Consider the following 56973-nt stretch of genomic DNA (forward strand, 5'->3'; position numbering starts at 1 on the left):
GGAGGAGCGGTGTACTTGATGGGCGCCACTGGCAAACGCAGGGGCGGTGGTGGCGGCATCATACCGCCCCCCCCACCACCGCCGCCCGTTCCCGTCCTCGAACCTTTGATCGCCATCGAGCAGGCTCCCGGCCAGACGCTCAGCCACGGGCAGGCGGTCGATTTTGGACAGCCGACGGTCAGCACCAAGATCACCAAAGTCCTGCTCATCCGCAACGTCGGCCATGCGGAGCTCTCCGGCCTGCTCGTCAGCAAAGAAGGGTCCGAAGACTTTTCCGTCGCCCCGCTCGGCACCAGCTCCGTGGCCGCCGGCAAAGACACGCAGCTTGCGGTGAGTTTCACCCCGCGCATGAGCGGCAGCCAGCGGGCCGTGCTCCACATTGCCAGCAATTCCTCTGGTGGAAAGAGCCCCTTTGACATCCACCTCAGCGGAGGAGCCGTGGGCGTTCCGGACATCTCCATCGAGAAGGCCGGGCAGGCCCTCGCAGACAACGGCCCCGCCCTCAGCTTCGGCACAGTGGACATCGACAAGACCAATGAGCTGAAGTTCACTCTCAAAAACATCGGCTCGGCAGATCTCACCGGATTTCAGACCAAGTTCGAAGGCGAAGCGCGTGACGACTACAGCGTCACCGACAAGCCCTCCGGCCCTCTCGCCCCGGGCGCGTCGGCGGCCTTTACCGTGGTCTTTAAGCCCCGCGGCGAAGGAGAACGCCCCGCCATCCTCTGTTTCATCAGCAACGCCCACGGCTCCAAAAACCCCTTCGACCTCAATCTCATTGGCAAGGGCCACACAACGCCTCCGCCGCCGATGCCAACGCCAACGCCAACGCCAACGCCAACGCCAACGCCAACGCCTACGCCTACGCCTACGCCAACGCCTACGCCTACGCCAACGCCAACGCCAACGCCTACGACGCCTTCCAATCGGAACATCATCGGCATGAAATTCGCCGACGTGCACGTCAAAGACTACGACTCCAACGGCCGTGAAACCGCCGATCTCGGCACGCTCCCGATGAGCGTTTATGAAGTCACCAAGCAGGACTACAAGGCCATTGTTCCTTCCTATGTGATCGTTGGAGATCCGCGCGAGCCCGTCGTGGGGCTCTCCGATGAGGAGATTGATTTTTTCCTCTCTGAGCTGAGCAGGAAAGACGGACATACACATCGCCTGCCCACGGATCACGAGTGGAGCTGCGCCATCGGCCTGAAGGAGCGCTCCTCAGACACCAGCAAGTCCAAGAGCACGAGGAACCTGAACATCTATCCCTGGCCGGGAGCGTTTGACCAGCGCCCGCGTTCCTTCAACTACAAGCCCCAGGACGGCCCTGCAAAATTCGTCCCCGTCGAACAATCCGGCGAGACCCAGTCCGGCTTCTTCGGCATGGGCGGCAATGCTGCCGAGCTGTGCATCGACGGTTCCGAGAGAGTCCTCCGCGGAGGCTCCGCATACACTGCGCCGAAAACAGGGGACAAATACACTGATCCGGAAATGCTGCAGCAGGAGTACGCCTCCTTCGCTTCATCGAACCGGCAGCGGGTGCTCAACGAGCTGCTGACCGGAGAGAAAATAGCTAACAACCGGACGCAGCTCAACCGCTCCCAGATTGGCTTTCGCTGCGTGCGCGAGCCATGATGAGAACAGCCATGCCTAAAAATTTCGTCCACCAGGACAAACAACGCCAAACCCAACACACACACACCAATGAAAAAAAGAATCACAGCAGCCGGCCTTCTAAGCCTGACCTTGCTCTCCACCCTCTCTCACGTCCAGGCTGCTTCGCCGGACAAGTACTTCGGAGTGATCGAGCTCGGTTCCAAGGGCATCAAGGCCATCGTCGTCGAAGACAAGGGCAGAGACGCCAGCAAGGCGTTCATCCCGCCTCTCATGGTCGAGGAGTTCAAGCCCCGAAACAAGAACTGCTATGACGGCGACACCTCGGACAATGTGGCGAAGGAGGTGCAGGGCATCTCAAAGGCCATGAAGGAGAAGTACAACATGCCTCTCTCGCAGATCTATTTGGTGATGAGCAGCGGCATCCCAACCGCCGTCAAGGACCGGATCGACAACAAGGTGACCGGAATCGAGGTGGACCGCATCGACGTGGCCACGGAATCCCGCCTTGTCTTCCAGGGCATCGTGCCTCCGAACCGGCTCCACAAAAACGAAGTGGTGGTGCTCGACATCGGCAGCGGCAACTCCAAGGGAGCCTACATCGACCCGGACGGGGCGGACAACAACACGTTCGTCACCTTTGCCTTCGAGAAGGACGCCCCTTCCGGCACCGGCACCTTTGCCAAGGAAGTGGCCGCGACGAAGCAGAACGGGGAAAGCCTCAAGGCCGTCGCCGAGCGCATCGCCGGTGAAAAGCTGCTCGGGCCACTGCAGAGCATGATCCGTAACAAACCCGGCATGCAGAACTGCTCCCGCCTCTACCTTGCAGGCGGCCTGCCTTACGTGATGACCACGCTGCTGCATCCGGAGAAGATCGGCTCCATCGATCCTGAAGACCCGACCGGCAAGAAAACCAGCGACTGGGTGAAGCTGTCTTCTGCTGACATCAACCGCTTCTACGAGATCGCCACCACCAATCCTGCGCAGCTGCTGAGTGCTGATGGTAGCAAGCTCAGAAAAGAGGCCGCGGACGAACTGGACCGCGTGAAGGGCATCTTCGGCCAGGACGAGCTCACTGCCGGAGCGGTGCTGCTGAAGATGTTCATGGACAACATGCACGCCGAGCGCAAGGAAGGCATCTTCTTCTCCCGTCGCGCCCTCTTTGCATGGCCTCAGGGTTATGTGAAGGAAAAGCTGGCCGCAAGGCCCTGATCCGCTGCGGATCGTTCACGCCCGTCTCTTGCTCCGCGGAAGGTTTCCGCGGGGCGGAGCCGGGCACTCCCAACCCCTGAAAACCCGCGGAAGATGAAGACTGCCTTCGCCAGCCTGTTTCAAAAACTGTTTCCAAACACTGCCAGGAACCGGCCGGACGACTCACCCGCCGATGGTGCTTCATTCTCTTCATCTTCATCCTCCCACACCAGCCAGTCTCAGCAACTGGAAGCCGCCCTTGCCAGCACACGCATTCTCAAAGGCGTCGTGTTTGACCTAATGGTCGAGATTGAAGCTCTCAGAGCCACGGCCCTAAACTCACCCCTGGGTGCCAAAGGCAGCAGCGGCATCTCCCCCTACGCTTTTGAATATCGCAACGCCGCCTTTAGAACCCACCACTGCGGCGGCTGCACGCCACCCACGTTCAAGCATCTGCATAAGTTCTTCTCGCACAGCTTTGTGATGAACACTCCTTTGTGTCTTGGCATGGAGCGTGATGAATGGCGCGAGCTCATTTTCATGGAGCGCCTCGGCTTCACGCCCGAAGAGCTGGCCGAGTACAAGCGGAGGGCCGAGGAGGCTCATACCTACTCCTAGCACATCGCGATGCATCTGCTCCGGCATCGAGTCTTGGTTCATCCGAGCGCAGCAACTGATTCCCCCCCTTTTTTCACATGCCCCATTCCAATAAAAAAAACCCTCAGGCAGACTCCCTGCTCACCCGTGCCACCTTGATCAACGGCCTCGGCGGTGCAGACGACAAGATCTGGCTGGACTTTTACAAGTTGTACGAAGGCGTTATTCGTGGCATGGCCCGCAAGTGGAACCTCGGCGAAGAAGCGTCCTGGGACGTCGTGCAGGATGTCATGCTGCAGATCAACCGCGTCTCAAAATCATTCCTCTACGACCGTGACAAACGCGTCTTCATCGCCAATGCCGAGGAGTCGGCGGCCGCCATCGCCGAGGGCAGGGAGTTCGGCGGCTTCCGCCAGTGGTTGTTCACCGTCATCAAGCGCGCCATTTGGAAACGCTACAACGCCCCCCGGCGCAAACGCGAAGTGCTTTTCTCGGACATGGCAGATCACGACGCTGATCAAGCCCAGGCCTACATGGACAGTCTCACCGTCGAGCATGAAACACCCGACGCGCTGCTGGAAAAAAAATCCCAGGACGCCTACTCCCTCTCTCTCTTCGAACAGGCCATCCGGCTGCTCCCCTCCTGCACCAAGAAGGCCCACCCGCGCAAGATCGCCATTTTTCTCGCACTCAAGCAGCCCCACGTCTTTGCCGCCATCCTGGAGGCTCCCACCGCGCCGCTACCCCCCGCGCACATGACCGAGATGAAGGCCCTGAACCGCCTCCCCCGCGATGAGTCCGGCGTCATCACCAAATCCGCCATTCTCAAACACTACGATATCTTGAGCAACCACCTCGATCAGGAGGTCAGAGCAGTGAAGAAAAAGCTCGCCTCCATCTACACAGACCTGCAGAGCGGCCGCGATCCGCGCGTCGCTTGAAGCACACCCCTCATCCAGTTTCATTCCCCCCTGTTTATTTCCGCCCATGAAAAACCCTCACACGTCCGCGGCTGCAACACCCTCTGATCAGGAGATCGAGACCATGCTCTCCAAGACCAGCGCCCGGTTGTTCAGCAGTCCCACCGAAAGCAGCGGCTTCCTCCACCGCATGCTCGTCGTCAGAAAGATCACCTCCTTCCTTCCCATGGAGAAGGGCGCCATCTGCCTCGTCGCCCTGCAAGACGGAGGCCTCGGCGCCGCCGGATTCAAGACCGTGGAAAAAACTCTCGTAGTCGGCCGCAGTCCCGATGCCGGCTGGCAGGTGGAAGACCGCCAGCACAAGCTCAGCGCGCGCCACTTTTCCATCACTCGCAGTGGCAGGGACGTCCTGCTCATGGACAACAACTCCACCAACGGCACCCGGGTGAATGAAAACCCCGAGAAGATCAAGCAGCCCCATCCTCTTCATCATGGCGATTTTATTCATGCGGGCGGCTGCTCCTTCCTGATCGCCATTGACGAGCCGTGAGTTGCCCCTGAACGACGGCAGGTGCAGGCAGTTCACAGGCCGGTCTGCAGCCTCCAGTTCATGCACCGGAAAAATATCCACACGACAGGCTGCGCAGGCAGTCTGTCTTTTTTTTCGCTGAACTGTCAGCGGTGCCCGCGCCCGTGCAGTGAAGATATGACAGCAACGCGGATCGTTGCTGCTCACATCCTCAAATCATCAAACACAAACTGCACACACACCCATGAGCACCATCGCCCCGCACTCCACCGTTTCCTCCGCCGCACCCGCTCGCCGCCCGCGTCCTAAATCGACCGAGGACACCTTTTACACCGTCGCTGCCAGCACCGTCGTCGCCCTCGCTGTAGGCCTCGTCACCTGGGCGTTCACCTCGCAGTCCGGTTCACCCGCCACAGCGGCCGGCCTTTCCTCCGGCGGTTCTGCCCTCATCTCGACCGCCGACTCCGTGGAACAGGAGCGCCAGGCCTTTGAGCAGCGGCAGCAGGCCCTGGCCCAGGAGCACCAGCGCCAGGCCAAAATCCTGGAGCAGCAGCGCATCGCCGGTGAGCAGGAGATCGCCCGCCAGACCAAGCTCCTGGAGCAGCAGCGCATTGCCGCCGAGCAGGAGGCCGCACGCCAGGCCAGGCGCCTGGAGGAGCAGCGCATCGCCGCCGAGAAGCAGGCTAGGAATCGCATGATCCTCGCCCGCATCGAAGGCCTGGAAAGTGAGATCTCAGTTCTGCGCCGCGACATGACCGCCACGGAAAATCAGCGCGCAGATCACCAGACCCGCGTGACTGAATACATGATGGACCACAAGATGGCCATCGCAGCACTCGCCGCCGGCGCGGCAGGTGCTGGAGTCGCCATGGACAACAACAATGAGTTCAGCGACGACGCCAAAGCCATCGGCGGTGTTACCGCGACGATCGCCGTCCTCTGGGCCATTGCGAACCACGAGGAAGTGCTTGAAGTGGCCGACTGCATGGCCAAGGCCTCCGCCGTCCAGACCGACTACAAGAACCGCATCAGCCGAATGAGCCAGCGCGTTACCACACTACATTCCCAGATTGCACAAGAGAAGCGGAACCTGGAGCAATGAGTTATATGGGATGTTGACCTGCAATTGGCAGAGTCTTCGAGAACCACACTCCTCCATCTTTCCTACTACCACTGTTCCTTCTATGATCCAGCGCCTAGCATCTGCCTCGAATATTGTCTCCAAGGTGCGCTCGAACTTGGAGTAGAAATAAAGGGAATGTTTCTTTTGGCACCGGAGGTGCTCTTGTCTCTTGGGTGAGTGCTGACATCGTCAGCATTTGCGGCGGTTTGTGCAGAAGTTCCGGTGGATGGGGAGGGTGGCGGGGGCAATGAGGGGGGGAGCTGAGCCTCGCTGGATTTTGGCGTTGAGACGCCGTTGGTGTGTGGGGGAATCGGTCCCTAGCAGTTGATCGACCTGTATGAGCCCGGCAGCCAGATGACCTTGGTGAGGGGCCAGGTGTCCCAAAGCAGCACGCCGAGAACTAGCTGCACTCAGCAGTCTTTGTGCCTGTGTTGGCCTTTGCTCGTGAGGAAGTCCGAGAGATGCTGGCTCGGGGCGTCCCCGTGGGTGGTGTCAACGGTTTGGTTGAAAGGCTGGGAGGTGGCAGCCTGCCAGTCGGCGTCTTCAGGGAAGCGGGTCAAGTCTTCAACGCGGAGTTCGACTTTCCATACGCGGTTGGAAAGCACGAAGCGTTTCAGGTAAGAGGTGCTTGTCCAGAGCCGGGCTCCGAACTGGCCGGGCTTGGTGAACTTGTATGTGCGTTTGTTCTCCCCCCATCCCCAGTCTAAGGTGCCAGCGCCCTCGCCATTTTTTTGATCACTGCATCCCCCACGTCTCGCCGACGCATCTGGCGCTCGTTCCAGTGTAAAACTAACGGGCGGCCATAGGCTTTCAGCGGCTCAAATTCCCGTGACAAGACACCTTGTGCCGCAAGGCCGGAGGTGCCGACGGATGGTAGCACGCCGGCACAGACTCCCCGAACCACCAGCTCGCGCACCTGGAGTAGCGATGCGCATTCCACCGCCGGTGTGAAGGCTCCACCACTTTCCGTCAGTGCTTGCCTTACCTTCTGGTCGAGCTGCCCTCCTCCCGATATCGAGGCAAAGGGCACTTGGTCCCAGTTGTGAGGTTGTTGCAGCCATGCCCTGGAACGGGTCCCCAAAAGAGTCGCTGAAACACACAGCAAGAACGTCATGCTCACCACGGGAATGCTCGTCTTGAGGCGCTGCTCCTCGCTCAGGGCATCCTCTCGCACCACTGCGAAATCAACCCCTCCGTCTCGCACCGCCTCCACCAGATCGCGACTCCGAAGCACGTCCAGCCTCAGTGATGAGCCGCTGAGAATACCTCTGAGCTTGGTTGCTGCTGGAATCACCAGCCATTCCAGCATGCTCGCTCCGGCCCCAAAGCTGAAGCATTTGCGCCGTTGAGTTTGCTGAATCTGAAAGTCTTCCAGATCACGGAACTGCTCGGTAATCAGAATTTTGAGCCGCTGTCCCGCTTTCGAGAGCATCAGTGTCTTGCCCTTACGCACGACGAGTTCTGCGCCGAAGTACTCCTCCAACTCACGAATTTGGCGGCTCATGAGGGACTGCCTGCTCAGATCGCCACTCGCAGCTTTGCTGATTGAGCCTGCTTGGGCGAACTCAAGAAATCCGCGCAAACGGTCGAGTGACAAACCACCACGGTTGAAGCGTGATTCATGCATAACTTTAGAGTCATATATACACAGAAAACAAAACTTATCAATGCGTTCTGTCCGATTACTCTGGATTCGCAATGAAACCACAACCCTATGACCTGATCGGCGACATCCACGGACAACACGAGAAACTCACCAGCCTGCTCGACAAGCTGGGTTTCAAGCCCCACGGCGAAGGCTTCCGCCATCCCGATGGCCGCAAGGTGATTTTCCTGGGCGACTACATCGACCGCGGCCCCAAGGTGCGCGAGGTGCTCCACACCGTGCGCGCGATGGTCGAGGCTGGCGATGCCCTGGCCATCACGGGCAACCACGAATACAACGCCGTCTGCTACCACACTCCGGATGGCAGAGGAGGCTGGCTGCGCGAGCACAGCGAGGAAAAGAACCGGCAGGTATTTGCCACCCTGCACGCTTTTGAGGGACGTGCCACCGAATGGGCCGACTGGCTGGATTGGATGAAACGGCTGCCCATGTTTCTCGACCTCGGCGCACTGCGCTGTGTCCATGCCTGCTGGGACGCTAGCCGGATCACACGCCTGACCGGCCGCAGCCTAACAGATCAGGCCTTTTTACACGCCAGCGCGACCAAGATGACTCCCGAGCACCGAGCCATCGAAAACGTGCTCAAAGGCCCGGAAATCCCCGCCACAGACGGCAACCTCTTCCGCGACAACGAGGGCACCTACCGTGACACCATCCGCGCTCGCTGGTGGGACATCCGCGATGGACTCACGATCAGCGATCTCGTCATGCCACCCGGCAGCATGGCGGACTCATTGAAAGTGGATCCAAGGATGCTGAGCCGCCTGCCCAACTACAGTCCTGAGGAGCCCCCCGTGTTCTTTGGCCACTACTGGCTGCCTGCCGATGCTCCTAAAGCCCCGCTAGCACCCAACATCGCCTGCCTGGACTTCAGCGGAGGTCTCGACGGTCCCCTCGTCGCCTATCGCTGGGACGGGGAGAATACCCTCAATGCCGGAAACTTTGTGAGTTCGAACCTGAACTAAAGCAGCCCATGCAAACAAACCCCATACTCCAAATCTTCACCAGCTCTGCACAAAGTTGCGCCATGCAAATGATGAGCAACGCAGCCTACATTCAGACCGAGTTGCCCAGCCTCACGCTTCCAAAGGAGGCAAAAGATCAAATCACCACGCTGTGTGACAGCCTCATCGCCACCAAGAACGATGTCGTCTCAGAATTGTTCGAGCTGTTTGAGGTGTCGGAATCATCATCACCATCGAACATCAACGAACGAGTCAAAATGATCATCCAATGGCTATGGGAAACCATCCAGGAGATGAATGTGGTAGTTCAGTCTTTGCAGCCTGCCTCAGAAACCGATGCGCAGTTTTTCGGCACCTGGCTGCTGGTCGTCGAATCGGCCAACAACATTTTGGTGCCATTCAACCGCGCATCACAAGCCGCTGATGCACTTCCACCCGCGCCATGAATCAAGCGGAATTGGACCCAAGTCCACCTTTGTGGCCTTACCAGATCTACATGGACCACAACGCCAAGTCCGGGCCCTGTTCTGAGGGCCGGCGCTATATCTGCAGCAAGGCGACTCTTGAGGAGGCGGTCTCGGAATGTCAGAGCATCACGCGAGCCTCCGTGCTCGCGCTCTACGCACCGCACATGTCAGCCGCAGAACTGAATTACGCTTACCTCGAATCAGGTGTTGATCCCTTTATAGTCGGTGCACCCAGTGTGCCATTTTCGGCCTGGGTCTTTGCCCGAGATTGCTGCTGTGAAATCACAGGCGAGCTCATTGAGCCCCCCATCTCAGCTCACCCCTGCGACAAAAAACCGCCTCCGCACCTGATCAGTAACCCCGCTGAAAAACCGGTGATCGGCAGCTGGCGAAAGGATAGCCGCTACATCAACTACCTGCCGAACCCGTATGGCGAGGCTTGCCGACTGGCCAAAATGCAGGGTGCCTCCGCTATGAATGCATTTCTCAACTCCATAGGCGAGGCTTGCTCAAGCTAGGGCACCAATTCAGCATGCTGAGGAACCCAGGGTGGTAACAGGTGAAGATAGAGGAGAATTCGAACCGAAAAAATGCACAGCCAGTGCACAGCGGGATTTTGAACTCGTCTAACCTCACTCCCTTTCGGGAGGTGTAACTCACTCAGAATGAAGGTGGTGGGCAGGGCTGGATTCGAACCAGCGTAGGCGTAAGCCAGCAGATTTACAGTCTGCCCCCTTTGACCGCTCGGGTACCTACCCATTCTCCTTTCGAAGTGGGCCGCGATTATCGAGTCGGTGCCTTGTTTTGCAAACGCTTTGTTCCTCTGTTTTGCATTCTTTGTGAGATTCTTTGGGTTCTATTCACCGGCGGCGCTTGCCGCGGCGCACGTACGTTGGCTGGACGATGGGGTTTTGGGCGTGCAACACCTTGAAGCCGCCGGTTTCGATGACCTTCTCCGTTTGCGCAAAGGTTTCAGCCAGCAGGTTTTCATACGGCAGCTGGCGGTTGGCCACCAGCCAGAGCTGCCCGCCGGGGCGCAGGGCCTGGGCGGCGGCGGCGATGAATTTGAGACCGATGAGCGGGTCTGCCTCCTTGCCCTCATGAAACGGGGGATTCATGATCACGGCGTCAAACTTGGTGCGGTCAAAGCCGGTGGTGATGTCCTGCCAGTGCGGTTGCGCCTTCACCCGTGTGGGCACGAGACCAAGATTCCGCCGCGCGCACTCAAAGCAGTCCGCGTCTGCGTCGTAGATGTCCAGGCTGTCGATGTCGTGGCAGTTCCGCATCAGGTGATCGCTCAGGAAGCCCCAGCCGCAGCCGAAATCGGCCACGTTTCCGGAAATGGTGGCCGGCAGATGCTTGGCGAGCAGGGCAGAGCCCTCATCAATACGGTCCCAGTTGAACAAGCCCGGGCGTGACCAGAAGCGCCCTTCCAGGATGCGGCGCATGGCGGCGCCCTGTCGCCAGCGTTCCAGCAGGTCGGCTTTCCACGGTTTGCCATCTTCCTTCGTGGCCCAGAAGACGCGGCTGTGGTGCTTGGAAAGGGAATCGACATGTCCAGCGACTTCGCGGAGGTACTGCTCGCAGCGTTTGGCACCGGCGTCGTTGTGCACGGCCGCCATGAGAATGCCCCCCGGCGCCAGATGATCATGCCCCCGCGCGAGATCTGCCACCATCAGGTCGCGCTGCGGATCGGGCAGCACCAGCACCAGGTTGAAAAGACCGTTCACCTCACGCTCCACGCGGTGTCCGGCGGCTTGCAGCAGATTGGCCCGCGGCTTCCAGGTCTGCTGGCAGACCAGACGGCCTTCGAAGTGCGCCAGGGCAGGGTGCTCCTGCGCTCGCAGAAACAGCACTTTCCCTTCCGTGTTGATCTCGGGATTGACATCCAGGGCGTAAATGAGGGCGTCGATGGGGTAGGACATTAAGAGGCGAAGAGGCGGTAAAAATGAGTGTCGTGTCAAAGCGCCCACCGCAGCAAATGCGGCGCTGCAAAGGTGGAGAAGGCGAGCATCAGCAGCCCGATGCCCGCCGCCACGATGCCGACGATAAGGACTTCGAGCACTTTGACGGTAATCAGGGAGACGCGGGAGACGCCCACGGCTTCCAGCGTGGCAAACTCCCGTTCGCGCAGGCGAAAAGAGAGCGCGAACACGAGCGCGGTCACAAACAGCGCCGCGGTGGCGGTGAGCATCAGCGCGCTGGCGGCGAATCCCTCCAGGCGCACCAGTTGCGTGAGCAGCGCCTCCATTTCATCGCGCGGGCGGATGAGCTGCTGCTCCTTGGACCTGGAAAATTGCCCGGCCAGCAGGGCTTCCGCCTTGGCGTTCTTCGGCAGCAGGAGCACGGCGCTGATGGGGTAGGTCGAGACGTCGCCGTGGAAATGGAAAGACGCGATGTTGGCATCCGTGACTTCATTAAACATGCGCACGGCCGCATTGCCCACGATGTTTCCATCCTCTTGTTTCAGCACCACCGCCTGGTCTTTTTGCAGATCGTCATGGCCATGGGAGCGGCCTTCGATCAGCCACGCGGTTTTAAGGTCCACAAAGAGCGCCTCATCATCCGGAGTGCCATTAGCGGTGAGGATGCCCGTAACGCGCATCTTCAGCGGATACACTCCGGCCATGTCAAACGCTTGCTCGGGCGAAGAAAAAAGGTGGCCGCCGGGCTGCAGACCGCGCTGTTTCGCCAGCGTGGCGCCCACCACGCAGTCGCCGAGACGGCTGAGCTGTTTGCCAGAGTCCAGGTGCAGATTGCGAAAGGAAAAATACTCCAGTTCCGTGCCCACGATCGGCGCGCCCTGCGCCTGATAGCGCACGTGCAGCGGGATTGCGGTGGCGTCCGGCCGATGCCGCAGCTCCGTCAGCGCGCGCATGGGCAGCGGCAGCAGATTCTCGCGCTTGAAGTACAGCGCGGTCATCATGAGATCCAGCGCGCTGCCACGGGTGCCGACGATCTGCGGCGTGGCGGCGGCACGGGCGCGCAGTTCCTGCTGGGCATGCTGCATCAGCACTCGCAGGCAAAGCGGCAGCGCAAAGACGAGTCCCAGCGCTCCGGCCAGCAGCGCGCTTTGAATACGATGTCGCAGCACGTAGCGCGCCGCCAGGTGAAAGGCCGCTCTCATGCGCTGGCCAGATCCTCCATGCGCAGAGTTTGATCAAAAAGCGGCAGCAGGCTGGGATCATGCGTCACCATCACCAGACACGCGCCGCGCTGCCGTGTATCCTCCAGCAGCATGTCCACCACGATGCGGCCGCGCGCAGGATCCAGCGAGGCGGTGGGTTCATCGGCAAAGACAAACTGAGGCGCATGCACCAGCGCACGCGCCACCGCCACGCGCTGGCGCTCGCCCTGCGAGAGCTGGGAGACGCGCTTGTCACGATAGCTGTCGATGTGCAGGCGCTGCGTCAACTCATCCATCTTGGCACGAACAGCGGTGCCTGCATCGCCACGAAACTGATGCGGCAGCAGGATGTTCTCAGAGACTGTAAGGTAGTCCAGCAGGGCGAAATCTTGAAAGACCAGGCCGATATGCTGCAGGCGGAAGGCACGCCGGGCTTCGGCGGCCATGCTGTGCAGCTGCGCCGTGCCCAGGCTCACCGTGCCGGTCCCAGGAGTCAGCAGACCCGTCAGCAGGCGCAGCAGCGTGGACTTTCCCGCTCCGCTGGGACCCGCCAGCGCCAGAGACTTTCCCGGGGCCAGCTCCAGCCGCGGCAGATGCACGCGAAAACCCTCTGCCGCGTAGGCAAAGCGAAGATCGGAGACTTGGAGGCCGGTGGTGGCTGGCATGCAGCCTCACTCTTTAAAGAGACGCCGGTTGAATCCAACGAGAAAAAATCACCCATTCAGCACGATGCCTTGAAAGAGGAATCGTGAGGTAGCTGCACGAATGACCACGCAGCCCATCGCCATTCATGAAAATTCGCGGCTGTTCGCGCCCCTTCGCGTTGGAATTCTTCACAGCAGCAAGCCCGTAATGCAACACTGGATCAAATGTCATCGAGGTGTCTTGATTTGAATTGGGTCACTTGAGACCCAAAAGCGTTAACGAAGAAGCCAAATTGCTTGCATCAGTCTCTCCAGTCATGGCAGACGAGAGGAGGGCTTTGGACACCGGCGTTAAAGGCGTGTCATTCTCGGAGATTAACTTTTCCGCTTTCGAAAAACTTTCAAACCATGGTTCTCCTGCCGCTTTAACAAACCTCACCAAGTCATTCAAACATCTATCATACATGCTACCGGTTTTGGCGTTAAAACTCAGATGGTAACGCCCCTCACGCACCCGCCCTGCTTCACTCCAAGGCCCATTTAGGGCCAGTGACTCGAAGGAGTCGTTCAAGACTCGAATCGCAAAATGAACGCGTACCTCCACCTTAAAATTGGTCGCAGCCCCATAGGTGCTCCCACAACGATGAAACATAATGACATCGACCGTCCATTCACGCCGGCGAACCCAAATCAGTTTTTTTGTTCTCACAAAACCGAGAAGATCCACATGGTAGGAAAAATCTTTACACGCGCGCTCAAGCTCATGTCGGATGATATTAATGTCTCCGCGATCAGGAAGTGACATGGCTTTTTCTTGTTGGAATCACAGCAGCAATCCCGCGACGCATGCCGTGCAATAGCACGCCAGCAGGCCTCCCACCATGGACTTAAGCCCGAGCTGCGCCAGATCAGTCCGGCGCTCAGGCACCAGCGCACCGATGCCGCCGATCTGAATCGCGATGCTGCCGAAATTGGCAAAGCCGCACAGCGCATAGGTGGCGATGCTCATCGTGCGGGGAGAAAGGCTGGCGCCCTGCTGGCTGAGGTGCATGTAGGCAAAAAATTCATTCAGCACCACGCGCTCTCCCAGCAGCGCACCCACCTGGCCGCACTCGTTCCACGGTACCCCCATAAGCCAGGCACAGGGCGCATTGAGCCAGCCAAGCACGAATTGCAGAGGCTGCGGAACGTTGTGCCCAAAGGCACGCAGGCCGAGCGAGAGCATATAATTAAACAGCGCCACCACCGCCACGAACGCGATGAGCATGGCGATCACGTTGATGGCCAGCTTCATGCCATCGCTCGCGCCCAGGCAAAGAGCATCGATGCCATTGGCGGTTTCACGTTCGATGGGCTTGTGCGCCCCGTGCGCGGTCTCGCTCGCTTCGGTCTCGGGGATGAGGATTTTAGACATCATCAGCGCGGCAGGGGCGCTGATCACAGAGGCAGTGAGCAGATGCCCCGCCGAAATGCCAAACGACACATACGCCGCCAGCACGCCTCCCGCGATGGTGGCCATGCCGCCGACCATCAGGCACAGCAGCTCACTGCGCGTCATGCGCAGGAGGTAGGGCTTGATCACCAGCGGGGCCTCGGTCTGTCCCATGAAAATGTTTGCCGCCGCGGCCAGCGTTTCGCTGCCGCTGGTGCGCATGACGCGCCGCATCACCCACGCGGTGGCTTTCACCACCAGCTGCAGGATGCCATAATGGTACAGAAAAGATGACAGCGCCGAGACGAGAATGATGCTGCCCGTGATCGTCAGCGCGAGGATGAAGCCGTTGCCCGGACCAAAGGCCGCCGAAAGATTTGCGGGCGTCCCCAGGGGACCAAAGACCATGGCAATCCCCTGATCGCCGAAACTCAGCAGACGCCGGAAGACCCTGTCCAGCAGCGCAAACGCATCATGCCCCCACTGCGTGCGGAGAATCAGCGCGCCAAAGGTCAGTTGCAGCCCCAGCCCGGTCAGCACCACACGCCAGGGAAACAGCCGGCGCTTTTCAGAGAGCGCCCAGGCCAGCGCCACGAACACGACCAGACCGAGAAGACAGATGAGACGGGACATGTGGGGCAGGGGAGTGGTGGAGGTGGGGCGTGAAGACGTGCGGCTCGTTCCCGGTGAAGTCCGCTTCTTGGTTCAGGCGTCGAGGCGGTTCAATGGGGAATGTGCGCATGGCTCAAGACGTGCAAGACGGGAGCATTTCGCCGTCCAGATGAAAATGAGGCGAAATAAACGGCGCTTTTCCCCGCCTCACGCCACCGCTGCCTTCCGGGCCGCGCCGTTTCCCCCTCGTTATCACCTTGAATCTCGCCGCGTCCTGCGGCATGGACACGGCCCTACTTACAACCATGTCCGAAGCCCGCAAGACCCTCGAAGAACGCGCTCAGATGTCTGACATCGACCGCCTGCGCCACTCCTGTGCCCACGTGATGGCCACCGCCATCCTGCGCCTGTGGCCCAACGCCCAGTTTGCCTACGGTCCTCCGGTGGAGAACGGCTTCTACTACGACTTTGACCTCCCGGACCACCGCATCACGCCGGACGACTTCGAGAAGATCGAGGCCGAGATGAAGAAGATCTCGAAGGAGAACCAGAAATTTGAATGGAAAGGCGTCACCCGTGAGGAAGCCATCGCCATGGCGAAGTCCGGCCGCCTCGGCGGTTTGACCGAGCGCCCGGGAAATCCCAGCGTGTTCAAACTCGACCTGCTGGAAAAAATTCCTGAAGGCGAGCAGATCTCCACCTTCCAGAACGGCGACTTCATCGACCTCTGCGCCGGCCCGCACGTCGGCTACAGCGGCAAGTGCAAAAACGTCAAGATCATGTCCGTCGCCAGCGCCTTCTACATGGGCGATGAGACGAAGCCGCAGCTTCAGCGCCTCTACGGCACCGCCTTCCCGACCAGCGAAGAACTCGCCAAGCACCTCGAGCAGCTCGAAGAGGCCAAGAAGCGCGATCACCGCAAGGTTGGCAAAGAACTGAAGCTCTTCCACATCGACGAAGACGTGGGGCAGGGGCTCATCCTTTGGACCCCGAACGGTGCCATCCTACGCCAGGAGCTGCAGAACTTCATCAGCGAGGAACTGCGCAAGCAGGGCTACAGCCAGGTCTTCACGCCGCACATTGGCAAGACGGTGCTGTACAAGACCAGCGGCCATTTCCCCTACTATAAGGACAGCCAGTTTTCCCCCGTCATTGAAAACGACGATCTCGCCAAGGTCATCAAAGAAGGCTGCGGCTGCTGCGAGGTCATGGAGCGCCTCGGTGCCGTGTCCTCCCGCCTGCGCCAGCAGCTCAATGAGCGAGCCGGTAAGGAAGTGGTCACGGAAGATCGCGTGCTGCCAGATGACAAGCTGCTGGATGGCTTCCTTCTGAAGCCGATGAACTGCCCGCACCACATCAAAATTTACGACAGCCAGCCGCGCAGCTACCGCGACCTGCCGGTGCGCCTCGCCGAATTCGGCACCGTGTACCGCTGGGAGCAGAGCGGCGAACTCAATGGAATGACGCGCGTGCGTGGCTTCACGCAGGATGACGCGCACCTCTTTTGCACGGAAGAGCAGGTGGCCAAGGAAGTGCTCGGCTGCCTCAGTCTTGTGAAGATCGTGCTAAATACCTTGGGCATGCACGACTACCGCGTGCGCGTGGGCCTGCGCGATCCCGACAGCAGCAAGTTCACCGGAGATCCCGCCAAGTGGGACGCCGCCGAAGACGCCTGCCGCACCGCCGCCGCCACTCTCGGCGTGCCCTTCACCGAAGAGCCCGGCGAGGCCGCCTTCTACGGCCCGAAGATCGACTTCGTCATCAAGGACGTCATCGGCCGCGAATGGCAGCTCGGTACCGTGCAGGTGGACTACGTCCTGCCCGTGCGCTTTGACCTCACCTACAACGGCGCGGACAACAAGCCGCACCGCCCGGTGATGATTCACCGCGCGCCCTTCGGCAGCATGGAGCGCTTCTGCGGCGTGCTCATCGAGCACTTCGCCGGTCATTTCCCCACCTGGCTTGCCCCCGAGCAGGTGCGCATCCTCACCATCAGCGAGAAGGTGGACGCCTTCGCGGACGAGGTCTACGCGAAGCTCAAAGACGCCGGCCTGCGCGTCACCCTCAACAACGACGCCGACAAAATCGGCGCCAAGATCCGCCTCGCCCAGCTCGACCGCATCCCCTACATGCTCGTCCTCGGCGAAAAAGAAGCCGCCGCCCAAAGCGTCGCCGTCCGCCACAGCAAGAAAGGCGACCTCGGCGTGAAAGCCATCGACGACTTCATCGCGGAGGTTACGAGCGAGGTGAAGGAGCGGAGGCTGTAAAAACAGCCACACTGAGATTCACTGATCCGAACAACGGGATGGCATGCCATCCCGTTGTTTGTTTTGATGGAATGCTCTAAAGTCCCAATATGGACACGGTTGAAAATGGCATGCATGAGCTCGACACGACAACACTCCATCCTGTGTTTCCTCAACGTCTGGACTGGTCTTCGCTAATCGGGCTGTTCATCTTGAATTTTGGAGCCCTTGAGCTGGCGTTGTCGGATATTCTCAAGCTCCGCACAAAGCCTAAGTCCAGGAAGGCGGTGGCAAAAAAGAAGTTCAACGAAAAGATTCAGCACCTTAAGCTTCTGGTGGACCAGCATTCCTCAATGGTGGAGAAACGGAACGCATGGAATGCACTCATAGGCCGAATGCAAACCATTCGGGATCTTCGAAATCATATCTGCCACAGCACGCTTGTTCATAGGGTGACGCAGGATATGACAGAAATGAGGCAGGAACTTTGCGCTACCCAAGATCTGGGCGCTGACCTGCCAGATGCATTGAAGGTGAGTTTTGATGAGCTATTACGTCAAAACCAACTTTTATCAGACATGCTGAACGGGCTGGCGGAGTTGGCGCACGAATGTGGAGGTCCGTATAAGCCCATTGAAGGAACACAGCCAGTCGATGGCATGTGGACGCTCGATGCCAGAAGATATTAGGTTGATAGGTTGGAGATCAAGGCGGAATGGCAGGCAAAGCCTCAAGCCCCTAAAGGTCGCCACTTGACCGTCGTAACTGCTGCGGTCCCTCACTTCTCCTTCTTCTCCTCAAACCTCTTCATATCCATCAGCTCAAACTTGTTCATCTTGTCAAAAGTCGGCGCATAGATGTGCCAGAGTTCTTCGCTGGTGCCGGCGATGGACACCACGGCAATGTCCGCCTCATTGCCCCAAAACAACGAGTAAAGAATGTGGTTTGGACCTTCCTCGATCTCCAGGCACATGCGGCTGAAGATGCCCTGATCTTTTTCATCGCAGGTACTCACCACCCGCACGGCGGCGTTGTCTTTCTTGGACTTGATGAAGTCCAGGATGAACTCCTTGGCGGTCTTGCCAGTCGCCTCCTTGACGCCCACGAACGCTTGGATCCGCACTCCCGTGACATACGGGCCTTTCTCACTGTCTTCGACTGAGAGCGTCCACATGTAGGTCGATTTGCGGTGGCCTTCATGGTAGTGCCAGTCCTTCGGTTTCTGGATCTTGCCGCCCAGCGGTTCCAGCACCTGCGTGACAAACTCGGTGGGAGCTTTCGGGCGCTTGTCAGCGGGCGCTGTCCATCCGGGCGGATCAGGCCAGACCTTCGCCAGAAAGCCTTCAGGCACTCGGATGCCCTCCTTGGAATCCTTCACCGCATCCTTCCACTCTTGCGGAATCGGCGGGCCTCCCTCGTCCTCGGCCTTCGCCGCCGGATTTCCTCCGGCGATCTTGCCACAAATGGCAAAGGCGAACGGTCCGCCATAAACATCGATCGCCGGCAGCATCTCCAGTTTCTTCTGCAGTTCAGCGAGTTTCGGGTCCTTGGTTGCGGAAGGAATGAACCAGACCTTTGACTGCTTCCCGGGCTTCACAGCCACCACCACCACCAGGCGAGATGCCTGCGTCTCTTTGGCCAGGGAGCCTTTGCACTCGGCCTCGATTTTTTTGAAGTAGTCCCCGAGAGGATTCACGGAGGGCAGACGCTCCTTCAGGACGGCATCAGGCTGATAAAGCACCAGGTTCTCTGTTTCAAAACCCTCAGCCGCAAAGCTCAGGGAGTGTAACACGCAGCCCAAGACCAAAACAGTAAGCACAAGCCGGATCATTCCACCATTTTCAGCTTAAATCCGCAGCCATGGCAAGTCACGAATAGCATATCGATCACTTACAAAGCGCGCCCCTTGACCAGTCTTGCCACCTTGACCTCTTGACCTCAGTCTTGACCTCAGTCTTGACCTCAGTCTTGACCTCAGTCCTGACCACTGACCTTCAAGGCTCTTCTCCTGTCCCCACCACCGCCACACACTTCCCATTGTCTTTCCAGACATCGGTGGTTTTGTCCCGGCACTGGCAACCAACCACCTGCTGGCACCGATGTAGAGTCATGAAGATGATCTATCGCCGAATCAGCTTTCTGTGCGCCTTGATGACAGGCGTGCTGGGAACGCTGACGCTGATCGGCTGGATTTCCGGTTTGGAGACGCTGGCCAGCATCCGCCAGACCTACATCCCCATGGCGCCCAGCACGGCGCTGGCCTTCACTCTGCTCGGCATGGTGATGCTCCTGCGGGAGAACCCGAAGTTTCGCCGCCCTATTGCGGAACTCATGCTGCTCGTGGTGGGCGTCGTGGCAGGCGGCAAGCTGTTTGAGTTTTTCAGCGGCGTCAGTCTCGGAATAGAGGAATGGCTGGTGGCAGACCCGGCGATGTTTGGCTCCGTGCGCACCGGCCGGATGTCTCCCATCACTGCGCTGAATTTTCTGCTCATCTGCATTGCCATCCTGGCTTTGCTGAAGGTGCGGCTGCGGCTCTGGGCCGGTCCTGCGGCCGCCGTGGTGCTGGGCATCAGCAGCGTGGTGGTGCTGGGGTATCTGCATGGTACGCCGCTGCTCTACGGCGGCACCATCATTCCGGTGGCCCTGCCCACAGCAGCAGCCTTCATTCTCCTTGGCAGCAGCATCATCGCCGCCATCGGGGCGGAGTGCTGGCCGCTGCGCAGCTGGCAGGGGGACTCCACACGCGCCATGCTGCTGCGCTGGTTTCTGCCCGCCGTGGTGCTGGTGGCGCTGGCGGAGGGTTTGCTGCGCACTCATTTCCTCACCGGCTGGACGCTGAACCCCGCGCTCTCCTCCGCGCTTTCCACCCTCCTTTACATCCTCATCGTCACCGCCGTCATCTCCCAGGTCGCGCGCATGGTGGGACGTCGCATCGACAAAGCCGAGAGCGAGCGCAATGCGGCACAGGCTGAACTGGAGTCTCTCAACCGTGAATTGGAGCGGCGCATCGCCGCTCGCACGCTGGAACTCAGCACCAAGAACCAGCAGATGGAGGAGGAGCTCAAAATGGCGCGCGAGCTCCAGCTGGCGCTGCTGCCAGACCGTTTCCCCAGCGTGCCGCGCTCCGCGTCCGCAGGCGAGAGCGCGCTGAAATTCTTCACCCTCTATCAGCCCGCCGGAGCGGTCAGCGGCGACTTCTTCAGCGTCTTTCCCGTCTCGGAAACCGGCGTCGGCATCTTCATCTGCGATGTCATGGGCCACGGCGTGCGCGCCGCCCTGGTCACGAGCATGATGCGTGCCCTGCTGGAACAGCACAGCGGCACCGACCCCGATCCCGGCCACCTGCTTTCCCAGATCAATCACGGCCTGCACTCCATCCTCAAGCAGGCTGGCACCACCATGTATGCCACGGGCGTGATGATCATTGCGGATGCCGCCAAAGGAGAGTTTCAGTACGCCATCGCCGGACACCCCTCGCCACTGCATCTGCGCCGGCATGAGGGGAAAACCGTCTCCCTCGAGGTGGAGGGCAGGGCGGGCGCACTCGGCCTGTTTGCTGATGCCACCTTCACCACCTCGCGTTCCAGCATGGCCGCTGGAGACCTGATCATGCTTTTCACCGACGGCCTTTTCGAAGTCGAAAACGCCGAGGGCGATCTCTACACCCAGGAAGATCTCGTCAAAGCCGTGGACCAGCGCCTCCATTTCCCCACCAGCGACCTCTTCCAGTCCGTCCTGGCCGAAGTCCAGTCCTTCTCCCAGCGCAGCGATTTTGATGACGACGTCTGCATCATCGGCATCGAAGTGACCGCCGTTCTCGGCGCCGAAAAACTAGGCAAGGAAACTGGCCAGACCGCAAAAGAGCTGCCCTCAGACGCTCAGGCGGTGGCCATGTAATGCAAAGGTCTGCTTAAAGCGGGTCGATATATCAAGCGACGAACGCTATCGCGGAGCGATACCAGCTTGTAGCGAAGGGTTGAGCGTAGATTATCGCGGAGCGATACCAGCTTGTAGCGAGGGGTTGAGCGTAGCGACACCCCTCGAACAAGTGAACATCACCCCTAGCGTCCTCTCGCATCGCGTAGCGATGCCAGCACTTGTGTCGTATTCGCCCGTTTTCCCTCACTGACTCTGCACTGTCGTGACGACTCTTCGCGCCGAGGGCGATCTCTACACCTAGGAAGATCTCCTCAAAGCCGTGGACCAGCGCCTCCATTTCCCCACCAGCGACCTCTTCCAGTCCGTCCTCGCCGAAGTCCAGTCCTTCTCCAAGCGCAGCGATTTCGATGACGACGTGTGCATCATCGGCATCGAAGTGACCGCCGTCCTCGGCGCTGTAAAGCAGGGCAGGGAATCTGGCCAGACGGCGAAGGATTTGTCTTCGGACGTTAAGGCGGTGGCGATGTAGCCAGGGGAGGCGTCCGGGCGTTCAACGCTCTACCTCTTGCGCAGTCCGGATCACCGGTTTGATATAGCCCTCGATCTTGTAGCTCTGCGGGGTCTCCTTGCCGTCCACAGTGAGGACTCCTTCAAATTCCACCGAGAGCCATCCAAACAGGCGCTCTCCTGCCTTGAAGCCATCCTTTTTCAACCGCAGCGCCTTCCGTGTGATGTTCCATTGAATCGTCCCTTCAATCGGAGCCATGGAGATAAACTTGAAGTCGCAGGTGAACTGTTTCTTCGCATCAATCTTTACCGTCAACCCGCTCCCGTAGGCGGGCAGGCCCCCGTAAATCGCCAGCTCCACCCCGCCCCCTCTCATCAGGGTCGCATCACAGAAGTTCATGACGTGTTCCCCCTGATGATTGGAAACGCAGTTCGACGTGTGCTCGATCTTCCGGACGGCTTTCCGATCTGGATGTCCGCCATTCATCGTGTCCTCCAAGTGGCCATCGTCATGCTCGACGATGTACCAGGGATACGATGCTTGCTTCGACCTGAACAAATCGGAATCAAGCGACGCGTCGATGACAGCGGACGCTTTCACGTCGTCGATGCATCCCAGGTCTTGGCTTGGCGCTTTGGCGGCGGTCGGTATCCGTGTTTGCCCCTCCACCTCAACCAGCATGCAAAACAAAAGGCAGCACAGGATCCATCGTGCTGCGCTTCCGTTTCTCACAGGGGGGGCGGTTGGTTGGAGACTTATTCCCCAGGCAGCTTCTCCGTCGGCCACGTCTCCACCCACGGCAGGCCGTAGGCGTTTAGATCGGCCATGAAGGGATCTGGATTGAGCTGCTCCACATTCCACACGCCCGGCTGGCGATACTCAGCAGGATTGGTCAGAAGCTGACGCGCAGCGATCATGGCGGGCACACCGGTGGTGTAGCTCACGCCCTGGCTGTTCGTTTCCTTGTAGCACTCCTGGTGGTCGCAGATGTTGTACACGTAGTAGCGCAGCGGCTTGCCGTCCTTGCCGGTGCCTTCGATCCAGTTGCCGATGCAGGTCTTGCCCTTGGTATCAGCACCGAGCGTGCCGGGTTCTGGCAGCAGGGTCTTGAGAAACTCGATCGGGATAATGTCCACGCCCTTGTGCTTCACCGGGTGGATGCCGGTCATGCCCACGTTCACCAGCACTTCCATGTGCTTGATGTAGGCATCGCCAAAGGTCATCCAGAAACGTGCGCGGCCGATGTCGAAGTGCTTCGTCAGCGACTCCAGTTCCTCGTGGTACAGGCAGTAGATGTTCTTCGGCCCGATGCCATCGGGGAAGGGGAAGCTGCGCTTGATCTCCAGTGGCTTGGTCTCCACCCACTTGCCATCCTGCCAGTAGCGGCCGTTCGCGGTCACTTCGCGCAGGTTGATCTCAGGGTTGAAATTGGTGGCAAAGGCCTTGCCATGATCGCCCGCGTTGCAGTCCAGGATGTCCAGCGTGTCGATCTTCGAGAAGTGGTGCTTCATCGCGTAGGCGGTGTACACATTCGTCACACCCGGGTCAAAACCGCAGCCTAGCAGCGCAGTCAGGCCTGCCTTCTTAAACTTGTCCTGATACGCCCACTGCCAGTGGTACTCAAATTTCGCCACATCGCGCGGCTCGTAGTTGGCGGTGTCGATGTAGTGCACCCCGGCCTCAAGGCAGGCGTCCATGATCGTGAGATCCTGATACGGCAGCGCCACATTGATGACGACTTCGGGCTTGTAGCTCTTCAGCAGCTTCACCAGTTCCGGCACATTGTCCGCATCCACCGCCGCCGTTTGAATCGGCCTCTTCAGCTCCGCGGCGATGCTGTCGCACTTGGACTTCGTGCGGCTTGCCAGCATGATCTCACCGAACACGTCGGGAAGCTGGGCACATTTATGAACAACAACGCGGCCAACGCCGCCGGCTCCGATGATGAGGACTCTGTGGGACATGATTGGGGAAAAGGGGAAATCGAACGACTTCCGCCGAAATTGGCGGGAGGTCGAGTGTAGCAGGCATGGGGGGAATGCAAGCGACGGAAATGGCGGGATGAGGTGGTCCTCAGATCATACCGGTTCTTGCCATTCCCTTTTCATCTGCTTCGATGCTGGTACTCGGAGACTAACTGTGGAATCGGACTCCGGCAAATAAAGCTCAACCGAGTATGGATGAATTGTTTAAAACTCTGCAGACACGCCGGCGACCGGAGGATGTGGCTGAAATGATTCGAGAAAAAATCGGCGGCAAGCTGAGCCACGACGAGATTAATGTGCTCGACAGGGCGGCATCCCGTTCGTTGAAGCGCATGTTTAATCAGATCACGTCGATGATGGAGGACTTTCATCGCCCCATTCCTCCTGAAAGGCAGGTGCGCAAAGGTCTGGAGTTGTTCAGGCGGGCGGATTCCTGGTCGGCTTCTGATTGTTCGTGCCCGGAAAAGATCGAGCTGTTTATCCGTGAACTTGGCCGTTCCATCGGCAAGGAGTTTGGACTGAGTGATTATAAAAGTGACCGCTTGAACACTGAAAAGCGTCAGACGGCAGGACTCAATCTGTCCCGTCGGCGCTACAACAAGCTGTTCCGCTTTCTCCGCAGGTTTGAGAGGAAGTTGAACACTTATCTTCGTGAACAAAAGAAATACGAGTTCACTCGTGTGGGCAAATCCGGGCTCGCCGTCCATCTCTCATGGGAAGATTTTTCCTCTCATGCTAACAGTGCTGTCTTCATCTCCTATTACTCGGCTCGGTGCAATATGCGAAGCGTCTTTACCAACGAGAGCCAGCAACGGCCATATGATGAAATCGCGGACATGCTTTTCCATAGAATGCGCCGCGAACCGAGTCGTTCCAACTGGTGGGCAGTGGCTCATCTGCATCCTGACCGTACGGTTCTGGAGCGTCTGACTGACGGGCAAAAGGGAAAGCTGCTGGGCATCTGGCTTTCCAAGCTGCAGGGCATTGCTGAACTCCTGGGTGAAGTGTGGGAAAAGAGCAAAATCCAACGCGCGACAATGATCGTGCGGCGAGGGAATGATTCGAGCACGTGGAACAACACTGCGAATGCCTGGAATCGTGCCCGGCAGTCCTGGGTCGCTCTGCTTCACAGCATGGGCATGGAGGAGGAATTGGACGCGCTGTGTTTCGGCAAGGTGCTTCGCCTCATGGCTGCGGATGTTGCGGCATGGCACCAGCGGAGCGGTGGTGACCTTGATCCCGACACCAAGGTCTGGGCTGAGCTGCCGCTGCCATGGGAGGTCCTGACGGGTCAGGCTGGTTGCACGCGGAAGCAGATCGAAGAAGTTTGCTTCAAGCATGGGGTGGACCCCATCAAAAAAGGCTGGATAGCTCCTCCGCCCACTCGACGGGTCGAGAAGTTTCAACCGACACCCGAACTGGTGCATGGTGTTGCCGTCTCAAATCCGCAGGTGGCGCTTTTGCTGCGGAAAGCCGGTTGGTTTTCTGGTCAATGGCTCTCTGATCTGGAAGGGGCAGTCAACATTGCGGTGCAACGCGATGCTCACGGTTTTGTCGTTGGTGTGACTGATGTTAAAAATTGACGGATGTTCTCCGTGGTGACATTTTTTCCTGCACCTCTAGTGTAGCTCAGTGGTAGAGCGGTCGGCTCCTTTCCGACTGGACGCAGGTTCGAGCCCTGTCACTAGAGGCCTTTTTTCACCCCTTCACCGGCGGCGGCGTCGCTCCGCCACGCGGCTGCTGCGCCGCCAGCAGATCCGCCAGCAAGCCTCCTCCTGAACTCGGCATCAGCGTCACAGTAGCCTTCCCATTGACGATCTTCTGCGCCTCCAGCACATCAAACACCGCCTGCGCCACATCCGGGTCATTGGAAATGTCCCGCAGCGCATTGCCCACGATCTCCGGACGCACGGCGGCGGCTTTGGCGAGTTCGACAGCGGCGGTTTTCTCGGCGGTGCTGGTGATGACGCTGACCTGATTCACGCCGTCCTGCTTGATGGCGGACGTCACCTGGCGGAGACGGTTCACCACCTTGCTTTCGATCTGCTTGATCATCATGGCATCGCGAAAATGCACCTTGCGGATGTACACGCTGCCGAGCTTGAAGCCCCACTCGTGGGACTTGGGCGTCACTTCGCTGCGCACGGTGTCGCTCATGATGTGGCGGTCGATCAGCATTTTGGCCAGCGGCAGATTGCTCAGGCAGCGCACGGTGGAGTTGCTCACGTTGGCGGAGAGCGAGCCGCGCGGGTCGGTGTTTTTGAAAAGGAAGGCCACCGGATCGCTGACAAACATTTCATACCAGATGCCAATGCCCATGGGCGCGCCTTCCTCGGAGTTCACCGCCTGGCTGCGCAGGTAGGTCTGGTCCAGCCGCAGATCGACGGTCTGGCATTTACCCAGCCAGTTTACCAGAAAGGCGGAGAGCCCCAGCTTGGCGGGCAGGAAATGCAGGCCGGGCTCGTCGATGGTGCCGATAACTTTGCCAAACAGGATGTACACCTGGCTGCGGCGCTCCTGCACCACGGCATACAGCCCGAGGATGCGGCCGAACCAAAGGATGAGCGGCACCGCGATGCTGCAGCCGATGAAGGTGATGGCTGCGGTGAGGATGAAGTGGGTTAAGGCGTCCATAAAAGTTCCTTGTTCGAGGTTCTGGTTCAGTGTTTCTTTCAGTCCTTGTGCGTTTCCACAAAGACCTGTGAGGCCTTGTCAAAGAGGGCCAGGCGGACATTCCGCACGTAGGAGCGCAGCGCGGCGCTGCCACGGGATTTCAAATCGAGCAGCTGGGAGGCGAGACGCTTCAGCGGCTCCACTTCCGCCTGCGCTTTGAGCGTCTCGATCTCGACCGCGCGCTGCGACTGCACGATCTTCTGGTCCGCACTGGCCTGCGCTAGACTGATGTCCGAGGAAACCTGATTGTACGCCGTATTGATCGCAGCCAGGGCGGACTCCACCTCATGCGGTGGATCAATGCCCGTGATCAGCGAAGCATCGAGCTGGATGCCGTAGCGCGCGGACGAGCTCTGGCACTCGTGATCCATATGCTCATTGAGATCCCGCATGTTTTTGCGGATGTCATTGATGGAAATGCCGATGGTGGAGGCTGCTCCTGAATGCTCCGGATCCACTCCCAGCTCGGGCGGCGCCTCAAAGGTGGCGATGCGCTCGCGCAGCACGCTGACGAAATAGCCCATCACATGTGCATAGGCGTTCTTCACCCCGAAGACGAAGGCGTAGAGGTTGCGCTCGGACACGCGGAAACGGATCTGCCCGTTGAGCCCAACATTGAGCTGGTCCTTGGTCACGGCATCCAGGATGCTGCCCGAGGCATTGGCCGTCGGATCATCAGGATCCCAGGCCATGTTCACCGTGCTCGTGGCGATGTCCACCTTGTACACCTTTTCCCACGGCCATTTGAAATAAGGGCCGCCCGGCGGAATCACCACCACCTGCGGATAGTCATAACGCTTTTTTTGCTCCGGCGTGAGGTGGTCGGCCACCGGATCATCGATGGTGCGTAGATTGCCGACACGCTGGGCGCGGCCAAAACTCGTTTTTACGGCCCGCTCGTTTTGATTCACCGTATAAAATCCGGCGATCAGGTAACGCATGAGGAACCACACGGTGAATCCAACAAAAATGCCAAAGGCGGTGGACATAGGCGGTAAAGGTTGCTGGTCCCAAGAGTCCGGGGGAAAACAAGAAGTGCCAACTACAAAGGTGCCCCGTAGATTGGAATTCTACCCGGCAGAAAAAGTCGGGGAAATCACGGAACCATCCGTGCCGGGGCAGGGGACTGCTTTGCTGCTTGACCCGGAGCGGAGGACGAGGCAACTGGCGGCATCATGAAGAAAGCCACCCTGTTTCTCCTGCTCTCCAGCGTCCTGTCCTTGATGAGTTGTGCCACGTCCTCGAAGCCGAGGCTTCAGCCCGTCGCAGGCGGGAAGCAGGTTTCCTTTCCCACCCAGCACATCTCGTTCTTCCTGCCAGACGGTTGGAAGGTCAGCCCAACATCAAAAGAAGGACGCTTGATGTCGGCGGCCTGCGCGAACGATGTCGGTCCGACCGGAGGAATCGTGATGGCGCTGGTCAGGGCACCCGACACCTCCCACCGCAACGCCAGAGATCCCTATCTTCTGAAGGACTCCCAGCGCTCTCTCGCACTCAAGGGCTTCACCAAGTTCAGCAAACCGCAGCTGGTTCGCGTGGGCGGTCGCGAGGCCATGCGCTCTGAAGCCCAGAAGCCCGATGGCTCCCAGTCCCTGCTAACCTACTCCTTCATCGAGCCCGGCTACCGAATCGGCCTCGTCTTCTCCTACTACGCCATGCCCGTGACCCGAAGCCCTGCCGTGCAGCGCATCGTGGACTCGTTCACTCTGGGGAAGTAGCCGGCGGCCAGTCCATATTTTAAAAGCTTGCTGAGCCACCGCTGCGAATGCAGTCCGTGGAGCGCGGGATTTATCCCGCAGAAGGTCGCAAACACCTGCAGCCCGGAGCGTGGATTCCTGGAGGTGGAAAGCTCGAGCGTGCTGAGGAGCGCCAGCAGCGTTGGAGGTGGGTGCCTGCCGATAGCGTGGGAGGTGGGAGCCTGCCGATAGCGTGGGAGGTGGGAGCCTTATTCAGGTATGCGGAACTGCAGGAAGCAGCGGAGTTCTGCGGAATAAATTCCGCGCTCCAAAAGCGCTCTCGCCTGCCACCTTGCAACAGGTTTTTAGACACGATCGGATCGTCAAAACCTTGGATCACCATGCGCGCTCGACTCATCTCGCCGAGCGAATGCCTTTCCAGATCGATCCCCCATCACCCCCCAAAACAAAAAGACCATGAGAGCAGCACTCTCATGGTCTAGATAAGTTTTCTTGAGGCAGTTCAGCCCGGCGTTATTACACCGTCCTGCGCTTGCGCTTGATGTTGAGGTGGGCGGTGGCGCGCTGGATGGCTGCCATGGCGGCGGCCACTTCTTCCTGATGCTCGCCCGGCTTGAGTTCGGAGAGAGCTTTCTGGGCGCGGGCGATGGCTTCTTCAGCGGCCTTCTCGTCGATCTTTTCAGCATCGACGGCCACATCCGTGAGGACGCGGGTGACGTTGCCGGTCACTTCGACCAGGCCCTCACCCACGGCGAGTTCAATGGTCTTGCCACCCTTGGTGATGCGCAGCTCCCCAGGGAGCAGCGTGGTCACCAGGTTGCTGTGCGCCGGCAGGACGCCCATTTCACCCTCGTAACCCGGAAGCACGACGGTATCGACCTCATCGGAATAGATGCGGGCTTCAGGAGTGACGATTTCGAGTTTAAGGGGCATGGATGAAAGCGGAGAGATTTATGATTTATGATTTATGATTTATGATTTGGCCGGAGAGACCGCGATTCATGAGTTTGAAATCATAAATCGTAAATCGTAAATCATAAATACTGCGAAGCAGACTAGTCCTTCTTCACGGAATCGATGCCGCCCTTCATGTAGAAGTTGGCTTCGGGGACGCTGTCGTGCTTGCCGTCAAGGATTTCGGCGAAGCCCTTGATGGTGTCGGACACCTTGACGTATTCGCCCTTGGTGCCGGTGAAGATTTCAGCCACGTGGAAGGGCTGGGAGAGGAAGCGCTGAAGCTTACGGGCGCGGAACACGGTCAGCTTGTCGTCTTCGCTCAGTTCGTCCATGCCGAGAATCGCGATGATGTCCTGCAGGTCTTTGTAGCGCTGAAGGACGCGCTGCACGCCACGGGCCACGCGGTAGTGCTCTTCACCCACGATTTCAGGGGCAAGCGCCTTGGACACGGAAGCGAGAGGATCCACAGCAGGGTAGATGCCCAGCTCGGCGAGGGAACGCTCGAGCACGACGGTGGAGTCAAGGTGGGCGAAGGTGTTGGCCGGAGCAGGGTCGGTCAAGTCGTCAGCAGGGACGTAAACGGCCTGGAAGGAGGTGATGGAACCCGTCTTCGTGGAGGTGATTCGCTCCTGCATCTGACCCATTTCTGCGGCCAGAGTCGGCTGGTAACCCACGGCGGAAGGCGTACGTCCAAGGAGAGCGGACACTTCGGAACCGGCCTGGGAGAAACGGAAGACGTTGTCCACGAAGAAGAGCACGTCCTGGTTCTTTTCATCGCGGAAGTACTCGGCCATGGAGAGGGCGGAGAGAGCGACGCGAAGACGCGCTCCTGGGGGCTCGTTCATCTGTCCGTACACAAGGGCCACCTTCGAGCCGGGCTCGCTGATGTAACCGCCCTGCTCGTTCTTCACGATGTCGTGGCCGTTCTTCTTCACCTTGATAACGTCGGACTCGATCATTTCATGGTAAAGATCGTTACCTTCACGGGTACGCTCACCCACACCGGCGAACACGGAGTAACCACCGTGGCCTTTGGCGATGTTGTTGATCAGCTCCATGATGACGACGGTCTTGCCCACGCCAGCACCACCGAAGGCGCCGACTTTACCACCCTTGGTGAAAGGGCAGATGAGGTCGATGACCTTGATGCCGGTTTCGAGAATCTGAGCGGAGGGGTTCTGATCAACGAGAGCAGGAGCGGCGCGGTGAATGGCGTAGCGCTTTTCGGTTTTTGGGTCTGCCTGGTCATCGCAAGCGTCGCCGGTGACGTTGAAGATACGGCCAAGAACTTCTTCACCCACGGGAACGGTGATCGGGCCGCCGGTGTCCTTGACGTCCATGCCGCGCTTCAGACCTTCGGTGGAAATCATGGCGATGGAGCGGACCCAGCCGTCACCAAGGTGCTGCTGCACTTCGCAGGTGAGGCGTGCGGCCTTGCCACCCTGCTCGAAATTGATTTCGAGGGCGTTGTAGATGGCGGGCAGCTTGCCGCTGGCGGAGAAATCCACGTCCACCACGGGACCGATGACTTGAACGATTTTGCCGATGTTGCTCATAAAGGGAAAAGTAAAAAGAAGGGGTGGGTGGAAGGGGCTTATTCGAGAGCCATCTTGGCGGTCGTGATTTCGAGGAGTTCGTTGGTGATCGCGGCCTGGCGCAGCTTGTTGTACTCGAGGCTGAGGTCCTTGATCATCTGCTTGGCGTTGTCGGTGGCGTTCTTCATGGCCACCATCCGGCTGGAGTGCTCGGAGGCGCGGGACTCGAGCACCATCTGGTAAACGGTGTCGTTCACATACTGCGGCAGCACGGTTTCAAACACGACTGCGGCGCTGGGCTCAAAGGTGTATTCGGTCGTGGCCGTGGCGGCGGGCAGCTCATGGCCAAAGTCACGCTTGCCACCGAGGGTCACCGGATTCACGGGCAGCAGCTGCTCCACAGTCGGCACCACGGTGACGGTGTTGATGAAGTTGTTGAAGACCACGAGCACCTTCTTGTATTCGCCGGTGCGATACTTTTCCTGGATGAAGCGGCCCACGGCGCGCACTTCAGCAAACTTGGCGGGGTCCTTGATCGGGAAGTCAGCCAGGAGCGTGCGGCGCAGACGGTTGATCGCCTGCACAGCCTTCTTGCCGATGGTGACGTACTCGACGGTTCCTTCGATCTGCGTGGTGACGAGCTTCTTGAACAGGTTGGTGTTCAAGGCGCCGCAAAGGCCCTTGTCGGAAGCGATGAGCAGCACGAGAGTCTTGTCTCCCTTGCCTTCAGCGAAGAAGGGATGAATGCCCTCCTCGGCCTGCTCCTTGAGGTTCACCAGCACCTTGTTGAGCATTTCGGCGTAGGCACGGCCGTTGCTGGCCTGGTCCTGCGCCTTTTTCATCTTCGCAGCCGCGACGAGCTGCATGGCCTTGGTGATCTGGGCCGTGTTTTTGACCGATTTGATTCGGCGTCGGATGTCGCGGGTGGAGGGCATCTTTTAAAGGATGAAGGATGAAAAAGTCAGAACGAACGAAAACAGCTTACTTCCAGGAGGCCTTGAAGTCATCGAGGGCGGACTTGATGCCGGCTTCGACGTTGTCGAGGGCCTTCTCATTGGCGAGCTGGTCCATGAGCTCGGTCTTGCGGGTGCTCAGGTACTCTTCCAGCTTGGCCTGGAATTCCTTCACGCGGTCCACGGCCACGGAGTCGAAGTAGCCCTTCTGCATCGCGTAAAGCGTGGTGACCATGATCGGCAGGCTCTTCGGCTGATACTGCTGCTGCTTGAAGAGTTCCACGATGCGGGCACCGCGGTCCAGCTTGGCCTTGGTGGAGGCGTCGAGGTCAGAACCGAACTGGGCGAAAGCGGCCAGTTCGCGGAACTGGGCGAGGTCCAGCTTCGTGGTGCCGGAGACCTTCTTGATGGCCTTCGTCTGAGCGGCGGAACCCACGCGAGAAACGGAGAGACCGACGGAAATGGCAGGACGGATACCCTGGTAGAAAAGGTCGGTTTCCAGGAAGATCTGGCCGTCCGTGATGGAGATCACGTTTGTCGGGATGTAAGCAGACACGTCACCGGCCTGCGTCTCGATGATCGGCAGAGCGGTCATGGAGCCACCGCCGTAGTTTTCGGAAACGCGGCAGGAGCGCTCAAGCAGACGGGAGTGGAGATAGAACACGTCACCCGGATAAGCTTCACGGCCGGAAGGACGCTTCAGAATCAGGGACACCTGGCGGTAAGCCACAGCCTGCTTGGAAAGGTCATCATAGACGATGAGGACGTCCTGGCCCTGGTCCATGAACCATTCGCCGATGGCGGCGCCGGCGTAAGGGGCGAGGTACTGGTTCACCGCGGAGTCAGAAGCGGAAGCGCTGACGATGCAAGTGTACTCCATGGCACCGGCGTCTTCGAGGGTCTTCGCGACGCGGGCAATGTTGGACTGCTTCTGGCCGATGGCGACGTAGATGCAGTAGAGGGGCTTGTGGCCCTTCAGCTTGCCCTGTTCGGCAGCCTTGTTCTGCTGCGCCTGGGAAATGATGGCGTCCACGGCGATGGTGGTCTTGCCGGTGGAGCGGTCACCGATGATCAGCTCGCGCTGACCGCGGCCGATCGGGATCATGGCGTCGATGCTCATGATGCCTGTCTGCACCGGGACGGACACGGACTTACGGGCGATGATGCCAGGAGCCAGCTTTTCGACGGGATACTGGGTTTCACCCTTGATCTCGCCCTTGCCGTCGATGGCCTGACCGAGCGCGTTCACCACGCGGCCCAGAAGGCTCTTGCCCACGGGCACGGAGAGGAGGCGGCCGGTGGTCTTCACTTCGTCGCCAGCTTTGACGTTTTCGCCGGAGCCGAGAAGCACGCAGCCGACTTCGGTTTCTTCAAGATTCAGAGCCAGGCCGTACACGCCGCCGGGGAACTCGATCATTTCGTTGAGCATGACATCGCTCAAGCCTTCAATCTTGGCTGCGCCGTCACCGATTTCACGTACGATGCCCACATTGGACTTCGTGACGGCGGTCTTGAGGCCGGCGATTTGGGATTCGATCTCCTGGAGGATGTTGCTCATGGTATTGCGGGTGTGAAAAAGCTGAAGGGAAGGGGCGGAATTTTAGGCGGAAAGGGAGTCAGAAAGGGCTTTGAGGCGGGCTTTGACGCTGCCATCCCAGACGTCGGAGCCGACCTTTACGCGGATGCCGCCGAGGAGCTCGGGATTGACTTTGAATTCAAGGGTAAGCGGGCGGCCATACTTCTTGGACAGGCTGCTCTGAAGCTCGGTCTGATTGGCCGGAGTCAGGGCGGTGGCGCTTTCCACGAGGGCGCGCTGGCGGTCCACTTCATTGGCCACCAGACGGGTGAAGGCGTCCAGGATGCCGATGTAGCCGCGAGGCTTGTTTTTGGCGACCGTGTTGACCACCGTGCGCACGTTGGAGTCGTCGAGCTTTCCATTGGCAATGCATGCACGGAAAAGCTGGCGGGAGGTGCGGCGGGCTTCCTTGGTGATCTTCATGGTGGCGAAGCGGCGGGAGAGAGGGGAAAATTAAGCGGAGACCTGGGCGGAGGTTTCCTGGTTGATGCGGGTCTGGTCTTCGGTGTTGAGGACCTTGCCGGTGACGCGGCTGGTGGCGTCGGAGACCATGCGGCCGAACTCGCGCTTGAGCTGGGCCATGAGCTGTTCCTGCTCCAGCTGGGCGGCTTCGCGGGCCTTGGCGATGATGGTGTTCGCGCTGGCCACGGCGTCCTGCTGGCGGCGCTCCTGGATGGCCTTGGCGGCGTCATCAGCTTCCTTCACGAGGCGGGCTGCATCAGCCTCCGCCTTGTCCAGAATAGCCTGGGAGTTCTGCTTCGCCTCTGCGGCGTCCTTCGCGATCTTCTCCAGCTTGGCTTCACCATCAGCGATGCGCTGACGGCGCTGCTCCAGCATGGCCAGGATCGGGCCAAATGCGAACTTCTTCAGGATCGTGAAGACGATCCAGAAAATGATCACCTGTGCGAAAAATTTGCCCCAAGCGAGACCGAACTTGTCTGCAATGGCATCAACTTTGCCTGCGGCGATGATGATGGGGGTGGCGGAGATCATAAGCGGAACAGAGGTGACCTAAAAATGAGTAAAAGAGAGGAGAGAAAGAGGGGAAAAGCGGCGGGCCGTTTCGGCGGCCCGCCGCGAAAGCGGGAATTAGAAACCGCCAAGGTAGGCGATGATGCCCAGACCTTCAGCAAGAGCCATGGCGATAATGCCAAGGGTCAGGATGTTGCCGAAAGCGCCAGGGTTGCGGCCCACGGCTTCCACAGCCTTGGAGCCGACCATGCCCACGCCAAGAGCAGCGCCGGCGCCGCCGATTGCCATGGTGAGGTTGCCGGTGATGCCGGTGGCGACTGCTTCAGCGTGAGGGGCAGCGGCCTGGGCCATAGAGACGAGTTCAAGTGTCATTGTATTTGTCGAGTTGTGTTTTGTTGTCTCGCCGGCGTCCACGCGTTGCGCATGGTCCCGCAGGCAAATTCAGAAATTAGTGGTGTCCGTCCTCATGGCCGTGGTCGTCATGAGTGGTGGAGAGCTGGATGTAAACGGAGCACAGAAGCGTGAAGACGATGGCCTGCAGCAGGCCGACGAGCAGTTCCATGAAGTAAAAGGGCAGGGGCAGGGCCACGCTGCCGAGGAAGCTCATCACCGGCCCCTGGCCTGCAAGAAGGTCGCTCATGGTGTGCAGCACGTTTTCACCGGCGAAGATGTTGCCGAAGAGACGAATGGAGAGCGTCACCGGGCGGATGATGATGGAGACAATTTCGATCACACCCACAAAGAGGAAGACGGCAGCCACCGCGATGCCCATGATTCCCTTCAGGCCACCCTTGGGGCCAAAGGTATGAACGACGAAGCCCCAGACACCGACTTCTTTGATGGTCAGGAAAAGCCACACAAGGAAAGCGGAGATCGAAAGGCCGATGGTGGCGTTCAGGTCAGCTGTTGGCGGACGGAGGAGAGGATCGTGTGCGGCTTTGATGGAAAGGGGGCCGGTGGACTCGCCCCAGCCAATGGTTCCCACGCCTGGCAGAAGGCCGAACCAGTTGGAGACAAGGATGTAGATGAAAAGCGTGCCGAGAAGAGGAAACGCAAGCCTTGCCTGCTTGGCTCCCACGATGCCCTCAACCTGACCGTAAAGAAATTCGATGACGAACTCGAACGTGTTCTGAGCCTTGTGCGGGACCAGCGTCATGTTCTTTGTCGCCTTGCGGGCGAACCACAGGACGAGGCCGAGTACGCAAAGGGCAACAAGCGTGGAGTTGGTGATGAACCCGAGAAAGCTTTCCTTCTCGAAGAGCGGCGACGCGTGGCTGTGCACGTTCGCGAGCAGCGGCGAGAAGGTTGGTTGAGAAAACGAAGAAAGCATGTGGGGTAGGGCCCGCCGGGGAGGGTCGGTGTAGGGTCTCTCCGGGATGGCGGCCCTTGTTTTTAGCCACAGGTGAAAGGGTCGCAAGCCCTATTTGTGAAAAATTTCACAAAGTCCCCTCCATTCACAAAAATGAGGTAAAAGCACTGAGTTTTTCCCCTCGTCTGGGCTAGACAAAAATTGGCTTAAACAAGGCCGGATATCGACGTGCGCTAGTCCCTTGTGATTCCACCGCACGCTGGCTCGACATTCCTTCACCGCCGTGCAAGCTTTGGCCGATGTTTTCCCCACGCTCAGCCCTCCTGCTCTCCCTCGTTTTGCTGGGCGCGTCTGTGTCTGCCGATGCCGCTGTGAAGGCAAGAATCAGAGTGACTCCGCCTGCGAACGAATCCGCGAAACCCCAGCCGAGGACGAAGGCGGTTTCCGCCGAGGGAAAACCCAATGTCCTCTTCATCATTGCGGATGATCTGCGGGATTACGTGGGCTGGATGGGCGGGCACCCGCAGTCCCTCACGCCAAACATGGATCGTCTGGCCAAAATGGGCATGCGCTTCACCAATGCCCATTGCAACTACGCTCTGTGCAATCCCTCCCGCACCTCCCTGCTCACCGGCATGCTGCCCTCCTCCAGCGGTGTCTTTGGCAATGAGCAGGACTGGCGGCGCAGTGTGCAGATTGTCGGCAAACCGACGCTGCCGGAATACTTCAAATCGCAGGGCTACATCACCGCTGCAGCAGGCAAGATCTTCCACGCCAACCACGGCGGGCCTGAGGGCCGTCTGGCCGGATGGCACGGTGGACGGCGTGGCTTTGAGCAGGATGCCGCCTGGGACCAGCGTTTTCCACAGCCAGGAGTGCAGATCCCGGACCTCCCAGTTCACACCGGGCAGAATTTCAACGGCCTCAACATCTGGCACTGGGACTGGGGCGGCATCCCTGTTGAGGAGGAGAAAACCGATGACGGTCAGGTCGTGGCCTTCGCCGCTGATTTCCTCGCTCAAAAGCAGGCGAAGCCCTTTTTCCTCGCGCTGGGACTCTACCGCCCACATTCGCCCTGGTATGTCCCGCAGAAGTACTTTGATGCGCTGCCGCTCGACTCCATCAAGCTGCCGGAGGTGAAGGCGGATGATTTGGACGATGTCCCCGCCATTGCCAAGACCCACCTCAAGGAGGGCTATCATCAGCAAATCATCGAAAAGAACCTCTGGAAGGACGCCGTGCGCGCCTACCTGGCCAACGTGGCGTTCTGCGATGCCATGCTGGGTCGCATCCTCGCCGCCGTGGAAAAGAGCCCCGGCGCCAAGAACACCATCATCGTCTTCACCTCGGACCACGGCTGGTACCTCGGTGAAAAGCAGATGTGGCACAAAGGCAAGCTATGGGAGGAGACCACGCGCATCCCGCTCTCCATTTACGCCCCCGGCCTCAGCCAGCCGGACTCTGCCACGTCTCAGCCGGTGGCGCTCATCGATCTCTATCCCACGTTGTGCGATCTCACCGGCCTGCCTTCCCCTGAGCACCTGGACGGCAGCAGCCTGAAGCCCCTGCTGCAGGATCCCAAATCCAAACGCGATCGTCCCGCCATCACCTGCATGAGCGGTGGCAAAAACGCCGGCTACGCCGCACGTGACGAACGCTGGCGCTACATCCGCTACGCCGATGGCAGCGAAGAACTCTATGACCACCAGACCGATCCCCACGAGTGGACGAACCTCGCTTCCAAACCCGAGCACGCGACGCTGAAGACCACGCTGGCCGGCTTCTTCCCCAAGGAATTCCAGAGCGCCCTGCGCCCCGTGGCGCAGATCATGGGCGCGCCCAGTCCTGCGGGCTCGGATGATCTCGTGCTGAACATCGGAGATACCCTCAGCGCCGCGGAAGCACCCAAGCTGAAGGGCAGGGGAGTCTTCATCGATGCCGCCTTCGAGTTCGATCCGCTGGTCGATCAGGACAGCACCCTGCTCGCCCAGGGAGACGAGCAGTCCGGCTATGCGCTCCACTTCGTCGCCTCTCAGCCCACGCTGACGGTCTTTGCGGATGGCAAGTCCACGGCCATCACTGGCGCGGCTCTGGAAAAAGGCCGCATCAATCTCCGCGCGCAGGTCGAGACCGGCGGCGTCATCACCCTCGCCGTCCCCGGCCATAGCGAAGTGCTCGGCGTTGCCCCCTTCGAGCAGGGTTTTCCGCAGGAGCCCAAGGCAGGCCTCGCCGCCGGGCAGAGCTTTGGCATTTTAAAGAACGCCGCCTACCCCAACAGCACCCCTTTCGACGGTCAGGTTCACCGCCTGAACCTCACCGTCCTCCCGCCCCATCTGGCCGCTGCCAAGGCAGCCTCTCCGGAGCCTGCGAAGAAACCCTGAGCCGCCCAAGGGCCAAATTTAGCTCATCATTTGTGCTGGTGAGCGGCCAATGGTGGTTTAAAGGACATCTCCACCAAAATCATGCGCGCACGCATCATCAAAGACTTCCGTTTCGAGGCAGCCCAGACCCTGCCCAATCTTCCTGGCGACCACAAATGCACCAAGATGCACGGTCATTCCTTCAAGCTGGAGATCGCCATCGAGGGCGAGGTGGATCCGAAAATCGGCTGGGTCTATGACCATGCGGAAATCTCCAAGGCCATGAAGCCCATCATGGACCGCCTCGACCATTCCTACCTCAATGAGATCGAAGGCCTGGAAAACCCCACCATCGAATACATGGCCGCCTGGCTGTGGAAAAAGCTCGCCCCCCAGCTCCCCGGCCTGTGCGAAATCACCATCCACGAAACACCCAACGCCCGTTGCATATTGAACCGGCGAGCGCAGCGGCCCCAGTGGCAAGGCGGGAGCGCCGCCTGCTATTGAAGAATAACAGGCAAGCGACTAACGCAGCCAATGGGGCCGCTCCGCCGTCCGGGCAATGTGACAAGATTTTTGAGAGTTGGTCTAAGCGTTCAGGTGGAGGCGGAGCGTTTTTTGTTCCGCAGGAACAAAGCCACCTTGCTTCGCCAGGGGCGGCAGCCCAAAGCAGCTCAGTGCCTGTGGAACTGAGGATCGGCACCGTCATGTCTTCGCTAGGAGAAGCTCTCCGCGCAGCGGCTCCGGCAGGAATGGGATCATCCCGAATTTTTTGTTTCGCGAAGGCTGTGAAGCCAGACTCTGAAACCACTCATCGGACACTAATAAAACACCAATAATGAGCGAAAAAATCCCCCCTCTGGCTCTGATATTAGTGTTCGATTAGTGTGCGATGAGTGGTTCAACCATCCGGCCTCTCAACAGGAGAGGGATCATCCTGATCCCTCAACGCTTTCACATCACCCATCGTTTCCAAACCGGAGGACCAAGATGGCCCCCGCCTCCAGAACGCGGACGCGGTACTCAGCACCCAGCCCTCACGCCTCCACCCGCCCACCGCGCCGCCTCCGCAAACCGACAAACGCCAGTCCCAGCATGCCCAGCAGGGCACGCGAAGGTTCCGGTGCCGCATCCACATGAAGCGTGAGCGAATTCGCCCCGATGGTGAACTCCCCGCTGAATCCCGCGGGTGTGCTGCCGAAGGAGAGATTTGAGAGCGTCAGGCCGGATGCGGACCCATAATTCAGCAGCGTGTAGTCTCCGCCGTAAGTCATGCCTCCGGTGTCGGCGATGTCAAAAATGGCGCTGCCTCCTCCGGTGTAGTTCAGCGCTCCGCTGATGTTCAGCAGGTCGGAGGTGCTGCCCAGATCAAACGCAAAATGCGAACCGCTTGTGATGTCCAGTGTGCCGTTGATGTTCAGCGTTCCAACGGTGACGCCAGGCGCAAGAACACCGCCGCTGGCGAGAGACACACTGCCCACGGTGCCGGTGCCCTTCAGGGTGCCGCCCGAATTCACCACCACCGAGCCTGAACCCGTGGCGCTGCCGGTCACGTTCGTGACGCTCAGAGTGCCGTTCACGGTCGTGTTGCCGGTATAAGTGCTGGAGCCGGAGAGAATGACGTTGCCCGTCGAAATGTCCACGCTGCTGAAATTGGAGATGGACCCCGCATAGCTGAAAGTGTTGCCCGCGCCGGGACTGATCGTGGCGGTGTTCGTGCCGGTGCCGCCGTCGATGTCTCCGGTGATGGTCCCGCCAGTGATGGTGAGCGTGTCGTTGCCCGCCTGCAGGTCGATGGCTTTGCCGTTGTCTCCCGTAATCGTGCCCGCATTGCTGAGGGTATCGTTTCCACTGCCGGTCTGGATGGCGGCTCCGACGGTGATGGCATCGCCCGCGCCACGGATGATGCCCCCGGCGTTGTTGGTGACTGAGTTGTCAAACGTGCCGATCATTTTGATCGCGTAGCCGGTGGTGCCCCGGATGAGGCCGCTGTTGTTGATGGTGGTGGCGGCAAAGGCGTTGCCACTGCTGGAGTTGTCCACCAGGATGCCGTGTCCTTCTATTCCCATGCCATCCAGCGCGCCGCCGGTGATCTCAGCGCCGGAGTAGTTGTTGATGGTGCCGCCGCCGATGGAGACGCCCTCCGGGTGGTTGGTCTGGCCGTCGGAGCCAGTGCCATTGGCGCTGAGGCCGCGGATGATTCCATAATTGTTCAGCGTGGTGATGCCGTCCACATCGACGCCGTCGCCGTCGCCCACATCGTAGTGCGCGCTGTCGAAGTTGCCGGCGATGGTGCCGTAGTTGGTCACATTGGCGGAGGACGATGCCGCAGCGGAGCTGAAGTTGTCGATGTTGATGCCCGAGCCGTTGATGCCGGTGATGGTGCCGCCCACATTGTTGGTGACGGTGATGCTGAAGGAGTTGAGGGCGTCGCTGGCCGCGCCACCCGTGATGCCGTGGCGGCCGGAAATGCTGCCGCCGTTGTTGTTGGTGATCTGCACGCCCGAGTTCGTCTGCGCGTCAATGCCGTCGCTGCCGGTGGCCTCGCGGTCGGCTGTGATGCTGGCATCGACGATGGGGAGGGCCTGAATGGAGCCGCTGTTGTTCACGGTTCCGCTTGCGCCGGGGCGCATGGCGTCCGCCGCCGTCGCTTTGATCAGGCCCGTCGAGTAGTTGCGGATCGTCGTGGCTCCGGAGGTGATGGCCGCCAGATCCAAAGCCTGGGATCCGCCTGCGGAGGCATTTAGGGAGATGATGCTGCCGTAGTTGTCCACAGTCACTGAGTCGGAGGCTTTGTTGCCGCGGATGGTGTCGGAGTCGGCCGACTGTATCAGCGCCCCGGCGTTGTTGGTGATCGCCATGGCGACGCTGGCGGTGTTCAGGTCGATGGTCCTGCCTGTGCCGGTCTGGCTGATCGTGCCGTTGTTGGTGATGGTGGCGTTGTTTCCGGTCACGGTGACGGCCACCGTACTGCCGCTGACGGTGAGCGAGACGCCGCTGTTCACGGTGCCGGTTTGCCCTGAGCCACTGCCCAGGGTTTGAGCGGTTGTGGAGTTGGAGCTGATGACGAATGTGGCCGCCTGAAGCGAGGCTGCCGAGAAGATGCACGCAGCTGCCAGGACTGCTGCAGTGAGGTTTCGATGCTGGATTTTCATGTCGGAAGGAGGGAGCGAAAGCGCGCGCTTATGCGTGCGCTGCGGCCGGCTGTCGAAGGCCTCGCCGTTACAATTTTGCCTTGTGGCAAACCCGCCACATTGGAGCTCTGAAGCTCCAGTTTTTGAGGTCTCCAATCTGGAAAAAACGTAACATGACTTGTCGCGCCTCTCGGATGGCTATACTCCCGCCATGCCTGTCCTCACCGATCGCAAAACGCAGCCGCAGTATGATGTCATCGTCGTCGGTTCCGGTGCCGGCGGCGGCATGGCCGCGCTAATACTGGCGCTAAACGGCGTGAAGGTCCTCATGATCGAGGCCGGGCGCAATTATGATCCGGCAAAGGAGACCGCCATGTTTCACACGCCGGAGATGGCCCCGCTGCGTGGGGCTGCCACGCCGGACCGCTACTTTGGCTTCTATGACGCCAACATCGGTGGCTGGCAGGTGCCCGGAGAACCCTACACCAACAAGCCGGGCACCGAAGGCGACTTCTGGTGGTGGCGCGCGCGCATGCTCGGCGGGCGCACCAATCACTGGGGCCGCATCTCGCTGCGTTTTGGCGAGTTCGATTTCAAGCCAAAGTCCCGCGATGGCCTCGGCGTGGACTGGCCGATGAACTACGAAGACATGGCGCCGTGGTATGACAAAGTGGAGCAGTTGATCGGCGTCTATGGCGAGAACGACGGCATCGCCAATGCGCCCAATTCTTCTCCCGGAGTGCTCATGCCGCCGCCAAAGCCGAGGGTAGGGGAGCTTCTCGCAAAGAAGGCCGGGCGCAAACTCGGCGTGCCCGTCGTCGCTGCGCATCGTGCTGTGCTCAGCCAGCCCATGGACTGGAAAAACCTGCCGAAGGTGCTCTTCCCCAGCAATCCCAAAGCGCAGGAAATCATCGGCAAGGACATGATGTCCCGCGCCGCTTGCTTCTGGGCCACCAACTGCATCCGCGGCTGCAGCATCCGCGCCAATTTCCAAAGCACCACCGTGTTGCTGCCGCCCGCTCTGGCCACGGGAAATCTCGACATCATCACAGACGCCATGGTGCGCGAAGTCGTGATGGACGGCAGCGGCAAAGCCACTGGCGTGCATTACATCGACAAAGTCACACGGCGGGATGTCATCGCCAAGGCGCGCGTGGTCATTCTCGCCGCAAGTACCTGCGAAACTTCGCGCATCTTGCTGAATTCAAAATCCCGTGACAAGGCCGGACTCGCAAATTCCTCCGGGCAGGTGGGGCGCAATCTCATGGACAGCGTTGGCACCCGCCTGAGCGCCCACATTCCCGCCATGGAAGGGCTGCCGCCGATGAATGAAGACGGCGCAGGTGGCCTGCACACTTATGTGCCCTGGTGGCTGGTGAATGAGCATGCAAAGCTCGGCTTCGCCCGTGGCTATCACATTGAAATGGGCGGCGGGCGGCAGATGCCCGAACCGAAAAGCTTTGGTTATCTCGACGCCCTTTCCCCCGGCACCTACGGCCGCAGGCTCAAAGAAGACGCACGCCGCTATTACGGCGCTCAGTTCAGCTTTTCCGGCCGCGGCGAAATGCTCCCCAACAAAGACTGCTATGCCGAGCTGGATCCCAATGTGGTCGATCAATGGGGCATCCCCGTGCTGCGCTTCCACTGGAAGTGGAGCGACCACGAGATCAAACAGGCCGAACACATGCAGCAGACCTTTGCCGCCATGCTGGAGGGCATGGGCGGCAAACCCAAACCCCAGAGCGGTGCCGAGGCCATCCAGCGCCCCGGAGAGATCATCCACGAAGTCGGCACCGCCCGCATGGGGGCCAAGTCCTCCGAAAGCGTCACCAATCAATACTGCCAGACCTGGGACGTCAAAAACCTCTTCCTCATGGACGGCGCCGTCCTCCCCAGCAACCCCGACAAAAACCCCACCCTCACCATCCTCGCCCTCGCCTGGCGCTCCAGCGAATGGCTGATGGAGGAGATGAAGCGGGGGAACGTGTAATTTCTGTCTTCCATGAGAAAAGATCAAAGACTTCTAAGGCTGCGGCAAAATCCTCCCCGGCCGCAAATGACTCAGCAGCGGCGGCAAAATGCCCGCGTCCTGGCATGTCTGGGCTCTCTGCTCGTCGGGGCGGCGTTGATCTTTCGCTTTGTGGGATTCTACCGCGCAGCAAGGGCATTCGGCTCGATGAACTTCACCGGCATGAATGACCAGCGGGAGGTCACAAAAGCGCTCACCGCTGTCACGCAGAAGATGGCATTGGCCGGAGACATGCTGGAGCTTGGCAATATCGTGCTGCTGGTGGGCGGGGCCATGCTGACCCATGCCTGGATGCATGGTCGCCTGCGCGAGCGGTGGCTTTTTGGAACGACGCTCACCTTTGCCCTGCTTCTTGTCTGGCAGCCCTACGTGGGCACCTTTTTCGGTTTGCTGTGGTTTTGGCTTCTGGCTTTGAACCGCAGGCAGTTTTCCGTGCAACCAGCCATTCTCGTCTCCGAATGAACGACGCCGCGTCATCCTCCCCCATCTCCCGCCGCCACGCCCTCAAAGGCCTTCTCACCGGTGCTGCAGGCGCTGCAGCCGTGCCTGCTGCCATCGCCGCGCCAAACCACACCGAGCCCGCGCCTCCGGCACATCCTTCCCGGTTCGTCTTCCACGATCCGGATTTCATGCAGCCGCTGAAGTTTCCCTGGGAAAAGCTGCTGTCTGCCGAGGAACTGGCCACCGTTCAGGCGCTTGCAGATCTCATTCTTCCCAAGGACGAATCCTCCCCTGCCGCATCCGAATTGGGCGTGCCGGATTTTATCAACGAATGGGTCAGCGCCGACTACCCCGCCCATCAGGAGGACCGCGAAATCATCCGCGGCGGTCTCGGCTGGCTCAATACCGAGAGCTTTAAGCGCTTTTCCAAGCGTTTTGAGGAGCTGGGCGAGCCGCAGCAGTGTCAGATCGCCGACGATATCTGCGATCCATCCAAGGCCAGTCCGGAGCACCACATCGGGGCCGTCTTTTTCAGACGCTTCCGCCAGCTCTGTCTCAGCGGCTACTACAGCCACAGCCAGACCTGGAAGAACCTCGGCTACGTGGGCAATGTCACCCTCGCGGGTCCCTATCCCGGCGTCCTGCCGGAGGTGATCGAAAAACTGGGTCTGCAGGACGTGGTTTAGGGTGGGGCAGACGGTTTGAAGAGGCAAATACCCCTTGGCTCACCCTCTCATCCTGATAGTATGAAATGACAAATATGAGGCTGCCCGGGCATAGCTTTGCGAGCGTATTATTTCTTATCTTGGCGAATAGTTTGCTGGCGCAAACGGAGTCCAGGCCGGGAGTCGATCCGTTCGCGAATCCGGCCGCCTTTTTGACGGCTGCGCAAGTGGCGGCGGAACTCGAAAAAGATCGCAAAGATGCGCTGGAGATGAATGCAAAAGCATTCAAGGAGCCTTTGATGGCCGATATTGACACGAGAGTTCCGTCGGTCCGGTTTGTTTGCATTCGCACCTTTCATCGTCCTTTCTGCATACGTGTCTTCAAAGACAAAGACGGCCCCAGAATCCGGGTCGTGCGCATGGATGGCAAAGGTGGCTATGGTTGGGGTAAAATTGAACTCGATAAGACCAAGTCCATCAGCGAAAAAGAATGGAAGCAAGTGCTCACACTTGCACTTAAGCCTGACGTTCATTCCCCCTTGCGCGCATTGTCGGTCGAAGAGCGCATGATGCTTGCCGGCCTGGACGGCTCCACTTGGTATGTTGAGTCGAATGCCGGGGGAACTCCCACATTTGCGAGTGTATGGACTCCGGAAAGTTTGCTGCCTCAAGACGGGCGAACTGTGCCTAAAGGGGTCGATATCAATCCATTTTATCAATTTGGCCTGATGCTGGTCAAACTCGCCGGCATGCCTGTCGATGATTCATCGGACCCCATTTATTGACATGAGTGGCATTGCCAATGGTTGCCTGAAGGCAGCACTTTGGCCAGCTCTGAGTGGGGGGGGGATTACAGCCACAGCCAGACCTGAAAGAGCCTGGATTATGTGGGGAATTTCAGTGTCGGCGGACCTTGTCCCGGCGTCCTGCCTGAGGTGATCGAAAAGCTCGGCTTGCAGGATGTTGTTTAGGGGCGGATTGGGACGCGAAAAAAGAGTGTGTTTCAGAGTAAAAAACTCTTGGCTCACCCTCTCATCTTGCTAGTCTGAAAACATCTTCATCGAGCACGTTTCCGGAGTGGTTTTATAGGACGGACTCAGGCGATGGAACACCCCGTAACGCAAAGCCATGTCTGACGACAACCAAGACCTCCACAGCACGACCCACGTAGCCGCCAATCAGGCCTACGGAGCAGAACAAATCCAGCACCTCGAAGGCCTCAAAGCCGTCCGCCTCCGGCCCGGCATGTACATCGGCGATCCCGATGAGCGCGGCCTCCACCACTGCGTGTTTGAAGTGGTGGACAATTCCATCGACGAGCATCTCGCGGGCAACTGCAAAAACGTCAGCGTCACCATCCACAGCGACGGCTCCCTTAGTGTCGAGGACGACGGCCGCGGCATTCCCGTGGAAATGCACGCCAAGGGCATCCCCACCGTCGAGCTCGTGCTCACCAATCTTCACGCCGGCGGCAAGTTCGGCGATGGCGCGTATGAATTCTCCGGCGGTCTCCACGGCGTGGGTGCCAAGTGCGTGAACGCCTTGTCCGACTGGTTCAAGTGCGAGGTCTTCCGCGACGGCAAGATCTACGCCATCGGCTTTGAGCGCGGCATCACCACCGAGCCTCTCACCGTCCTGGGAGAGCAGGATGAGCCGAAGCGCACCGGCACGAAGATCACCTTCTTCCCGGACGCCACCATCTTCACCATCACCACCACGTTCAACTTTGACCGCCTGCTGGTGCGTCTGCGTGAACTGGCCTTCCTCAATCCCGGCATCAACATCACCGTCACCGACGAGCGCATCTCGCCGCCACGGCAGGAGACGCTGCTCTACACCGAAGGCGTGAAGCAGTTTGTGCGCGAGATGGGTGCGGACAAGGACAAGGTGCATCCGGAGCCTATCGCGCTGGCAGGCCGCCGCGAGATCACGATCGATGACAAGCCGAAGTTCATCCTCGTGGACTGCGTGCTTCAGTACAACAAGGGCCTCAGCGAGCAGACGCTGTGCTTTGCCAATGCCATCCCAAATCCGGACGGCGGCACGCATTACAGCGGTCTCAAGAGCGCGCTGACCAAGGCGGTGAAGCAATACATCAATTCCAATCCGAAGGCCTTCAAAGACAAACTGCCTGACATCGAAGGCGACGACTGTCGCGAAGGTCTGATCTGCGTGCTCAGCGTCAAGCTGCCCAATCCGCGCTTCAACTCGCAGACGAAGGTGAAGCTCGTGAACGGCGAAGTCGAAGGCGTGGTCAGCTCCGTGGTCTATGAAGGCCTGCTGCGCCACTTTGACGAGAATCCGGAAACCGCTGTCGAGGTGATCAAGAACATCATCATCGCCGCGAAGTCTCGCGAGGCTGCGCGCAAGGCGCGAGAAGCCATCCGCAAGGACGCCATGAGCAGCGGTGGCCTTCCCGGCAAGCTGGCAGACTGCTCCGAGCGCGATCCCGCGAAGACCGAGCTCTTCATTGTCGAGGGTGACTCCGCCGGTGGCTCCGCCAAGATGGGCCGCAATCGACACAATCAGGCCATCCTGCCTCTGCGTGGAAAGCTCATCAATACCGAGAAGGCCCGTCTGGAAAAGGTCCTGCAGAACAAGGAAATCCAGACCATGATCACCGCCATCGGCACCGGCATCGGTGGCGACAGCGAGGTGGAAGGTTCCTTCAACATCGACAAGCTTCGCTACCACAAGATCGTCATCATGACCGATGCCGACGTGGACGGCTCCCACATCCGCACTCTGCTGCTGACCTTCTTCTTCCGTCAGATGCCGGAACTCGTGAAGCGCGGCCACATCTTCGTGGCCCAGCCGCCGCTCTACCAGGTCACCCGCAAGAAGCGCGAGGAATACGTGCAGAGCGATGCCGAGATGGACGCCATCCTGCTTGAGCTTGGCTCCGGAGAAATCAGCCTGCGCAACATCTCCGATGGCAGCAAGGTGGCCGACGAACGCCTGAAATCCATTTTGGAACTCCTCGTCCCCGTGGCCAAGTTTGCCGACATCATCCGCCGGCATGGCGGTGACTTCGAGCATTACCTTCAGGCCCGCGACGAGGCCACCGGCAGCCTGCCGCATTACCTGGTGATGATCCGTGAAGGCAATGAGGTGGACATGAAATACTTCCTCGGCAACGAGCAGCTCGCCGCCTTCGCCAAGGACAATCAGGACCTGCATCTGTTTGCCAAGCCCGCGACACCGCCCGTCCTCAATGAAGACGGCACTCCGAACATGACCGCGAACGGCAGCAGCAACGGGCACGCGCCCAAGTCCAGCCGCCGCGCCCGCCTCATCGAGATCCACGAAGCTCACGGCATGCGCCGCCGCTTCCAGCAGCTCGATGAACTGGGCCTGCACGTGGATCACTTCAGCAGCCAGGACAAGCCGCTGTTTGAAGTCATCGAAGGCGAGGGCGACCACGCCAAGGTTCATCCCGTGTTCAGCCTCCCCGGCATCCTCGACAAGGTCATGGAAATCGGCAAGCGCGGCATGGAGATCAAGCGCTTCAAAGGTCTGGGCGAAATGAACGCCAAGCAGCTTTTCGAGACCACCATGGACCCGAACAAGCGCACCCTTCTCCAGATCAAACTGGACGAAACCAACGCCCACGAAGCCGAACGCATCTTCACCATCCTCATGGGAGATGTGGTCGAGCCACGAAAACACTTCATCGAAGAAAACGCCCTCAATGTGAGAAACCTGGACGTGTGATCCATCCGCACCGCTTTCTCCACTGATTCAACACCTCAAGTTTTCATTCGATGCAAGATCCTAACATTCACCCTATCTCGGTTGCCGACGAAGTTAAGAATTCGTTCCTGGACTATTCCATGTCCGTCATCATCGCCCGTGCGCTGCCGGACGTGCGCGATGGCCTGAAGCCCTCCCAGCGCCGCATTTTGTATGCGATGCATGAGCTGTCCCTCTATCCGCCGAAGAAGCACATGAAGTGTGCGAAAATCGCGGGGGACACCTCGGGTAACTACCATCCGCACGGCGAAGCTGTCATCTATCCCACGCTGGTTCACATGGGCCAGCCTTGGGCCATGCGCGAGCCGCTCATCGATCCCCAGGGGAACTTCGGTTCCGTGGAAGGAGACCCACCGGCCGCCATGCGTTATACGGAAGCCCGCATGACGCACTTGGGCGGCACGCTCATGTCCGACATGGACAAGGAGACGGTCGATTTCGTGCCAAACTATGACGAACGTCTCACGGAGCCGACGGTGTTTCCGGCGGCGTTTCCCAACCTGATCGTCAATGGCGGCACCGGCATCGCCGTCGGCATGGCCACCAACATGCCGCCGCACAATCTGGGCGAAGTCGTGGACGCGGTCTGCGCTCAGATCGACAATCCCGCGATCTCCTGCACGGAGCTCATGCAGTTCATCCAGGGCCCCGACTTCCCCACGGGCTGCGCCATCCAGGGCACCAGCGGCATCCGCGAGTACATGGAGACCGGCCACGGTGCCGTCCGCATTCGCGGCCAGGCGGAAGTGGTGGAAAATGGCAACCGCGAGCAGATCATCATCACCGAGATTCCGTTCAACGTGAACCGTGCGGAGCTGGTGAAGCGCATCGCCGAACTCGCCAATGAAAAAGTCATCACCGAGATCAGCGGCGTGCGTGATGAGTCGGACGAAAACACCCGCGTGGTGATCGATTTAAAACGCGACGCCCGCGCTCAGGTGGTGCTGAACAATCTCTACAAGCACACCGCGCTGGAGACCAGCTTCTCCATCCACATGCTCGCCATCGACGGTGGCAAGCCTCGCGTCCTCAGCATGAAGGACGCCATCGCCTGCTACATCGAGCACCGCCGCGAGGTCATCATCCGCCGCACCCGCTACCTGCTGAAGCAGGCCGAGGTCAAAGCCGAGAAGCTCGAAGCCCAGCTCCTTGCGCTCGGCCATCTGGATGACTTCATCAAGATCATCCGCGACAGCCGCAACCGCGACGAAGCCCGTGAGCGCCTGAAGGCCTACAATTTCTCCGTCAGCACCGCGGAACAGCTCGGCATTCTCATTCGCGGCCAGGCCAGCATTCAGGGAGATCGCTACGTCTTCACCGACAAGCAGGTCGAGGACATCCTGGAACTGCGCCTCTACCAGCTCGTCGGCCTTGAGCGCGACAAGATCAAAGGCGACTACGATGAGATCCTGTCGAGCATTCGCGACTTGATGGACATTCTGGCCCGTGAAATCCGCGTGCTGCAGATCATCAAAGACGAGCTGCAGGCCATCCGCCTGAAGCACGCCACGCCACGCTATACCCGCATCGAAGCCGCCGAGGGAGAAATCCAAAGCATCGACCTCATCCCGAACGACCCGACGGTGGTGACCATGACGCACATGGGCAGCATCAAGCGCACCGCCACCGCCGAGTACCGCGTGCAAGGCCGCGGCGGCAAAGGGCTCAAAGGCATGGAAACCCGCGAGTCCCAGGGCGAGGACGAGGCCACAGATTTCGTGGAGCACCTCTTCAGCGCGCATCTGCACGACTTCCTGCTCTTCTTCACCAACACCGGCCGCATGTATGTGGAGCGCGTGTACCAGATCCCGGAAGCCTCGCGCACCGGCAAAGGACGCAGCATCAAAAACATGCTTAACCTGCGCTCCGAGGAGAAGATCGCCAGCGTTCTCATTCTCAAAGCCCAGGGGGCCGAAGACGAAGCCATGTGGGCGGCGGACAAGTTCGTTCTCTTCGCCACCAAGGACGGCACCGTGAAGAAAACCGCCCTCGAAGAATTCAAAAACTACCGCAAGGACGGCATCATCGCCATCAAGCTGGATGAAGGCAACGACCTCGTCGATGTCGTGCTCACCGATGGCAACAAGGAGGTCTGCCTCGTCACCCACGAAGGCATGTGCGCCCGCTTCCATGAGACCGGGGACGATCCCGCCTCGCCAAACCTGCGCCCCATCGGCCGTGCTACTGCCGGCGTGCGTGGCATCACGCTGGATGACGGCGACTTCCTCGTCAGCTGCATCACGAATGAGCCCAACACCATGGTCCTCGTCGTGTCTGAAAACGGCCTCGGCAAGCGCACCGCCTTTGACGAGTATCGCCTCCTCAGCAATCGCGGCGGCAAAGGTGTGACCACCATGAACGTCACCGAGAAGACCGGAAAGGTCGTCGCCGCCAAAGCCGTCCACGACAAGGACGAGCTCATGCTCATGACCACCAAAGGCCAGAGCGTGCGCATCCGCGTCTGCGACATCCGCGAAACCGGCCGCAATGCCCAGGGCGTCAAACTCATGGGCCTCAACGAAGGCGAAACCATCCAGGACGTCGCCACCGTCGTCGCGGATGAAGCCGCCGCAGAGGCAGTGGCAGACGCAGTCACGGCAGAGGCCGCTGCTCCGGATGCTCCAGCTCCAGAGCCCGCCGCGGAGTCCCCCGCTGAAGACACGCCTGCCGCAGAGTAATCGCATACCTCAGCGCGAGGTCGGGCGGCCTGTCCCAGGCCGCCGCCGGGAGGTCTGTGGGGTGTTGAGAGCACACCGCACCAACGAAGCCCACCTCCAAGGAGCGGCACTTGCCAAGTGCCGGGGCGAGGTCTGGGTGGTGTAGAAAGCTGTGAACTAATAACGAAGCCCATCACCCTGCGCTGCGCTCTCGGAGAGAGCGCCCCACCCCGCGCTGGGTACTCGGGCGCCCACCTCCAAGGAGCGGCACTTGCCAAGTGCCGGGGAGAGGTCTGGGTGGTGTAGAAAGCTGTGAACTAATAACGAAGCCCATCCCCCTGCGCTGCGCTCTCGGAGAGAGCGCCCCACCTCCTGTCATTCTCTCTCGCACGCCTCAGCGCGAGGTCGGGCGGCCTGTCCCAGGCCGCCGCCATCCGCGAACGCACTCCTCGGTATCGGGTTCACCACATGGAACCCATGCTCGTAGCAGCACTCTCTTCAAAGCCGGGCCTTGGCAATTTCGTCCCGCTTCTCGTTCACCACACCTCCTTTTCCCGCAACAACCACGCAGGCACTTCGTTCTCCACCTCACATGTTCCGCCTGCCTCTTCTCCTTCTGCTTCTCATCGGCTGCACCCTCCACGCAGCCTCCGCCAAGCCCAACTTCGTCATCTTTCTCGCGGATGATCTCGGCTACTCGGATCTCGGCTGCTACGGCAGCGAAATAGCCACGCCAAATCTCGACAAGCTCGCAGCCGGAGGTCTGCGCTTCACGCAGGTTTACAACACCGCGCGCTGCTGGCCCACGCGCAGCGTGCTCATGACCGGGCACTACGCACAGCAGATCGGCATGGACCCTCAGTATGGCAAATTTCCCGCCTGGGTGCGCACGCTGCCGCAGCGGCTGAGTGCCCTCGGCTATCGCAGCTACCACTCCGGCAAGTGGCACGTGAACAATGCACCGCGCGTGGTCGCTGACGGCGGCTTCACGCACTCCTACTACGTTCAGCAGCAGGACAACCACTTCCATCCCAAGAAGCACATGCTCGATGACGCGCCGCTGCCCGAGCCGGAAGGCCAGTGGTATTCCAGCATCGCCATCGCCGATCACGCGATCGATTTCCTCAAGGAGCACGCTCAGCAGCACGCCAGCTCTCCGTTCTTCAGCTACATCGCTTTCACCGCGCCGCACTTTCCCATCCAGGCACTTCCGGCGGACATCGCCAAATACAAGGACACCTATGCCAAAGGCTGGCCGCAAACACGCGCGGCACGTTTCGAAAAGCAGAAACAGCTCGGCCTCGTCCACACCTCGCTGTCAGATCCCGAACCTCAGATCACCGCACCAAGCGGCAAGGAAAGCGATCTGGAAATCCTCGGCCCCGGCGAGACACGCCACGCCGTGCCGTGGGAGAGTCTGACCGCGGAGCAGCAGCAGTTTCAGGCCACCAAGCAGGCCATCCACGCAGCCATGATCGACCGCCTGGATCAGGAAGTGGGACGCGTGCTCGCACAGTTGAAAGCCATGAATGCCTTCGAGGACACGCTCATCCTGTTTCTCTCGGACAACGGTGCCAGCGCAGAGATCATGGTGCGCGGCCTTGGGCATGACAAAGCCGCCCCCATGGGCGCGGCGGCCTCCTATCTCTGCCTCGGGCCAGGCGGCTCCACCGTTTCAAACACGCCCTTCCGCCGCCATAAAATCTGGGTGCATGAAGGCGGCATCAGCACGCCCTTCATCGCCCACTGGCCGCAGGGCATCAGCGCCAGGGGCGAACTCCGCCACACCCCGGGCCATGTCATCGATGTCGTGCCCACTCTGCTCGCTTTGGCCGGCGACACCCAGCCCGCCATGCCAGAAAACGCTCCTCCCTTCCCAGGCCGCAGCCTCGTCCCCGCCTTTGCCAAAGACGGAACCGTCATCCGCGATTTCCTCTTCTGGCACCATTCCGGCAATCGCGCCTTGCGTGAAGGCGACTGGAAAATCGTCAGCGCCGCCGACAATGGCGATGCTTGGGAGCTCTACAATCTGTCCACCGATCGCGCCGAGTCTCACAACCTCGCCGCCAAAGAACCTGCGCGCCAAAAAGCCATGGCCGAGCGCTGGGAAAAGCTGGAGCAGGAATACGTCGCGCAGGCAGGTCCGAAACCCGCTGGGAAAGGCAAAGGGAAGGGGAAGAAAGCCGAGGAGTGAGTCAAGCTCCCGCGCTTATTCCTTGAGTGGAACGTTTTGCTCCACCTTCCCACTGCGTGGGTCGGCATCCAGATAATGCACTGGGATCACCTCGGATCGGACGTCTGCACATTCGGCATCGACAAGGCAGCGGCGGATGGAGGCTTCGAGCGTCGCCCTGATCTCCTCCCGCGACGCACCCGTCTGAGCGACGAAGCGGCATTCCAAGGCGTCAGGAGCCGTTTGTCGAAACTGATATGCGGACACTTCTGGCTGATGCTCCATCACAGAGAGGAAATTCGTGCCCACAAAGATGCGTTTTTCCGGCACCCGGAATGTGTAGGTCAAAGCACTGCGCCCGCTCAGTTCGAGGATGGTTTTAAACGGCCAGCCCCCGGGAGCCGGCCCGAAGGAAACGCGATCATCAATGCGATAGCGGAGAAGCGGCAGCGCTGTGTTAAAGAACGGAGTGACGAGTGCATGATCTGAAAGGATGCCGGGCCCGCATTCCTGCTCTTTGGCATCTACACCTTCAAATACTGCCAGATCTTCAAAGACAACCATGTGCTCCATCCCCGGCCACTGGCGGGCGATGCCCAGCGCCTCCCCACAACCGTAGCCATTGAGAGGCTCTATGCCGAAGGCATCGCGGCAGAGCTGTCGAATGCCAGGAGTCAGGGTGTCCCCTCCCGTGGAGATCGCCCCCTTGGATTGAGGAAGTTCCAGCCGCAGTGCGCCGTCGAGTTTTGCTTGAGCAAGGCGGCCTATTATGGAGGCGTAGCCGATGAGAATGTCCGGCTGCATCTCCTGCACCTGCTGAAGAATATCGTTCCAAGGAGCTGTGACACTGATCGGCCGGTAGTCACAAAAAAGCGAACCGATCCATGGCCGGGTGTGCAGCAGAGAGGCTGACACGGACGGCACTGCGGAGCAAATGAAGGACGCCGCCACCGGGCGTTTGCCAAACAGTGAAATCCCGGGGGCCGAAGCCCCGTGGGGTGAGGGCCCGTTGCGGACGGCGTGTGCGGCATGATTCCAGTCTACTGAGGTGATGTCATTCGGGATGGCGATGGCTGCCCCGGAGGTGCCAGATGTCATGCTCACCATCCAGCGGCCATGCAGCAGTTTGTGCCAGTTTCGCGGATCTTTGAGGTGCTGCTCCAGCTCCTTCCAATGAAGACGCGCATCCGGCACAATCTCATCCCAGTGCTTCACCAGCATCGCTTTGGTGAGCACCGGAATTTCAGAAAGAGAGCAGAGGTCAAGGTTGAGCCCCGAGAGACAGCGTTGATAATAGGGGCTGCTGGCAAAGGCACGCCGTGCTGCAGCACGCCAGCGCTTTTCCTGCAGCGCCAGCATTTCAGGGCGGCTCAGGCGCTGCGCATGACGAATTGAACTTGAGGCGCGGTAAAGATTCCACAATCGAAGCATGGAATGCTCTGCACCAGCAGTCCTCACCTGCAAGAATGAATCCATAAAGATATCCCCAACAACTGCTGCCGTGCGTTCGCACGAAACCATGGAACAACCATGGTTAAAGAAATCGATTTTAAAATCCACCGGGAGATCATCGAATCATTCCGCCGGTCTTCCTACGGCTCCTCCATCACTCATGTCCTGGATCAGTTTGACGAGCAGGCTCATCACTTCGCTCTCTTCGACAAACGAGACAATATCTTGGGAGTGACACGCGTCCTGCGCAGCGATGAAGTGGAGAAGTTTGAAATGATGCATGAATCTCAGTTGAGGGATCTCGTGCTGCCACCTGCCAGGCTGAGTTTGGAGCTCTCACGCGCGTGCACCGTCAAAGGCAGCGGCGGCATTCATCTGCTGAAGCTGTGCATGGGCATCAACGAATACGCGGTTAAAAACGAAGCTGAATACCTGATCACCAAAACAGGCAAACACCTGCTGCCTCTCTATCAGCACTTTGGCTTCAGCACCTTCGCACCGCCGTTCGTGTCTGACTTCTTCGAGGACAAACGGCCCATCTATCCCATCATGTACCGTTGGACCACGGTGAAAAGGGAGACTCCCGATGAAGAAGAAGTGTTGGTCTGGTAACTCCGGCCAATGTGTGAAGACCGGTCCCAGCCCTACTTCATCCCACCGATCTTGCACCCCTGTGCCGGTTCCTGCGGAGCCGGCACCGGCTTTCCCGCAAGAATGGCATCGAGCGCATCGCGCAGATCCTTCGTGGTCGCAGCACGCTGGCGCTTGGTCGGGCCGAGGTAGAGGTCGTTGATGCGTCCTTTGTACAACGTCTTGCCATCCGGCCCGGTCACCACCGCCTCCGGCGTGATTTTCGCCTGCACCTGCTTGGCCAGCGCCTGTTCCTTGTCCAGCAGCACCGTGGCTTTCACCTCGGAGAGAATGGTATGCTCCATCGCCACCTCCTTGGTGATCTCAGGATCCGAATGCACCAGATACACCACCACACGGTCACCGTAGTCAGCGCTGATCTGGTTGATTTCCTTCATGAACGACTTCGTCGTCGAGCAGAAAGGAGAGACGAAGAACAGCACCACGGCTTTCTTTGCGCCCACAGCCGCAGGATCGTAGTTCTTGCCATCGATGGCAGGAAGTTCCATCGCAGTAGCTAGACCCGCGAGCAGGAGGAAGGCGCAAAGAAGGTGCTTCATGATCTTACTGCAGTTGAGCCACCGCCGCATCCAGAGACGCCGCGTCCTTGATGCTGATGACCTTCACGCTCTTGTCGATCTTGCCCACCATTCCCGCCAGCGCGGCATCCGGACCCAGCTCGATGAAGAGGGTGTTGCCCTGCGCGATGAGATACCGGACGGACTCTTCCCAGCGCACGCTCCCGGTCACCTGCGCGGTCAGGGTGGCGCGAATCTCTTCAGGGGTGGAAACTGGACGCGCCTCAAAGTTGCACACCACCGGCACCTTCGGGCTCTGGATGGCTGCTGCGCCCAGCGCCACGGCCAGCTTGTCCTGCGCGGACTTCATCAAACGGCTGTGGTAGGCACCGGCCACGGGCAGGGTAATGGCACGCTTGATGCCCTTGTCCTTCGCCTTCGCCGCCGCATCAGCGATGCCTTCGGCGCTGCCGCTGAGCACGATCTGGCCTGGCGAGTTCAGGTTCGCCACATCCACATCGCACTCCTTCGCCAGTTCGCGGATGGCGGATTCTTCACCACCCAGCATGGCCACCATGGCCCCCTTCGTGTTCTCGCAGGCTTCCTCCATGAAGCTGCCGCGCTGGAAGACGAGGTCCAGCCCGGTGGCAAAATCAAACGTGCCTGCCGCGGCGTGTGCGGTGAATTCACCGAGCGAGAGGCCGGCGGTGGCGGTGACGTTCAGCGCAGGCGCCTTGCTCTTCAGCACTTCCAGGATGGCCAGGCCGTGGGCGTAGAGCGCAGGCTGGCAGCGGGAGGTCTTCGTCAGCTCCTCGATGGGTCCCTCAAACATGATGTTCGTCAGGGAATAGCCCAGGGTGGCATCGGCCTGGTCAAACAGGGCGCGCACAGCGGGGTAGGCTTCGGCAAGATCTTTGCCCATGCCGACTTTTTGGGCGCCTTGACCGGAGAAAAGGAGGACTGCGTTCATTCTTGGAGTGTGTCTATAATAAGGGTGGGAAGGGAGCACTGAGCACGGTCAGAGGGACCGGTCAAGGGTTGGTCAAGACCTCAAAAGCGCCAGCAGGGCAGGGGCCTGCGCCAGCACCGCCGCTTCCAGCAGCTCCGGCCCGCGCTGCATGGCCTCGGCCAGCGGCATTTCCGGGGGCTTGATGGCACACAGCAGATCAAACCGCGTGCGCAGCTGCTCCTCGGCCAGAATCGCTCCCGCAAATCCGGCGACCGGTTTGCCCAGTTCGCGCGCCATGTCAGCCACGCCCATCGGCCCCTTGCCATGCAGCGTTTGCGCATCCAGCCGGCCTTCTCCCGTGATCACCAAATCGGCCGCGGCAATGCGCTCACGCAGGTGCACAAGATCGGCGATCAAATCAAAGCCGCTCGTCAGCTTCGCTCCGCAGAAAGTCATGAGGCCAAAGCCCAGTCCTCCCGCGGCACCCGCTCCCGGCACATCGCGATGATCCACATCGAGGTCCCGTTTGGCAATGTCAGCCAGGTGTGCCAGCCGGCTCTCAAAAAACTCGAAGTCCGTCACACCCTTCTGCGGCCCATAGACGCGGGTGCAGCCATCCTTGCCCAGCAGCGGATTGTTCACATCACAAGCCACCAGGATTTCCGGGAAGCCCCCCTCTGGCCGCTCGATTTTCGCCAGCCTGTCCATCGTGGCGATGGTGGCTTCCAATTCCGTTCCTCCCGCATCCAAAAACCGATACCCCAGAGTCGCCGCCATGCCAACGCCTCCATCATTCGTGGCGCTCCCCCCGATCCCGATCACGATCCGCCGCACGCCGCGCGCCATCGCGTCTCTCAGCATCAAACCCGTGCCGCGCGTGCTGGCGTTGGCTGGGTCCAGCGGCAGGTCACTCACCATGGCCAGACCTGAGGCCGCGCTCATTTCCATGATGGCTTCCAGCTTGTCCCCGGCGTGCACCAGCCCATATCGGGCGGTCACCGGACGGTTCCGGGCATCAAAAGCCGCAGCTTC

The 56973-nt window shown here is 59.8% G+C and carries 50 protein-coding genes and 2 tRNA genes (1 of these 52 only partly in view); 26 read left to right on the top strand and 26 right to left on the bottom strand.

The window, feature by feature from the left end:
* The 6 genes from ACILSR_RS22895 to ACILSR_RS22920 all read left to right on the top strand — a co-directional run.
* Positions 1-1638: choice-of-anchor D domain-containing protein (locus tag ACILSR_RS22895; RefSeq protein ID WP_395752130.1), on the top strand; the 1638-nt coding region annotated here is incomplete at its 5' end.
* A 69-nt stretch (positions 1639-1707) separates the two neighbouring features.
* On the top strand, positions 1708-2829 hold the full coding sequence (locus tag ACILSR_RS22900; protein WP_395752131.1) for a hypothetical protein: 1122 nt from the start codon (positions 1708-1710) through the stop codon (positions 2827-2829).
* A 93-nt stretch (positions 2830-2922) separates the two neighbouring features.
* Positions 2923-3426 carry a hypothetical protein gene (locus ACILSR_RS22905; RefSeq protein ID WP_395752132.1) on the top strand — a complete coding sequence of 168 codons (504 nt, stop codon included), beginning with the start codon at positions 2923-2925 and terminating at the stop codon, positions 3424-3426.
* Positions 3427-3503: 77 nt separating this feature from the next.
* Entirely contained in the window at positions 3504-4346 is an 843-nt protein-coding gene (locus ACILSR_RS22910; RefSeq protein WP_395752133.1) for an RNA polymerase sigma factor, read from the top strand.
* A gap of 46 nt (positions 4347-4392) precedes the next feature.
* Positions 4393-4875 carry an FHA domain-containing protein gene (locus ACILSR_RS22915; protein WP_395752134.1) on the top strand — a complete coding sequence of 161 codons (483 nt, stop codon included), beginning with the start codon at positions 4393-4395 and terminating at the stop codon, positions 4873-4875.
* 223 nt (positions 4876-5098) lie between these two features.
* Positions 5099-5956, top strand: coding sequence for a hypothetical protein (locus ACILSR_RS22920; protein WP_395752135.1), 858 nt, complete (start codon positions 5099-5101; stop codon positions 5954-5956).
* Between the two features lie 431 nt (positions 5957-6387).
* Here the strand turns inward: ACILSR_RS22920 and ACILSR_RS22925 are convergent, their stop codons facing one another.
* A complete protein-coding gene (locus ACILSR_RS22925) occupies positions 6388-6582 on the bottom strand; it encodes a hypothetical protein (RefSeq protein WP_395752136.1) in 195 nt (64 codons plus the stop codon).
* A 98-nt stretch (positions 6583-6680) separates the two neighbouring features.
* Positions 6681-7604, bottom strand: coding sequence for a LysR family transcriptional regulator (locus ACILSR_RS22930; protein ID WP_395752137.1), 924 nt, complete (start codon positions 7602-7604; stop codon positions 6681-6683).
* 71 nt (positions 7605-7675) lie between these two features.
* Here ACILSR_RS22930 and ACILSR_RS22935 point away from each other — a divergent pair, with 71 nt between their 5' ends.
* From ACILSR_RS22935 to ACILSR_RS22945, 3 genes are read left to right on the top strand one after another with little or no spacing between them, the layout of a single operon-like run.
* Positions 7676-8608, top strand: a complete 933-nt coding sequence (locus tag ACILSR_RS22935) for a metallophosphoesterase (RefSeq protein ID WP_395752138.1) — start codon at positions 7676-7678, stop codon at positions 8606-8608.
* A gap of 8 nt (positions 8609-8616) precedes the next feature.
* On the top strand, positions 8617-9054 hold the full coding sequence (locus tag ACILSR_RS22940; RefSeq protein ID WP_395752139.1) for a hypothetical protein: 438 nt from the start codon (positions 8617-8619) through the stop codon (positions 9052-9054).
* Positions 9051-9593, top strand: coding sequence for a hypothetical protein (locus ACILSR_RS22945; RefSeq protein WP_395752140.1), 543 nt, complete (start codon positions 9051-9053; stop codon positions 9591-9593). The genes ACILSR_RS22940 and ACILSR_RS22945 overlap by 4 nt, the downstream gene beginning before the upstream one ends.
* A gap of 154 nt (positions 9594-9747) precedes the next feature.
* Here ACILSR_RS22945 and ACILSR_RS22950 read toward each other — a convergent pair.
* The 6 genes from ACILSR_RS22950 to ACILSR_RS22975 all read right to left on the bottom strand — a co-directional run bounded on the left by ACILSR_RS22950 (position 9748) and on the right by ACILSR_RS22975 (position 14911).
* Positions 9748-9833: transfer RNA gene (locus ACILSR_RS22950), tRNA-Tyr, on the bottom strand.
* 102 nt (positions 9834-9935) lie between these two features.
* A complete protein-coding gene (locus ACILSR_RS22955) occupies positions 9936-11000 on the bottom strand; it encodes a class I SAM-dependent methyltransferase (protein ID WP_395752141.1) in 1065 nt (354 codons plus the stop codon).
* 35 nt (positions 11001-11035) lie between these two features.
* Entirely contained in the window at positions 11036-12202 is a 1167-nt protein-coding gene (locus ACILSR_RS22960; RefSeq protein ID WP_395752142.1) for an FtsX-like permease family protein, read from the bottom strand.
* Positions 12199-12867: an ATP-binding cassette domain-containing protein gene (locus ACILSR_RS22965; RefSeq protein WP_395752143.1), complete on the bottom strand. Its 669-nt coding sequence runs from the start codon at positions 12865-12867 to the stop codon at positions 12199-12201. Before ACILSR_RS22965 ends, ACILSR_RS22960 begins: the two co-directional genes overlap by 4 nt.
* Positions 12868-13102: 235 nt before the next feature.
* A complete protein-coding gene (locus ACILSR_RS22970) occupies positions 13103-13651 on the bottom strand; it encodes a hypothetical protein (RefSeq protein WP_395752144.1) in 549 nt (182 codons plus the stop codon).
* A gap of 18 nt (positions 13652-13669) precedes the next feature.
* A complete protein-coding gene (locus tag ACILSR_RS22975; protein ID WP_395752145.1) occupies positions 13670-14911 on the bottom strand; it encodes a NupC/NupG family nucleoside CNT transporter in 1242 nt (413 codons plus the stop codon).
* Positions 14912-15195: 284 nt separating this feature from the next.
* On the opposite strand from ACILSR_RS22975, the gene thrS reads away from it, so the two are divergent.
* Together thrS and ACILSR_RS22985 are read left to right on the top strand one after the other, a co-directional pair.
* Entirely contained in the window at positions 15196-17157 is a 1962-nt protein-coding gene (gene thrS / locus ACILSR_RS22980) for a threonine--tRNA ligase (RefSeq protein ID WP_395752146.1), read from the top strand.
* A gap of 89 nt (positions 17158-17246) precedes the next feature.
* Positions 17247-17825 (top strand): hypothetical protein, encoded by a 579-nt coding sequence (locus ACILSR_RS22985; RefSeq protein ID WP_395752147.1) that lies wholly within the window; start codon positions 17247-17249, stop codon positions 17823-17825.
* 89 nt (positions 17826-17914) lie between these two features.
* Here ACILSR_RS22985 and ACILSR_RS22990 read toward each other — a convergent pair whose 3' ends face one another.
* On the bottom strand, positions 17915-18928 hold the full coding sequence (locus ACILSR_RS22990; RefSeq protein ID WP_395752148.1) for a hypothetical protein: 1014 nt from the start codon (positions 18926-18928) through the stop codon (positions 17915-17917).
* A gap of 317 nt (positions 18929-19245) precedes the next feature.
* On the opposite strand from ACILSR_RS22990, the gene ACILSR_RS22995 reads away from it, so the two are divergent.
* Both ACILSR_RS22995 and ACILSR_RS23000 read left to right on the top strand, forming a co-directional pair.
* Entirely contained in the window at positions 19246-21033 is a 1788-nt protein-coding gene (locus ACILSR_RS22995) for a PP2C family protein-serine/threonine phosphatase (RefSeq protein WP_395752149.1), read from the top strand.
* A 301-nt stretch (positions 21034-21334) separates the two neighbouring features.
* Positions 21335-21544: a hypothetical protein gene (locus tag ACILSR_RS23000; protein WP_395752150.1), complete on the top strand. Its 210-nt coding sequence runs from the start codon at positions 21335-21337 to the stop codon at positions 21542-21544.
* A gap of 21 nt (positions 21545-21565) precedes the next feature.
* Here the strand turns inward: ACILSR_RS23000 and ACILSR_RS23005 are convergent, their stop codons facing one another.
* Both ACILSR_RS23005 and ACILSR_RS23010 read right to left on the bottom strand, forming a co-directional pair.
* Entirely contained in the window at positions 21566-22204 is a 639-nt protein-coding gene (locus tag ACILSR_RS23005; RefSeq protein ID WP_395752151.1) for a hypothetical protein, read from the bottom strand.
* A 74-nt stretch (positions 22205-22278) separates the two neighbouring features.
* Positions 22279-23487 carry a saccharopine dehydrogenase family protein gene (locus ACILSR_RS23010; protein WP_395752152.1) on the bottom strand — a complete coding sequence of 403 codons (1209 nt, stop codon included), beginning with the start codon at positions 23485-23487 and terminating at the stop codon, positions 22279-22281.
* Between the two features lie 212 nt (positions 23488-23699).
* Here ACILSR_RS23010 and ACILSR_RS23015 point away from each other — a divergent pair, with 212 nt between their 5' ends.
* Together ACILSR_RS23015 and ACILSR_RS23020 are read left to right on the top strand one after the other, a co-directional pair.
* The gene (locus ACILSR_RS23015) at positions 23700-25091 is read left to right on the top strand and encodes a hypothetical protein (RefSeq protein ID WP_395752153.1); all 1392 of its coding nucleotides are present in this window, start codon (positions 23700-23702) and stop codon (positions 25089-25091) included.
* A gap of 35 nt (positions 25092-25126) precedes the next feature.
* Positions 25127-25198, top strand: a tRNA-Arg gene (locus ACILSR_RS23020).
* Positions 25199-25206: 8 nt separating this feature from the next.
* On the opposite strand, the gene ACILSR_RS23025 is transcribed toward ACILSR_RS23020, so the two are convergent.
* The gene (locus tag ACILSR_RS23025; RefSeq protein WP_395752154.1) at positions 25207-26142 is read right to left on the bottom strand and encodes an SPFH domain-containing protein; all 936 of its coding nucleotides are present in this window, start codon (positions 26140-26142) and stop codon (positions 25207-25209) included.
* A 38-nt stretch (positions 26143-26180) separates the two neighbouring features.
* Positions 26181-27170: an SPFH domain-containing protein gene (locus ACILSR_RS23030; protein WP_395752155.1), complete on the bottom strand. Its 990-nt coding sequence runs from the start codon at positions 27168-27170 to the stop codon at positions 26181-26183.
* 186 nt (positions 27171-27356) lie between these two features.
* Between ACILSR_RS23030 and ACILSR_RS23035 the strand changes: the two genes are divergently transcribed.
* The gene (locus ACILSR_RS23035) at positions 27357-27899 is read left to right on the top strand and encodes a hypothetical protein (protein ID WP_395752156.1); all 543 of its coding nucleotides are present in this window, start codon (positions 27357-27359) and stop codon (positions 27897-27899) included.
* 495 nt (positions 27900-28394) lie between these two features.
* On the opposite strand, the gene atpC is transcribed toward ACILSR_RS23035, so the two are convergent.
* The 8 genes from atpC to atpB all read right to left on the bottom strand — a co-directional run bounded on the left by atpC (position 28395) and on the right by atpB (position 35201).
* Positions 28395-28811 carry an ATP synthase F1 subunit epsilon gene (atpC, locus tag ACILSR_RS23040; RefSeq protein ID WP_395752157.1) on the bottom strand — a complete coding sequence of 139 codons (417 nt, stop codon included), beginning with the start codon at positions 28809-28811 and terminating at the stop codon, positions 28395-28397.
* Positions 28812-28933: 122 nt separating this feature from the next.
* The gene (gene atpD / locus ACILSR_RS23045) at positions 28934-30391 is read right to left on the bottom strand and encodes a F0F1 ATP synthase subunit beta (RefSeq protein WP_395752158.1); all 1458 of its coding nucleotides are present in this window, start codon (positions 30389-30391) and stop codon (positions 28934-28936) included.
* A 38-nt stretch (positions 30392-30429) separates the two neighbouring features.
* Positions 30430-31305, bottom strand: a complete 876-nt coding sequence (gene atpG / locus ACILSR_RS23050; protein ID WP_395752159.1) for an ATP synthase F1 subunit gamma — start codon at positions 31303-31305, stop codon at positions 30430-30432.
* A 46-nt stretch (positions 31306-31351) separates the two neighbouring features.
* On the bottom strand, positions 31352-32881 hold the full coding sequence (gene atpA / locus ACILSR_RS23055; RefSeq protein ID WP_395752160.1) for a F0F1 ATP synthase subunit alpha: 1530 nt from the start codon (positions 32879-32881) through the stop codon (positions 31352-31354).
* Positions 32882-32923: 42 nt separating this feature from the next.
* Entirely contained in the window at positions 32924-33322 is a 399-nt protein-coding gene (atpH, locus tag ACILSR_RS23060; protein ID WP_395752161.1) for an ATP synthase F1 subunit delta, read from the bottom strand.
* 30 nt (positions 33323-33352) lie between these two features.
* On the bottom strand, positions 33353-33892 hold the full coding sequence (locus tag ACILSR_RS23065) for an ATP synthase F0 subunit B (protein ID WP_395752162.1): 540 nt from the start codon (positions 33890-33892) through the stop codon (positions 33353-33355).
* Positions 33893-33988: 96 nt separating this feature from the next.
* Entirely contained in the window at positions 33989-34222 is a 234-nt protein-coding gene (locus tag ACILSR_RS23070; protein ID WP_395752163.1) for an ATPase, read from the bottom strand.
* 97 nt (positions 34223-34319) lie between these two features.
* A complete protein-coding gene (gene atpB, locus ACILSR_RS23075) occupies positions 34320-35201 on the bottom strand; it encodes a F0F1 ATP synthase subunit A (RefSeq protein WP_395752164.1) in 882 nt (293 codons plus the stop codon).
* 278 nt (positions 35202-35479) lie between these two features.
* Here atpB and ACILSR_RS23080 point away from each other — a divergent pair, with 278 nt between their 5' ends.
* Both ACILSR_RS23080 and queD read left to right on the top strand, forming a co-directional pair.
* A complete protein-coding gene (locus tag ACILSR_RS23080; protein WP_395752165.1) occupies positions 35480-37561 on the top strand; it encodes a sulfatase in 2082 nt (693 codons plus the stop codon).
* A gap of 81 nt (positions 37562-37642) precedes the next feature.
* The gene (gene queD, locus ACILSR_RS23085; RefSeq protein WP_395752166.1) at positions 37643-38047 is read left to right on the top strand and encodes a 6-carboxytetrahydropterin synthase QueD; all 405 of its coding nucleotides are present in this window, start codon (positions 37643-37645) and stop codon (positions 38045-38047) included.
* 530 nt (positions 38048-38577) lie between these two features.
* On the opposite strand, the gene ACILSR_RS23090 is transcribed toward queD, so the two are convergent.
* A complete protein-coding gene (locus tag ACILSR_RS23090) occupies positions 38578-40695 on the bottom strand; it encodes a beta strand repeat-containing protein (RefSeq protein ID WP_395752167.1) in 2118 nt (705 codons plus the stop codon).
* Between the two features lie 190 nt (positions 40696-40885).
* On the opposite strand from ACILSR_RS23090, the gene ACILSR_RS23095 reads away from it, so the two are divergent.
* The 7 genes from ACILSR_RS23095 to ACILSR_RS23125 all read left to right on the top strand — a co-directional run bounded on the left by ACILSR_RS23095 (position 40886) and on the right by ACILSR_RS23125 (position 52413).
* Complete coding sequence (locus ACILSR_RS23095; protein WP_395752168.1) at positions 40886-42664, top strand: GMC family oxidoreductase; 1779 nt, start codon at positions 40886-40888, stop codon at positions 42662-42664.
* Positions 42665-42676: 12 nt separating this feature from the next.
* On the top strand, positions 42677-43165 hold the full coding sequence (locus tag ACILSR_RS23100) for a hypothetical protein (protein ID WP_395752169.1): 489 nt from the start codon (positions 42677-42679) through the stop codon (positions 43163-43165).
* Complete coding sequence (locus ACILSR_RS23105) at positions 43162-43830, top strand: gluconate 2-dehydrogenase subunit 3 family protein (RefSeq protein ID WP_395752170.1); 669 nt, start codon at positions 43162-43164, stop codon at positions 43828-43830. The genes ACILSR_RS23100 and ACILSR_RS23105 overlap by 4 nt, the downstream gene beginning before the upstream one ends.
* Before the next feature lie 119 nt (positions 43831-43949).
* Positions 43950-44594: a hypothetical protein gene (locus tag ACILSR_RS23110; RefSeq protein ID WP_395752171.1), complete on the top strand. Its 645-nt coding sequence runs from the start codon at positions 43950-43952 to the stop codon at positions 44592-44594.
* A 343-nt stretch (positions 44595-44937) separates the two neighbouring features.
* Positions 44938-47523, top strand: a complete 2586-nt coding sequence (locus ACILSR_RS23115) for a DNA gyrase subunit B (protein ID WP_395752172.1) — start codon at positions 44938-44940, stop codon at positions 47521-47523.
* Positions 47524-47573: 50 nt separating this feature from the next.
* Positions 47574-50240 (top strand): DNA gyrase subunit A, encoded by a 2667-nt coding sequence (gene gyrA / locus ACILSR_RS23120; RefSeq protein ID WP_395752173.1) that lies wholly within the window; start codon positions 47574-47576, stop codon positions 50238-50240.
* A 571-nt stretch (positions 50241-50811) separates the two neighbouring features.
* Positions 50812-52413, top strand: coding sequence for an arylsulfatase (locus ACILSR_RS23125; protein ID WP_395752174.1), 1602 nt, complete (start codon positions 50812-50814; stop codon positions 52411-52413).
* Between the two features lie 15 nt (positions 52414-52428).
* Here the strand turns inward: ACILSR_RS23125 and ACILSR_RS23130 are convergent, their stop codons facing one another.
* Entirely contained in the window at positions 52429-53823 is a 1395-nt protein-coding gene (locus ACILSR_RS23130) for a hypothetical protein (RefSeq protein ID WP_395752175.1), read from the bottom strand.
* A 99-nt stretch (positions 53824-53922) separates the two neighbouring features.
* Between ACILSR_RS23130 and ACILSR_RS23135 the strand changes: the two genes are divergently transcribed.
* Positions 53923-54456, top strand: coding sequence for a GNAT family N-acyltransferase (locus tag ACILSR_RS23135; protein WP_395752176.1), 534 nt, complete (start codon positions 53923-53925; stop codon positions 54454-54456).
* A 32-nt stretch (positions 54457-54488) separates the two neighbouring features.
* Here ACILSR_RS23135 and ACILSR_RS23140 read toward each other — a convergent pair whose 3' ends face one another.
* From ACILSR_RS23140 to ACILSR_RS23150, 3 genes are all read right to left on the bottom strand, one after another.
* Positions 54489-55034 (bottom strand): redoxin domain-containing protein, encoded by a 546-nt coding sequence (locus ACILSR_RS23140; protein ID WP_395752177.1) that lies wholly within the window; start codon positions 55032-55034, stop codon positions 54489-54491.
* A 4-nt stretch (positions 55035-55038) separates the two neighbouring features.
* A complete protein-coding gene (gene fabD, locus ACILSR_RS23145) occupies positions 55039-55962 on the bottom strand; it encodes an ACP S-malonyltransferase (RefSeq protein ID WP_395752178.1) in 924 nt (307 codons plus the stop codon).
* Between the two features lie 72 nt (positions 55963-56034).
* A protein-coding gene (locus tag ACILSR_RS23150; RefSeq protein ID WP_395752179.1) for a glycerate kinase crosses the window boundary here: on the bottom strand, positions 56035-56973 show its 3' portion. It continues 183 nt past the right edge of the window; 939 of the gene's 1122 nt are visible here — the last part of the coding sequence; the start codon falls outside the window, past its right edge; it ends in the stop codon at positions 56035-56037.

This window comes from Prosthecobacter sp., assembly GCF_044222565.1.
Taxonomy (GTDB): Bacteria; Verrucomicrobiota; Verrucomicrobiia; order Verrucomicrobiales; family Verrucomicrobiaceae; genus Prosthecobacter.

What these genes read in the sequence shown, in the direction of transcription:
- ACILSR_RS22900 (WP_395752131.1), top strand. Translation starts at nt 1,708, where the DNA reads ATGAAAAAAAGAATCACAGCAGCCGGCCTTCTAAGCCTGACCTTGCTC.
- ACILSR_RS22905 (WP_395752132.1), top strand. Translation starts at nt 2,923, where the DNA reads ATGAAGACTGCCTTCGCCAGCCTGTTTCAAAAACTGTTTCCAAACACT.
- ACILSR_RS22910 (WP_395752133.1), top strand. Translation starts at nt 3,504, where the DNA reads ATGCCCCATTCCAATAAAAAAAACCCTCAGGCAGACTCCCTGCTCACC.
- ACILSR_RS22915 (WP_395752134.1), top strand. Translation starts at nt 4,393, where the DNA reads ATGAAAAACCCTCACACGTCCGCGGCTGCAACACCCTCTGATCAGGAG.
- ACILSR_RS22920 (WP_395752135.1), top strand. Translation starts at nt 5,099, where the DNA reads ATGAGCACCATCGCCCCGCACTCCACCGTTTCCTCCGCCGCACCCGCT.
- ACILSR_RS22930 (WP_395752137.1), bottom strand. Translation starts at nt 7,604, where the DNA reads ATGCATGAATCACGCTTCAACCGTGGTGGTTTGTCACTCGACCGTTTG.
- ACILSR_RS22935 (WP_395752138.1), top strand. Translation starts at nt 7,676, where the DNA reads ATGAAACCACAACCCTATGACCTGATCGGCGACATCCACGGACAACAC.
- ACILSR_RS22940 (WP_395752139.1), top strand. Translation starts at nt 8,617, where the DNA reads ATGCAAACAAACCCCATACTCCAAATCTTCACCAGCTCTGCACAAAGT.
- ACILSR_RS22945 (WP_395752140.1), top strand. Translation starts at nt 9,051, where the DNA reads ATGAATCAAGCGGAATTGGACCCAAGTCCACCTTTGTGGCCTTACCAG.
- ACILSR_RS22955 (WP_395752141.1), bottom strand. Translation starts at nt 11,000, where the DNA reads ATGTCCTACCCCATCGACGCCCTCATTTACGCCCTGGATGTCAATCCC.
- ACILSR_RS22960 (WP_395752142.1), bottom strand. Translation starts at nt 12,202, where the DNA reads ATGAGAGCGGCCTTTCACCTGGCGGCGCGCTACGTGCTGCGACATCGT.
- ACILSR_RS22965 (WP_395752143.1), bottom strand. Translation starts at nt 12,867, where the DNA reads ATGCCAGCCACCACCGGCCTCCAAGTCTCCGATCTTCGCTTTGCCTAC.
- ACILSR_RS22970 (WP_395752144.1), bottom strand. Translation starts at nt 13,651, where the DNA reads ATGTCACTTCCTGATCGCGGAGACATTAATATCATCCGACATGAGCTT.
- ACILSR_RS22975 (WP_395752145.1), bottom strand. Translation starts at nt 14,911, where the DNA reads ATGTCCCGTCTCATCTGTCTTCTCGGTCTGGTCGTGTTCGTGGCGCTG.
- thrS (WP_395752146.1), top strand. Translation starts at nt 15,196, where the DNA reads ATGTCCGAAGCCCGCAAGACCCTCGAAGAACGCGCTCAGATGTCTGAC.
- ACILSR_RS22985 (WP_395752147.1), top strand. Translation starts at nt 17,247, where the DNA reads ATGGACACGGTTGAAAATGGCATGCATGAGCTCGACACGACAACACTC.
- ACILSR_RS22995 (WP_395752149.1), top strand. Translation starts at nt 19,246, where the DNA reads ATGAAGATGATCTATCGCCGAATCAGCTTTCTGTGCGCCTTGATGACA.
- ACILSR_RS23005 (WP_395752151.1), bottom strand. Translation starts at nt 22,204, where the DNA reads ATGCTGGTTGAGGTGGAGGGGCAAACACGGATACCGACCGCCGCCAAA.
- ACILSR_RS23010 (WP_395752152.1), bottom strand. Translation starts at nt 23,487, where the DNA reads ATGTCCCACAGAGTCCTCATCATCGGAGCCGGCGGCGTTGGCCGCGTT.
- ACILSR_RS23015 (WP_395752153.1), top strand. Translation starts at nt 23,700, where the DNA reads ATGGATGAATTGTTTAAAACTCTGCAGACACGCCGGCGACCGGAGGAT.
- ACILSR_RS23025 (WP_395752154.1), bottom strand. Translation starts at nt 26,142, where the DNA reads ATGGACGCCTTAACCCACTTCATCCTCACCGCAGCCATCACCTTCATC.
- ACILSR_RS23030 (WP_395752155.1), bottom strand. Translation starts at nt 27,170, where the DNA reads ATGTCCACCGCCTTTGGCATTTTTGTTGGATTCACCGTGTGGTTCCTC.
- ACILSR_RS23035 (WP_395752156.1), top strand. Translation starts at nt 27,357, where the DNA reads ATGAAGAAAGCCACCCTGTTTCTCCTGCTCTCCAGCGTCCTGTCCTTG.
- atpC (WP_395752157.1), bottom strand. Translation starts at nt 28,811, where the DNA reads ATGCCCCTTAAACTCGAAATCGTCACTCCTGAAGCCCGCATCTATTCC.
- atpD (WP_395752158.1), bottom strand. Translation starts at nt 30,391, where the DNA reads ATGAGCAACATCGGCAAAATCGTTCAAGTCATCGGTCCCGTGGTGGAC.
- atpG (WP_395752159.1), bottom strand. Translation starts at nt 31,305, where the DNA reads ATGCCCTCCACCCGCGACATCCGACGCCGAATCAAATCGGTCAAAAAC.
- atpA (WP_395752160.1), bottom strand. Translation starts at nt 32,881, where the DNA reads ATGAGCAACATCCTCCAGGAGATCGAATCCCAAATCGCCGGCCTCAAG.
- atpH (WP_395752161.1), bottom strand. Translation starts at nt 33,322, where the DNA reads ATGAAGATCACCAAGGAAGCCCGCCGCACCTCCCGCCAGCTTTTCCGT.
- ACILSR_RS23065 (WP_395752162.1), bottom strand. Translation starts at nt 33,892, where the DNA reads ATGATCTCCGCCACCCCCATCATCATCGCCGCAGGCAAAGTTGATGCC.
- ACILSR_RS23070 (WP_395752163.1), bottom strand. Translation starts at nt 34,222, where the DNA reads ATGGCCCAGGCCGCTGCCCCTCACGCTGAAGCAGTCGCCACCGGCATC.
- atpB (WP_395752164.1), bottom strand. Translation starts at nt 35,201, where the DNA reads ATGCTTTCTTCGTTTTCTCAACCAACCTTCTCGCCGCTGCTCGCGAAC.
- ACILSR_RS23080 (WP_395752165.1), top strand. Translation starts at nt 35,480, where the DNA reads ATGTTTTCCCCACGCTCAGCCCTCCTGCTCTCCCTCGTTTTGCTGGGC.
- queD (WP_395752166.1), top strand. Translation starts at nt 37,643, where the DNA reads ATGCGCGCACGCATCATCAAAGACTTCCGTTTCGAGGCAGCCCAGACC.
- ACILSR_RS23090 (WP_395752167.1), bottom strand. Translation starts at nt 40,695, where the DNA reads ATGAAAATCCAGCATCGAAACCTCACTGCAGCAGTCCTGGCAGCTGCG.
- ACILSR_RS23095 (WP_395752168.1), top strand. Translation starts at nt 40,886, where the DNA reads ATGCCTGTCCTCACCGATCGCAAAACGCAGCCGCAGTATGATGTCATC.
- ACILSR_RS23100 (WP_395752169.1), top strand. Translation starts at nt 42,677, where the DNA reads ATGAGAAAAGATCAAAGACTTCTAAGGCTGCGGCAAAATCCTCCCCGG.
- ACILSR_RS23105 (WP_395752170.1), top strand. Translation starts at nt 43,162, where the DNA reads ATGAACGACGCCGCGTCATCCTCCCCCATCTCCCGCCGCCACGCCCTC.
- ACILSR_RS23115 (WP_395752172.1), top strand. Translation starts at nt 44,938, where the DNA reads ATGTCTGACGACAACCAAGACCTCCACAGCACGACCCACGTAGCCGCC.
- gyrA (WP_395752173.1), top strand. Translation starts at nt 47,574, where the DNA reads ATGCAAGATCCTAACATTCACCCTATCTCGGTTGCCGACGAAGTTAAG.
- ACILSR_RS23125 (WP_395752174.1), top strand. Translation starts at nt 50,812, where the DNA reads ATGTTCCGCCTGCCTCTTCTCCTTCTGCTTCTCATCGGCTGCACCCTC.
- ACILSR_RS23130 (WP_395752175.1), bottom strand. Translation starts at nt 53,823, where the DNA reads ATGCTTCGATTGTGGAATCTTTACCGCGCCTCAAGTTCAATTCGTCAT.
- ACILSR_RS23135 (WP_395752176.1), top strand. Translation starts at nt 53,923, where the DNA reads ATGGTTAAAGAAATCGATTTTAAAATCCACCGGGAGATCATCGAATCA.
- ACILSR_RS23140 (WP_395752177.1), bottom strand. Translation starts at nt 55,034, where the DNA reads ATGAAGCACCTTCTTTGCGCCTTCCTCCTGCTCGCGGGTCTAGCTACT.
- fabD (WP_395752178.1), bottom strand. Translation starts at nt 55,962, where the DNA reads ATGAACGCAGTCCTCCTTTTCTCCGGTCAAGGCGCCCAAAAAGTCGGC.